Source organism: Euzebya sp. (assembly GCF_964222135.1).
Taxonomy (GTDB): Bacteria; Actinomycetota; Nitriliruptoria; order Euzebyales; family Euzebyaceae; genus Euzebya.
On sequence record NZ_CAXQBR010000019.1, the window covers coordinates 1 to 57671 of the forward strand.

Sequence of the window (57671 nt, forward strand, 5' to 3'; positions counted from 1 at the left end):
CGGTCCGGCGCCGGACCGGCAGCCGGCGGGGTGGACAGCTCGAGCGGCTTGACGGGCGCAGGTCCAGCACCCTCCACCGCAAGGCCACCCCCCACCGCAAGGCCACCCCCCACCGCGGCGCCGCCGCCCGCCAGTCGTCGGGGGTCGAACGCGGCCTCGACCCGGCCCTCGAGCACGGCGTCCGCCAGCACCTCGGCTGACGCGAGGGCCAACCCGATCCCCGCACCCTCGTGCCCGGTGCAGTGGAACAGCCCCTCGACCTGCGCGTCGGGTCCGATGAGGGGGAGGTGGTCCGGCGTGGCCGGCCTGAAGCCCTGGTAGGTCCTGATGATCGCGACGCGGCCCAGGCCGGGGAAGAGCGACACCGCCTCGCGCGCCAGGCGGCCGACGACGTCCCAGGGGACCACCCGGTCCCAGCCGACCACCTCGCGCGACGAGCCGATGAGGACCGTCCCCGACCGGGTCGACTCGATGACCGGCGCGACCTGCACCGCGGCGTCGTCGCTGGCGACCGCCTCGACGTAGCGGCCGTCGTAGACCTTGTGGCGGACCGTGCCGGCGGCCACCGCCTCGGTCACCAGGATCACCCCGCGCCGGGGGACCACGGCGGCCTGCCCGCCGAGCCGCGCGGACAGGGCCCCGGACCAGGGGCCCGCGGCATCGACGACCGCGTCGGCCCCGACCACGCCGCGGGAGGTGCGCACCGCCAGACCGGTGCCGTCGCGGTCCAGGCCGACGACCTCGGTCGACGTGCGGATCTCCACCCCGACCGCGCGGGCCCGGCGGGCGAGCGCGCGAACCCCGTGCATCGGCATCACCTGGGCGTCGCCGGGGAAGTGGAGGCCGCCGACGACCGCGCGGGTCAGGTGCGGCTCGGCGTCGGCGAGGGCGTCGGCGTCGAGCTCGGAGACGGCGATGCCGAGCGCGCGCTGCCGCTCGGCCTGCCCGCGGAGCAGCCGGAGCTGGGTGTCGGTGACGGCGGCGATGATGCCGCCCTTCTCCTCGTACTCGAACGGCTCGGTCGACTCCGCGGCAAGGCGGCGCCAGAGCGCCGCCGAGCGGAGGGCCAGGCGCGCCTCGGCCGGGATCTCCTTGTCGCTGACCAGCACGTTCCCCTCCCCCCGGCTGGACGTGCCCGACCCGACCTGTCCGCGCTCGAGGACCGTGACCGTCGCGCCGCGCCCCGCCAGCTCCACCGCCGCGGCCAGCCCGAGGATCCCGGCGCCGATGACGACGACCTGGGCCACCCCCGTCAGCCCGTCACGAGGAAGCCCTCGGGGTAGGGGTCCCGGGGGTCGAGCAGGTGCTGGGCCAGGGCGGTGATCCACGCCCGGCCGGTGATGGTGGGGATCACCGCGGGGTGGTCCGCGACGGTCGTGGCCTCCACCAGGTGGCCGGTGAACCGCGAGCCGATCACCGAGGTGTGGACGTAGGGGGTGTGCAGGTCGAGCGCCCCGCGGGCGTGCAGCTGGGCCATCCGGGCCGAGGTCCCGGTCCCGCACGGGGAGCGGTCCAGGTACCCGGGGTCGATCACCACCGCGCCGTGGCCAGAGACGTCCCCGCTGCCCGGGGCGGTCACGAGGACGTGGTGGGCGCCGGAGATCGTCGGCTCGACCGGGTGGGTGATCGTCAGCTGGGCGTTCGCCGCCGCCATGACCGCCATCCCGCGGCGGATCAGCACGTCGGCGTGCGCCGGGCCGATCGTGACCCCCAGGGCCTCGGCGGGGACGATGACGTAGAAGTTGCCGCCGTACGCCACGTCGACGGTGACCGCGCCGATCCCCTCGACCTCGAGGGCGGCATCGGCGAGCGCGAGGAACGACGCGACGTTGCGGATCGTGACCGACCGGCACACGCCGTCGACCACCTCGGCGGTCGCGGTGACCAGCCCGGCGGGGGTGTCGAGCCGCACGACGGTCTCGGGCTCGACGACGTCGACGAGCCCCGTCTCGATCGCGGCCGTGACGACCCCGATCGTGCCGTGCCCGCACATCGGCAGGCAGCCCGTCACCTCGATGTAGACGACGCCGAGGTCCGCGTCAGGCCGCGTCGGCGGGGTCAGGATCGCACCCGACATCGCCTGGTGCCCGTGCGGTTCGTACATCAGCAGCCTGCGCCACCCGTCGAGCTCGGTCGCGACGTGGCGGCTGCGCTCCAGCATCGTCGCGCCCGGCAGCGAGCCGAAGCCCGCGGTCACCACCCGCGTCGGCATCCCCTCGGTGTGGGTGTCGACGACGCTGAAGACCTTCGTCGCGCGCACACTCAGGTCCCGCTGCCGGCGGCCAGCGCGCGGCGGGCGTGGGCGCGGACCTCGGCCTCCTCCTCGGCGGGCAGGGCCAGCCGCGGCAGCCGGCACGGCCCGCCGTAGCGGCCGGCCTCCTCCTGGCCGAGCTTGATGGCCTGGACGAACCGGGGGTCGGCGTCCCACCGGAGGATGGGCAGCATCTCGCGGTACAGGTCCAGCGCACCGTCGACGTCGCGGTCGAGCGCCATCCGGTGGAGGGCGACCGACTGGGCCGGGAACGCGTTGACGAACCCGGCGATCCAACCGCGCGCACCGACCAGCACCGATTCGACGAGGACGTCGTCGCAGCCGCAGATCACCTGCAGGTCCGGGGCCAGGTCGGCGATGGCGAGCACGCGGCGCACGTCCTGGCTGAACTCCTTGACGCCGCGGACCGCGGGGACCTCGCGGGCGATGCGGGCGAGCAGCTCGGGGGTCAGGTCGACCCGGGTGGACCAGGGGTTGTTGTAGGCGATGACCGGCACGCCGACCTGGCCCACGTGGGCGTAGTGGGCGACGACCTCGTCAGGCGTGGGCGCGTGGGACGTGGGCGGCAGGCACATGACCGCGGCGACGCCGAGGTCGGCGGCGTGCCGCGTCCAGGCCGCCGCCTCCAGCGCGCCCTTGCCCGCCACGCCGGGGATCACCCGCTCGGCGCCGACGGCGTCGATCGCGGTCCGGACGACGGTCCGCCGCTCGTCGTCGGTCAGCGCCTCGTACTCGCCGAGGGAGCCGTTGACGACGACGCCGTCGCAGCCGGACTCGACCAGCCAGCGGCAGTGGTCGGCGAACGCCGCGGTGTCGAGGGCGAGGTCGGCGTCGAAGGGAACGGTCACGGCGGGCCACACGCCCGTCAGCACATCAGCGGTCACACGGCGCACTGTAGGGAACCCTCCCGCACCCCTACACCGACGATGATCGGAGAAACGTGGACGATCGTGCGACTACCATCGGAGAGGCGGCCAGTCCCCGAGCAGCCGCAGTGCGGCGAAGCCCATCGCGATCGTCGTGCGGTCGCTGCCTCGGCTCGGGTCCAGGCCGTATGCGCCGATCCGCTCGAGCCGGTAGTACAGCGTGGTGCGGTGGATGTGCAGGTCGTCGGCCACCGCCCGCACCGCCCCGCTCAGGTCCAGGTACCGCTCGAGGGTCTCGGCGAAGGTCGGGTTCTCCGCGACGAGGCGGCGGACCCGCGGGTCGACGGCATCAGCCAGGGTCTGGTGGGGCAGCTGGGTGAGGACGCGGTGGACGCCGAGGTCGTCCCACCACGCGACCGGGCCGAGCCCGGTCGGCCGGAGCGCCGCCCGAGCGGACAGGCGGGCGTAGCGGTAGGACTCGTGGGCGTGGTCGGCCAGGCGCACGGCAGGACCGACGCCGAGGGCGAGCGGCGCGTCGCGGCGATGCTGGCGGACGTGGCCGAGCGCCCGGTCGGCCGTGCCCCTGACCTCCTCGAGCGCGTCGGTGCGGACGGAGATGAGCGCGACCCCCTCCCGCGCGGTGACCCCCCTGAGCTGGTGGGCGCTGTCGCCGGCGAACGCCGCGGTCCAGAAGGCACCGCGGACCGCCGCGTCCTCCCAGGCGGGTCCGGTGCACACGGCGACGACGACGGACCGCGGCGGCTCGAAGGTGCCGCGGGTCTCGACGTCGATGAGCCCCTGGACCCTGGTCTCGGGGTCGGAGCTGATCAGCGAGAGGACCGTGTCGCTCTCCCGAGCCCGCACGCGGCTCTCGGCGAGCATCGCGAGCGACAGCTCCTGCTGGGCATCGCGGGCGACCGCCATCGCGGCGTCGTCGACGTCCTCGCTCGGCATCAGCACCCAGGCGAACCCCAGCAGGACGTCGAGGTAGCGGACCGGGATGCACAGCCGGGGCAGCATCTCCGCAGCGGGATCGGCGGGGATCACCACCGGGTCGGTCGCGGCCGCCACGTCGAAGCCGGTGAAGACGTCGAGGATCCGCTGCGCCGTGGCCCGTCGCAGGATCGTCTCCTCGCGGATGCGGTCGGTGAGGTCGTAGTGGGGGCTGTAGGCGACGAGCTGCTGGTTCACATCCTCCAGCACGACCGGGAGGCCGAGCCGGTCGGCCAGGCTGTTCACGATGCTCTCGAGGGAGGGGCTCAGCAACGAACGGGCCTTCGTGTAGGAACGCGAAGAGCGTCAACTTAGACCATGATCGGATGCTCTGGACATCCCTGATCCCTAGGCTGCTCTTCGAGCCGGGGCGGGTGATCGCCCCCCCGTCCCCCGCCCTGGCTCCTCTCTCCCGGTCCGCGCGGCCGGGACCCGCTCGTCAGCATGACGGAACCCTTACGGCGCTGCCCCGGTCGGTACCGTGGGCGCCATCCCCGCCGTTGGTGCGAGCCCACAGCAGATGGAGGCCCTCGTGTTCCGGTTCCTGTCCGGCAGCAAGACCCAGATGGTCGACCGATCCGACGCCCTGCCCGGCCGCGACGCGCCCATGCCGGTGACCGACCGCCACGTGGTGCTCGGCACCCCGCTGCGCGGTCCCTGGCCCGAGGGCATGGCGGTCCTCTACGTCGCGATGGGCTGCTTCTGGGGTGCCGAGCGGATCTTCTGGCAGATCGACGGCGTGCACTCGACCGCGGTCGGCTACATGGGCGGGTGGACGCCCAACCCCACCTACGAGGAGACCTGCACCGCCCAGACCGGCCACACCGAGACCGTCCAGGTGGTCTACGACCCGGAGGTCGTCGACCTCGAGATCCTCATGAAGGCGTTCTGGGAGAACCACGACCCGACCACGCCGAACCGGCAGGGCAACGACATCGGCACGCAGTACCGGTCAGCGATCTACCCGACGACCGCCGAGCAGATGGCCATCGTCCGCGACTCAGCCGAGCGGTACCAGCGGGCGCTGACCGACGCGGGCTACGGCGAGATCTCGACCGAGATCGTCATGGCCGACGAGGCCGGGGACGGGACCTTCTACTACGCCGAGGACCACCACCAGGGGTACCTGCACAAGAACCCGGGCGGCTACTGCAACCACGGCTTCTGCCAGGTCGGCTTCTGACATCGCGCGCCTCGGCGCGACGACGCCGAGGCCCACGGCCACACCGCGGCCCGCGCGCAGCTGCCGACGGAGTAGCGCCTACCCCTCGACCCGCACCACACCGCGCATCGCGGGGTGGATGGTGCAGCGGTACTCGACGGTGCCCGCGTCCTCGAAGGTGTGGCTGAAGGTCCCCTCCGTCACCAGCTCGCTCTCGAAGCCGTCCCCGACGACGTTGTGGTCGTTGCTGCCGACCCAGGTCCAGGTGACCTCGGTGCCCGGGGCGACCTCGACGGCGATCGGCTCGAAGACGTTGTCGTCGACGTCGACGCTCGACGTGGCGACGGGATCGGCCTCGAGCGGGTCGGGCCCGGAGCTGCAGGCCGCGGCCCCGATGACGAGCAGGCCCAGCAGCGCCAGGCGCGGGACGAGCACCCGGGAGGTGGGCTGGGCGGGGGATGTGGGAGCCATGCCGCACAAGGTGCCTGCCACGAGGCCGGACCACCAAGACGGCGCACCCCGAGGATCCCCCTAGGGGCCGGCCCGCACCGTGTCGACGACGACCGGCCGGGGAAGGACTGCGGCCATGTCGTCACCCTCCCAGGTCCGTCCATGTCCGCGATGACGGACGACCCGACCGCCGACCGCCGCACCGACCTCCCCGACAGCCCCTGGGCGGATGACGTCGCCGACGTCGCCGCCCAGCTCGACGTCGACGCCCGGCGCGGCCTGTCAGGTGAGGAGGCGGGTGGTCGCCTGGAGCGGTACGGCCCCAACGAGGTCGCCGAGGAGGAGGGGCGGTCCCGCTGGCGGATCGTCCTCGACCAGTTCCTCAGCCCGATCATCTACATCCTGCTCGCGGCGGGGTTGGCCGCGCTCGTGGCCGGCGAGGTCGTCGAGGCGATCGCCGTCCTCATCGCCGTGGTGATCAACGCCGTGATCGGCTACGTCACCGAGCTGCGGGCCATCCAGTCCGTCGAGTCCCTCAGGGAGCTGGGCCGCACCACCGCCGCGGTCCGCCGTGACGGCAAGGCGCGGCAGGTCGATGCCGCCGAGCTGGTGCCGGGTGACCTGGTGATGCTCGAGGAGGGCGACGTCATGCCGGCGGACCTCCGGCTGATCGACGTCGCGAACCTGCAGGTCGACGAGGCGCCGCTGACCGGCGAGAGCGTCCCGCAGACGAAGCACACCGAGCCGGTGGACGCCGACACGCCGCTGGCCGAGCGCACGCCCATGGCCTACAAGGGCACCCGGGTGACCTCCGGGTCCGGTGCGGGCCTCATCACCGCGACCGGGGCCGCGACGCAGATCGGCGAGGTCGCGAGCCTCGTCGAGGAGTCCAGCGACGACGCCGACACGCCGCTCGAGGAGCGCCTCGACGACCTCGCGAAGGCCCTGATCGTGGCCGTCATCGTCGTCGGCGTCGTGGTGGCCGTCGCCGGCATCGCCGTCGGCCAGGACGTCCAGACGATGATCGAGACGGCCGTCGCCCTCGCCGTCGCCGCCGTCCCCGAGGGGCTGGCGGTGGTCGCGACGCTCAGCCTGGCACGCGGGGTCGTCCGCATGGCCCGGCACAACGCGCTGGTGAAGGAGCTCGCCTCGGTCGAGACCCTCGGGTCGGCCAGCGTGATCTTCACCGACAAGACCGGCACGCTGACCGAGGGCCGCATGCGGGCCGAGCACCTGCTGCTGCCCGACGACCGCGAGGTCGACATCGCCGCGCTCGGCGAGGGCCAGGAGCCGGAGGGGGCGGCGCTCGCCGCCCTCCTCGTCGGCGCGCTGTGCGGCAACGCCACGGTCGGCGAGGACGGGCCCGAGGGGGACGTGGGCGACCCGATGGAGGTCGCGCTGCAGCGCGGGGCGGTCGCCGCGGGCCTCGGGCACCGGGGCGACCTCACCGATGTGGCACCGGAGGAGCGGGAGGTCGCCTTCGACCGGGAGACGAAGATGATGGCGACCTACCACCGCATCCCCGACGACCCGCCGGCCGGGTTCCCCCCGGGTCAGCTGCTGGTGGCGGTCAAGGGGGCACCCGGCGCGGTGCTCGACGCCTGCACGACCGTGGCGGGCCAGACCCTCGACGACGAGCGGCGCGAGGCGTGGCGCGAGAGCCAGGGCCGGCTCGCCGCGCAGGGGGTCCGCGTCCTGGGGCTCGCGCGCAAGGTCGTCGACTCGGTCGACGCCGAACCCTACGCCGACCTCGAGCTCCTCGGCATGGTCGGCCTCATGGACCCGCCCCGCGCGGCGACCGCCGACGCGATCGCGAGCTGCCAGCGGGCGGGCGTCGAGGTGGTCATGGTGACCGGCGACCAGCCTGCGACCGCCGAGGCGATCGCCCGCGACATCGGCCTGCTCGACGCCGACGCGCCGTCCGACGGGTCCGCCGTGCTGCGCGGGCGCGACATCCCGCCGGTCGAGGAGTGGGACGACGACCTCCGCGAACGGCTCGCCGGGACGCGCGTGTTCGCCCGGCTCGACCCGAAGCAGAAGCTGGACCTGATCGCCCTGGCCCGCGAGCGCGGCGCGGTGGTCGGGATGACCGGCGACGGGGTCAACGACGCCCCCGCGCTGAAGCGCGCCGACATCGGCATCGCGATGGGTGAGAAGGGCACGCAGGTGGCCCGGGATGCCGCCGACATCGTGTTGCAGGACGATGCCTTCGAGACGATCGTCACGGCCATCCGCGAGGGTCGGACGATCTTCGAGAACATCCGGCGCTTCGTGGTCTACCTCCTCAGCGGCAACCTCGGCGAGATCCTGGCCGTGACCGCGGCGGCGGTGTCCGGCGCGGCCCTCCCGCTCCTGCCCCTCCAGATCCTGTACATCAACCTCGTCTCCGACGTCTTCCCCGCGGCCGCCCTCGGCGTCCTCCCCGGAGACGAGCAGGCCCTCGACCGTCCGCCTCGCGACCCGCGCCAACCGATCCTGGGTCGCTCCGGGTGGACCCAGACCGTGGTGTGGGCGGTGCTCATCGGTGGCATGACCCTCGGCGTGTTCGCGTGGGCGCTCGGCCCCGCCGGGCTCGAGGAGGAGCAGGCCGTGACCGTGTCGTTCCTCGCGTTCGTCATCGCGCGGCTGCTGCACGTGTTCAACATGCGCGACGCCGACGAGTCGCTGTGGCACCACCCGGTGCTCCGCAGCGGCGCGGTGTGGTCGGCGCTCGGCGCCTCCTTCGGGCTGGTCCTGCTGGCCCTCGCCGTCCCGCCGTTGACCGACGTGCTCGGGCTCGTGGTGCCCACCGCGCAGATGTGGCTGCTGGCCGGGATCGGCGGCGGCGCCGTGCTGGTGCTGGGCCAGGTCGGGCTGTGGGCGCTGGGCCGCGTCAGGAGCCGCTGACCGCGTCGTCGCGCATCCAGCGGTCCAGCAGGGGCGGGCGCTGCTCGAGGAGCTTCAGCAGGGCCCGCTCCCGCCGGTCGTAGCGGGTCGAGGCGCGGGAGGCCCGCCAGACGTCGGCGACCTCCTCGGCCGGGGCCCCGCCGACGTCGGGGTGGACGTAGCTCGACCGGGCGACGGCGCGGGTGTTGCCCAGCGCCGCGGCGGCGGCGTCGACGGCGGCGACCTCGTCCGCGCCGTCGGTCCGCGCCTGCAGGGCGACGGCGGATCCGCCCCAGGTGCGGAAGTCCTTGCACGTCAGGGCGCCTCCGCTCAGCTCGGCCAGCAGCTCGTTCGCGTCGACGGCGCTCAGCCGGTGGGTGCGGTCGCCGTCCCGGATCTCGAAGACCTGCTCGCTCGCGACCTCGAGGTGCGCGAGGACGTCGGCCAGCAGCGGGTCGTCCACCTCGACGTGCCGCTCGACCCCTGACTTGCCGGGGTAGAGCAGGGTGATGTGGTCGCCGTCGACGGCGACGTGCTCGGCGCGGAGCGTGGACACGCCGAAGTGCCCGAACTCCCGGGCGGAGCGGATCCCGCCGATCCGCGCCGTGCCGGCGTCCACCAGGCGGACCATCGCCGCGGTCGCGCGGCGGACCGGATCGAGCTCGTCGCCGAGGACGCCGTCGAGCTCCCGCCGCACGTCGGCCAGGCGCTCGCCGATGCCGAGCAGCCGGTCGAAGTTGGCCAGACGCCGGCCCTCGGTCCAGCGGTCGTGGTAGCGGTACTGCCGCCGCTCGGCGTCGTCGATCCCGGTCGCCTGCAGGTGGCCGTCGTCATCGGGGCAGATCCACACCTCCCGCCAGGCCGGGGGGACGGCGAGGCGGACGCAGCGGTCCCGCGCCTGCCCGCTCAGCAGCCTGCCGTCAGGCCCGTGGAAGCTGAACCCCCGACCCCGCCGGACCCGGGTGATGCCCGGATCGGTGTCTGCCACGTAGCGGAGCTGCAGCTGCGCGGAGAACCGCTGGGGGTCGAGGAGGTCCACCGCTGCCCGTCCGGTCGGCTCAGTCGACGGTGAGCTGCAGGCTCAGCTGGACGGTCTCGGAGTCAGCGCCGTCGTAGTCCGCCGCGGTCACCAGGAGGGTCTGGCCGTCACGGGTCCAGGTGCTCTGGGCCAGCTCGGCGGGCTCGGTCCCCTGGACGCTGGTGGCGTCGGCCTCTCCCGGCTCCCAGCCCTGCTCGGGCAGCACCTCGTCGAAGTGGTCGAGGACGACGGGCGGGCTCGAGCTGGTCACGCTCCAGGTCTGGACGGTCACGCCGTCCTCGGTGCTGGGGTCGCTCAGGGGGTCGGCGTTCGTCGGCAGCGGGATCTCGGCGAAGCTGCCCGGCACCGGCGTCCCGAGACCGACCCCGGGCTCGACGTCGGCCCCACCGGTGACCGGCTCGGTCTCCGCCACCGCCGTCTCCTCTGCCAGGTCGGGGTTCGCGCCGGACTCGTCATCGGCGGCGCAGCCGGCGACGGACAGCGCGAGCACGGCGATGAGCGCCAGGGCGAGGCGGGCGGGGGATCGGGTGGGTGTCGTCATGGATGAGAGGTGGAGGGGTCGGGGACGGTCCGCTCCCTCCCTACCCGGGGATCGGCACCAGAACCGCCGCGGCGCTCCGAGCCGAGCGCGAAGACGGCCGCCCCGGTTGCGGAGCGGCCGTCGTGGTCGGGTCGTGCGTCGAGGTCTGCGGGCGGTCAGCTGAGCGCGCGGACCAGCTCGTCCTTCGACATCGAGGAACGTCCCTCGACGTCACGAGCGGTCGCGAGCTCGTACAGCTCGGCCTTCGTGTGCTCGCTGAGCGGCTTCTTGGTCCGGGCCTCACCGACCTTGCCGGCCTCGCGCCCGATCTCCTCGCCGGCGGACCCGGCGGCGCCGGCCACGCTGGCGGCGGCCTTGGTCGTCATCGTGCCCGCGGCCTTCACGCGGCTCACCGCCGTGCCCGCGGAGTTGCGGATCGTGGTGATCGCGCCGCGGATGCCGGACCGGGCCTGGTCGACGTCGGTCTGGGCGCCTCGCACGTCGGGGTCGATCGAGAGCCGTGCCAGGAGCATCCGGCCGCGCTCGGCGAGCTGCTCGTAGCTGCTGCCCGCCTCGTTCACGCGCTGCTGCGCCTGGACGCCGATCTGGCCCAGCGCCTCGTCGATGGAGGCGCGGAAGCGGTCGGCGGCGTCGTTGAGGCGCTGGACGACCTCCTCGGGCAGCTCGTCGCCGTGCTCGGTCAGCCGGCGCGCCCGCTCGAGGATCGCGTCCCCGGCGCCGAGCAGCGCGTAGGCGAGGTCGGAGATGGACGTCCCGCGTGTGGTCGTGGTGGCCACTGTGCATCACTCCATGGGTCTGTCGGGTGCCTGTGGTGCGTCACCCACAGACCTTCCCGTTACCCGCGGTATCACACCTGTCCGACCGTGCACCAGCGGAGGGGCAACCGCTACAGCCGGCGGCCGGCCGAGCCGAGGGTCCGGCAGGCCTCGACGACGCGGGCCGCCATGCCCGCCTCCGCCGCGGCACCCCACGTCCGCGGGTCGTAGGCCTTCTTGTTGCCGACCTCCCCGTCGATGCGGAGGACCTCGTCGTAGCGCTTGAGCACGTGGTCGACCACCGGCCGGGTGAAGGCGTACTGGGTGTCGGTGTCCACGTTCATCTTGACCACGCCGTGGCCGATCGCCGCCTCGATGTCGGCGGCGTCCGAACCCGACCCGCCGTGGAAGACGAGGTCGAAGGGGCGCGAGCCCGACTCGAGCCCGAGCGCCTCCGCGGCCACCCGTTGGCCGTCGCCGAGGATCTCAGGGCGCAGCTTGACGTTGCCGGGCTTGTAGACCCCGTGGACGTTGCCGAACGTGGCGGCGAGCAGGTACCGGCCGTGCTCACCGGACCCGAGCGCGTCGAGGGTCGCCAGGTAGTCCTCCGGGGTGGAGTACAGCTTCTCGTTGATCTCCGCCTCGACCCCGTCCTCCTCGCCGCCGACGACGCCGACCTCGATCTCGAGGATCACGTTGGCCGCTGCGCAGGCCTCGAGCAGCCCGCGGGCGACGGTGAGGTTCTCCTCGAGCGGGACCGCCGAGCCGTCCCACATGTGGGACTGGAAGAGGGGCTCCTGGCCGTTCGCGACCCGCTCGGCGCTGATCGCGAGGAGCGGCTTGAGGAACGCCTCCAGGTGGTTCGGGGGGCAGTGGTCGGTGTGGAGCGCGACCGTCACGGGGTACTGGGCAGCCACCTCGCGGGCGAAGGCCGCGAACGCCACGCCGCCGACCGCCATGTCCTTCTTCGTGGGACCCGACCAGTAGGCGGACCCGCCGGTGGAGATCTGCACGATCCCGTCGCTCTCGGCCTCGGCGAAGCCGGCCAGCGCCGCGTTCAGCGTCTGTGACGACGTCACGTTGACCGCGGGGAAGGCGTAGCCGCCGGCCTTGGCGGCGTCGAGCATCGCGGCGTAGGTCTCGGGGGTGGCGACGGGCACGGGTCCTCCTCGGGTGGGGCGGGGCGGCTCCGGATCCTAGCCCCACCGGACCTGCAGCCATCTCCGCGGTCGTGCCGTACCGTTGGGCACACCGGTCGGACGACAAGGACAGCGCAGTGGTCGACATCCGTGATGCCCTCTCCTACGACGACGTGCTGCTGCTGCCGGGCGCGTCGTCCGTGCTCCCGCGGGACACCGTGATCAGCACCGAGCTGGCACCGGGCCTCAGCCTGCGCACGCCGGTCCTGTCCGCCGCGATGGACCGGGTGACCGAGGCGTCGATGGCGATCGCGATGGCCCGCCAGGGCGGCCTCGGGGTGATCCACAAGAACTGCAGCGTCGAGGACCAGGCCGCGATGGTCGAGTCGGTCAAGCGCTCGGAGTCGGGGTTCATCTCCGACCCGGTCACGCTGACCGCCGACGACCCGGTGCAGCGCTCCTTCGACCTGATGGCCCGCTACCGCGTGTCCGGGTTCCCGGTCGTCGACGGCCAGCGCAAGCTCGTCGGCATCGTCACCAACCGGGACCTCCGCAACGGGGCGGACCCCGACCGGCCGGTGCGGGACTACATGACCTCCACCGGGCTGGCCACGGCCGCGCCGGGGACGACGCTCGAGCAGGCTCGCGACGCGATGCAGGCCGCCCGGGTCGAGAAGCTCCCGATCGTCGACGCCGACGGCCGGCTGACCGGGATGTTCACGTTCAAGGACATCGAGAAGGTCCGGCGGTACCCGCACTCCGCCAAGGACGCCTCGGGCCGGCTGCTGGTCGCCGCGGCGATCGGCGCCTCCCACGACGGGGACGAGCGCGCCGAGGCGCTGGTCCGCGCCGGCGTCGACCTGCTGGCGATCGACTCCGCCCACGGGCACTCCGCCGGCATCCTCGAGTTCGCGGGCAAGATCAAGGACCGCTTCCCCGACACCCCGCTGATGGTCGGCAACGTCGCCACGGCGGACGGTGCGCGGGCGTGCGCCGACCACGGCGCCGACGTCGTAAAGGTGGGTGTGGGGCCGGGGTCGATCTGCACCACCCGGATCGTGACCGGCGTCGGGGTGCCCCAGTTCACCGCGGTGGTGGACGCCGCGGAGGCGGCGGCCGACGCCGGCGTGACCGCGATCGCCGACGGCGGGATCCGCTACTCCGGGGACATCGTCAAGGCCCTGGCCGCGGGCGCCGCCGCCGTGATGGTCGGCAACCTGCTGGCCGGGACCGACGAGAGCCCCGGCGAGCTCGTCCTGGTCGGCGGGCGGCGGTACAAGGAGTACCGCGGGATGGGCTCGACCGACGCGATGCGCGCCGGCTCGGCCGACCGGTACTTCCAGGGCTCCACGCCGGGCGCGGCCGACGAGGGGCCGACCAAGCTGGTGCCCGAGGGCGTCTCCGGGCTGCTGCCCTACCGCGGCTCGGTCGGCGAGGTCGTCGAGCAGCTCGCCGGCGGCCTGCGCTCCGGCATGGGCTACGTCGGCGCGGCCAACCTCGGCGAGCTGGTCAGCCGCGCCCGGTTCGTGAAGCAGTCCGCAGCGGGGGCGCGGGAGTCCCACGTCCACGACATGGACGTCGTCCACGAGGCCCCGAACTACCAGGTGCCGGGCAAGGGCTGAGCGAGGGGCCGCCCGCACCTGGACCCCTCCCCCTAGCCCACAAATCGACTCCGGAGTCCCACCGATCGCCTCCGTGCGGGACCCCTCGACGGCGCTGACCTGCGGGTTCTCCCACAGATGTGCGCGACCACGGTCCTCGGGTGGCCGGAGCGGAGTCGATTTGTGGGTTGTGGGTTCCTACGGCGTCCACCTGACGACGGCGCGTCGCACGTGCGACGGCCCGGGCGCGTGGTGCGCCCGGGCCGCGGTCGTGGTCCGCCTCGCCTACCCGGCTGCCTGGATGGCTGCCAGCTGGGACGGGGCGACCAGGTCGCCACCACCGAAGGTGATGACCTGGCTGGTGCCGACCACGCCGGCGGCGTCGAGCACCGCCTGGGTCGGGGCGGCCGGCGGGTTCTCCACCCCGAGCTGGGGCGCGCCGACGGCCGCTGAGACCACCGCCGCGCTCAGGGCCGTCTGCCAGCCCTGCTCGTGGCGGACGTTGACCACGACGACCCCGCCGCCGGCCAGGCCCTCGGCCTGCCACAGCTCGGTGGCGATCGCCGCGGAGGTCGCGGTCCGGTCGTCGCCGGCCACACGGCCGACGGTGTCGACTCCCAGCTGGCCCGCGACCGCGCCGGACACCGCCGCCTCGCCGCCGAGGATGACGGCCTCGACGACCTCTGGGTGGCTCTGGAGGAACCCGGAGGTCTGGGCGGCGAGGGTCGTCGAGGGGGTGAGCAGGATCGGCACACCGGCGCGGGCGGCGTACGCCCCGCCGGTGATGGCGTCGGCGAACGCGTCACCGCGGGCGATGAGCACCCGGTCCTGGCCGGGGTTCTCCGCGAGGACCGTCGCCGCGATCTGCGCGGCGGTGTCCTCGCGCCCGGTGCCGGCGTAGCGGCAGGACGAGGGGAGCGGCGCGGTGCAGGCGCGGTCGCCGGCGGCAGCGCGAGCCTGACCGGCGGCCTGCTCGGTGACCGCGGCCTCGCCGCCGAGGGTCAGGACGACGCCGTCCCCGCCGGTGACGCGCTGGATCTCCGCGGCCACGTCGGGGTCGAGCGGGCCGTTCGAGGGGGTCAACAGGATGGGCCCGCGGACACCTGCGAGGGCCGCACCGGCCAACGCGTCGGGGAAGCGGTCGGCGGTCGCCAGGACCACGCGGTCGGCCTGCCCGTCCTCGAACAGCGACTGCGAGGTCGCGATGGCCTGCCCCACCGGGTCGCTCACGCCGCCGCCGTCGACCCGGAACGTGCCCTCGGGGTTCTGGCCGGGCTGACCGGGGCCGCCGGGCTCACCGGGCTCGCCCGGGTCGACCGGGTCGCCGCCGCTGGGGTCGTAGGTCGCCGCACCCCAGTGCGGGGACTGGGCACCCTCGGCCAGCGTGATCTCGGCGCCGCCGCTGCAGGGGCTGACGCTGAAGTCGAGCTGGACCTTGACGTCGGCCTGGTCGAGATCCTCCTCCTCGCCGCGCTCGCTGTACACGAACGCGGTGGCGTCGGGGCTGAAGGAGACGGCGTCGAAGCGGACGGCCTCCTCGGCGTTCGTGAGGAAGCAGTCCGTGACCGGCGTCGGCTGCGCCGGCGGCGGGCCGTTGAGGACGTGGAACCTGATCAGCGGCGCGCAGCTGAGGTTGAAGTCGTCGTCGACCGCGTCGTAGTCGCAGCCGGCGGTCGCCAGCAAGCTGCCGTCTCGGCTGATGTCCAGGTCGGCGGTGTCGATGATGCCCTCGTCGAACCAGTCGGTGGTCTCGTCGGCGCCGAGGCCGAAGGTGTCGACGCCGCGGGTCACGGCCAGGGGCTGCCCGGGCCAGAACGTGACCACGTTGGACTGGACGACCCCGCCCAGGGACTCCGGCGTGCGTCCGTCGGCGTAGACGATGTTGTGGGTGCGGCAGGTGTCGAAGTCGCCGTTCGGTCGGGAGCACAGCTGGATCGACCCGTAGACGACGTACTCACCGTCCTCTGTGACGTCCAGCTCGTGGATGCCGGACGCGAACAGGATCGAGGGGGTGAAGGCGCTCAGCTCCTGACCTGCCTGGGTCATCCGCACGATCTCGGTGCCGTCCCGGACCGCGACGACGATGCCATCGTCGGTGATGGCTGGCTCGCCCCAGTTCCCGCCGCCAGCGACGACGTGCGACTGCGACCCGTCCGGGGTCGAAGCGATCACGTCGCCGTCCTGGATGTAGACGATGGTGCCGGGTGGACCCGACTGGGCAGTCGCCGGCGCTGCGGGCACCAGCAGGCCGAGCAGCAGAACGGCGGACATGGCTGTCCGGGAGATGGCCCTCCGGATTGACGTCATGGCGTTGGTTACCTCGTGGTCCGGTCGGGTCGACGACCCGAGCTCGCGAGAGGACCCTACGGTCGGTGGCTCGACGCACCCCAATCGCCGTCGGCCGCTGCAACCCCCCTGCAACGCCACCGCCCGGATGTTGCAACGACACCGTGACGGGCCTCCCACCCGACCGGCGCCGGGTGTACAACGGCTGCGGTCGCGGTCACCGCGTCCGAGGGGTCTCGCACGTCGGCCGCAGCCGCGACCGGGCGACGAGCACGTGACACAGAGAGCGTGTGCTGATGGTGGTCCTCGCGGTGGAGGGGTCGTCGATGGCGGCGATCTCCCACGACTCCCTCCTCATCTTCCTGGTGCAGTTCGCCCTGCTGCTGCTCGTGGCGCGCGCCTTCGGGCTGATCGCTGCCCGGTTCGGGATGCCCTCGGTCGTCGGCGAGCTGCTGGCCGGCCACATCCTCGGCCCCACGATCCTCGGCGGGATCGCCCCGGGGCTGCACGAGGCGATATTCACCCCCGACGACCCCGCCCAGGGCCACCTGCTCGAGATCGTCAGCTTCCTCGGGGTCATGCTGCTGCTGGTCCTGACGGGCCTCGAGACCGACATCGCGCTGATCCTCGCCCGCCGGACGACCGCGCTGAAGGTCAGCCTGGGCGGGATCATCGTCCCGTTCATCACCGGCTTCGGGGTCGCGCTGGTGCTGCCGGACAGCTTCGTCAACGACCCGGACCAGCACCTGACCTTCGCGCTGTTCATGGGCACGGCGATGTCGATCTCGGCGATCCCGGTGATCGCGAAGGTGCTGATCGAGATGCGGATCATCCGCCGCGACATCGGCCAGCTCACCCTGGCCGCGGGGATGGTCGACGACACGATCGGCTGGATCCTGCTGTCCATCGTCGCCGGCCTGGCCTCGAGCGGGGCGGTGTCAGCCGGCGCCGCCGCCGCGAGCGTCATCAGGGTCGTCGGCTTCCTGGCGATCGCGTTCACCCTCGGCCGTTGGCTCGTGGTGCGGATCGTGCGCTGGGTGACCACCGCCGTCCCCGGCGACGGACCGCTGCTGACGACGCTGGTCGTGCTGGCCCTGGGGTTCGCGGCGGCGACGCAGGCGCTGAACATCGAGGCGGTGCTCGGCGCGTTCGTCCTCGGCATCGTCGCCGGGCAGATCCGACGGGTCGACCACGGCATCATCCACACGCTCGAGTCGGTCGCCCTGGCGATCTTCGCACCGGTGTTCTTCGCGAGCGCCGGCCTGCGCGTCGACCTCTCGGCCCTGGCCGATCCGGAGGTCCTGGCCATCGGGGTCCTCGTCCTCGCGATCGCCATCGGCGGCAAGTTCGTCGGCGCCTACATCGGGGCCGCGACCGCCGGGCTGGGGCGCTGGGAGGCGCTGTCGCTCGGCGCCGGCATGAACGCCCGCGGCGCGCTCGAGATCATCGTCGCCACGATCGGGTTGAACCTCGGCGTGCTCACGCCGGAGATGTTCACGATCATCGTCATGGTGGCGATCGTCACGTCGCTGATGGCCCCGCCGCTCCTCCGGTTCCTGCTCCCCCGCGTGCCGATGGGGGAGGAGGAGCGTGCCCGTCTGGCCCGCGAGGAGGGGGAGCGGACCAGCATGCTCGCCGGCGTCCACCGGGTGCTCCTGCCGACGCGCGGCGGCACGAACAGCCAGCTCGCCGCCCAGCTGCTGCAGCGGATCGCCGTCGGGCGCGACCTCGACGTGACGGTCCTCCACGTGGGCGAGGGGGCGCCGGACCCCGAGCGGGTCGGGCGGGTCACCTCCCACCTCGCGGCCGCCCGGGTGCGCCACGCGGTCCGGGACGTCGACCCCGACGTGCCGGCCACGGGCATCGGCGACGCCGTGGTGGCTGCGGCCGCCGACGGCTTCGACCTGATCGTCCTCGGTGCGACGGAGACCCTCGACGACGGCGACCCTGACGCGCCGCTGTTCAGCGGCGTGGTCGACCGGGTGCTCATGACGAGCCCGTGCCCGGTCCTGCTGGTCCACTCGCGCTGGGCCCAGGAGCTCGACGACTCCCTCGTCGACGTGCCCCTCACCCGCATCCTGCTGCCGACGACCGGGACCGATCCCGAGTCCCGCGCGCCGGAGATCGCCTACGCGATCGCGACCGGGGCACCCGCGACGCCGGCGGCCACCCCGCCCGTGTCGGTCGCCGCCGACGGCGAGGTGGCCGCAGGTGAGGGGTCCGACCCGCTCGCGCAGGTCGGCGTGGACCAGCCGGTCGTCGACCTGGTCAGGATCACCGACCCGCCGGCCGGGACGTGGTCCGAAGCCGGTCGTGCCCGCCGGGGTGGCGACGAGCTGGTCAGCCGCGCCCGCCTGATCGGGGAGGAGATCGCCACCGCGGAGGCGGCGATGGGCCTCGCCATGGGGGCGGAGGTGACCACCCGCGTGGAGGTGACCGACGCGCCCAAGGGCACCGTCGTGGTCGACCTCGCCGAGCGGACCGGGGCCAGCCTGATCGTGATGCGCTCGGACGTGCAGCCGATCACCCGTCGGGCGTTCCTCGGCCACGACCTCGACCACGTGCTCCGCCACGCCCCCTGCCCGGTCGCGGTGATCACCCGCGCGTAGCAGGCCCTACGCGGCCGGGTCCTCCTCGCCCTCCCCCCGGTCGAGGTGGTGGGAGCGCTCGACCTCGCGGCCCTCGACCCCGTGCAGGTGGCAGGCGACCGGGCGGCCGTCGAGGTCGGCCCGGGGGACGAGGTGCGGGTCCACCACCCCGCACGGCTCGAAGACCTCGGGGCAGCGGGTCCGGAAGTTGCAGCCCGACGGCGGGTCGAGGGGGCTCGGCACGTCACCGGTGAGGACGACCCGCTGGCGCTGCCGCTCCTCCTCCGGCCGGGGCACGGGCACGGCCGACAGCAGCGCCCGGGTGTAGGGGTGCTGGGGGTCGTCCACCAGCGCGTCGCGCGGCCCGACCTCGACGATCCGGCCCAGGTACATCACCGCGATGCGGTCGCTGACGTGCTGGACGGCGGCAAGGTCGTGGGCGATGAACAGGTAGGTCAGGTCGAGCTCGTCCTGCAGGCGCTCGAGCAGGTTCATGATCTGGGCCTGGATCGACACGTCCAGGCTGGCGATCGGCTCGTCGGCGATGATCAGCTCGGGCTCGCCGGCGAGGGCCCGGGCGATCCCGACGCGCTGGCGCTGCCCGCCGGAGAACTCGTGGGGGTACCGGCCGGCGTGGTCCGCGGAGAGGCCGACCAGCTCCATGAGCTCCCCGACCCGCTCGCGGTGCCGACCGGCGTGGAGCCCGTGGATCTCGAGCGGCTCGGCGATCGACGCGCCGACCGTCCGCCGCGGGTTCAGCGACGCCATCGGGTCCTGGAAGATCATCGCCATCCGGCGCCGCAGCGCGCGGAGGTCCCCGCTCGACAGGGCGGTCACGTCGGTGCCGTCGAAGACGACCCGTCCGCCGGTCGGCTCGACCAGGCGGAGCAGCGCCAACCCCGTCGTCGACTTGCCGCAGCCCGACTCGCCGACCAGACCCACGGTCTCGCCCCGGTCGACGGTCAGCGACACCCCGTCGACGGCCTTGACGTGACCCGTCACGCGGCGCAGCACGCCGGAGTCGCGCTGGGGGAACCACACCTGCAGGTCCTCGAGGGACAGGAGCGGCTCGGTCCGCACCTCAGCCACCTCCGCCTCCGATCGGCTCGCCGGCGAGCGCATCGGGGTAGAACGTCGCCACCCGGTGTCCGTCGCCGACGTCCACGAGCGGGGGCTCCTCGTGCTCGCAGCGCGGGTCGGCCCGCACCTCGCACCGCGGCCAGAACGGGCAGCCGGGCGGCATCGCCACCGGGTCCGGCGGCAGCCCGGGGATCGACTCGAGCCCCTCCCGAACCTCGCCGAGGACCGGCAGTGAGGCGAGCAGGCCACGGGTGTAGGGGTGCCGGGGGTCGTCGTAGAGGGTGTCGACGTCCGCCTCCTCGACGATCCGCCCGGCGTACATGACCATCACCCGGTCGGCGATCCCCGCGACGACGCCGAGGTCGTGGGTGATCCACAGCACCGCGGTGCCGGTCTCGTCCTGCAGCTGCTGGACGAGCTCGATGATCTGGGCCTGGATCGTGACGTCGAGCGCGGTCGTCGGCTCGTCGGCCACCAGGACCGTCGGATCGCAGGCCAACCCGATCGCGATCATCACGCGCTGGCGCATGCCGCCGGAGAACTGGTGCGGGTAGTCGTCGAGCCGACGCGCCGCCGACGGGATCCCGACCTGCGTGAGCAGGTCCACGGCGCGGTCGCGAGCGTCCCGGGCGGACAGGCCGAGGTGCAGGCGCATGCCCTCGGTGAGCTGCCGGCCGATCGGCATGACCGGGTTCAGCGACGTCATCGGGTCCTGGAAGATCATCGCGATGTCGTTGCCGCGGATGTGGCGCAGCTCGTCCTCGGTCGCGCCGACCACCTCGGTGTCGCCCAGCACGATCGAGCCGGACACCCGGGCCGGCGGGGACGGCACCAGCCCGAGCAGGGCCAGGCTCGACACGCTCTTGCCGCTGCCGGACTCCCCGACCAGGGCGACGGTCTCGCCGGCGTCCAGGTCGTAGCTGATGCCGTTGACGACCTCGGCCCGGCCGCGGCGGGTGCCGAAGGCGACCTCCAGGCCGCGGACGCGCAGGACGGTCATGCGGTGTGCCCCCTCGACTCCATGGCGGAGGCCTGCCGCGGGTCCAGCGCGTCGCGCAGCGCGTCGCCGAGGACGTTCAGGCTGAACACGGTGATGAAGATCGCCAGCCCCGGGAAGACCGCCATCCACCACGCCCCGCTGGTGTAGTAGTCCCGTCCCTCGGCCAGCATCCGCCCCCACGACGGGTCCGGCGGCTGGGTACCCAGGCCGAGGAACGACAGCGCCGCCAGGTTCAGGATCGCGAAGGCCAGGCTGATCGAGGCCTGCACGATGACCGGCGCGGCGACGTTCGGGAGGATGTGCAGGCGCATGATCCGCAGGTCCGACGCGCCCGCCGACCGCGCTGCGCGCACGTACACCTCCTCGCGCACGCTCAACGTCCGCGACCGCGCGACGCGGGCGAAGATCGGGATGAAGACGATGCCGATGGCGACCATCGCGTTGGTGGACCCGCGTCCGAGGATCGCCAGCACCGCGATGGCCATGAGGATGGCGGGGAAGGCGAATATGACGTCCATCAGGCGCATCAGCACGTCGTCGAGCTTGCCGCCGAAGTACCCGGCCACGACCCCGACGGCGGTCCCGACCGTCATGGACAGGCCGACGGCGACCAGCCCGACCCGGAGTGAGACCTGCGTGCCGAGCAGCACCCGGCTGAACACGTCCCGGCCCAGGTTGTCGGTGCCGAAGAGGTGGGTCGCCGAGGGGGGCTGGAGCTGCCCCTCCACGACGTTGATCTCGTTGAAGCCGTACGGCGCCACCCACCGGTCGAGCAGCGCGACCACGACCAGGGCGGCGAGGAACGCCGCGCCGATCAGGGCCGGCCGGTTGGCGGCCACGAGCGCGACGGTCCGCCGCCACCGCGGCCGGTCGTCGGCGGCCGGCGGCGCGCCGGCCGCGATCTCGATGCGAGTGTCCTCGCCCATGGTCAGTACTCGATCCGCGGGTCGACGACGGTGTACAGCAGGTCGACCAGGAGGTTGACGACCAGGAAGAAGCCGGCGAAGAGCAGGACAGCGCCCTGCAGCACCGGGTAGTCGCGGGTGAGGACCGCGTCGAGCGCCAGCTGGCCGAGCCCCGGCCAGGCGAAGACGGCCTCGACCACCACCACGCCGCTCAGCAGGTACGCGAGCTGGAGCCCCGTGACCGTGATCACCGGCACCAGCGCGTTGGGCAGCACGTGCTGGCGGATGATCGTGCGCTCCCCCAGGCCCTTTGACCTGGCGGTGCGGACGAAGTCCTCACCCAGGTTCTCGAGCACCGAGGACCGGACGAACCGGGTGAGCACCGCGCCGCTCACGACCCCGACGGTGACGCCGGGCAGGATCAGCCGCCGCGCCCACTCGAGCGGGTCCTCGGTGATGCCGACGTAGCCGGACGCGGGCAACCACCCGAGGTTCAGCGCGAACAGCAGGATCAGCAGGATGCCCATCCAGAAGTCCGGGATCGAGATGCCGATCTGGCTGATCGCCGTCGCGACCCGGTCGGTCAGCTTGCCCTGGCGGATCGCCGAGAAGATCCCCAGCGGCAGCGCCATGGCGGTGGCCACGAGGATCGCGACCGCCGCGAGCGACAGCGTGGCCGGCAGCCGCTCCAGCACCATCGCGAGCACGGTCCGCCCCGACCGGAACGACACGCCGAAGTCGCCCTGCACCACCCCGCCCAGCCAGGAGACGTACTGCTGGAGCAGCGGCTGGTCGAGGCCGGCGCGCGCCCGCAGCGCGTCGTAGGTCTCCTGGTCGAACCGGGTGCCGAGGGCGAGCCGCACCGGGTCGCCCGGCACCAGGTGGATGATCGCGAAGACCAGGACGCTGACGCCCAGCAGGACCCCGAGGGCCTGCAGGACCCGTCGGACGATGTAGCCGGCCATCAGCGCGTCCGGTCGCCGGCCGCCCTAGCCCAGGCTGACGGTCTCGAAGTTGATCGCCCGGTCGGCGCGGATCTGATATCCCTCGACGTCCGGGCTCCACGCCTGGACGACCTCCGGGTTGTAGAGGAACCAGTAGCTGCCGTCGTCGACGATCATCTGCACGGCCTGGTCGTACAGGTCCTTGCGGGCCTCGGTGTCGGTCTCGACCGCGGCCTGCTCGAGGAGGGCGTCGACCTCGTCGTTGCAGTAGCCCTGGTAGTTGTTCGACCCCTCGCACAGGTGCTGGGAGTGGTAGTAGCCGAACGGGTCCAGGTTGCCGAGCCACCCGAGCATGAACGCGTCGTAGTCGCCCTGGCCCTGCCGGTCGAGCCAGGTGGCGAACGTCTCGGTCTGGATCTCGACGGTGATGCCGACCTCGGCGAGCTGGCTCGCGATGACCTCCGCGGCGGTGACCGTCTGGGGGAACTCGTCGGTGACCATCAGCCCCATCGACAGGTCGCTGACGCCGGCCTCGCCGAGCAGCTGCTGGGCGCGCTCGGGGTCGTGGGAGTACGGCGCGTAGTCGGAGTACCAGACGCTGTCCTCGGGGATCGCGGTCTGGTTGACCTGGCCCGCGCCGAACGTGGCGGCCTGGGTGATCGCCTCGCGGTCGATCGCGTAGGCCAGCGCCTCGCGGACCAGCGGGTCGCCGAACGGCTCGACATCGAAGTTGGCGGTCCAGTACCAGTAGTCCTGGGACGGGGTGGTCTCGAGCACGACCGCGTCCTCGCCGCTCAGCTGCTCGATCTGCTGCGGCGGGACGTTGTCGGTCCAGTGGACCCCGCCCGTCTGCAGCTCGGTCAGCGCGGTGGTCGGCTCGGAGATGAAGCGGAACTCGACGGCGTCGACGTTCGGCCCCTCACCCCAGTAGTCGGGGTTCGCGGTCAGGGTGATCGCGTCCGGACCCTGGTCCTCGAGGACGAACGGGCCGGTGCCGTTGGCCTCCGTCGCGAGGTCGAGGTCCTCGGCAGCCCCCTCCGGCAGGATCGCCATGCCCTTGAACCCGCCGATGTTGGCCAGCAGGTTCGGCGTGGGCTCGGTCAACGCGATCTCGACCGTCTGCGGGTCCGGCGCGGTGACCGACTCGACGCTCGCGAAGCGGAAGGCGTTGCTCAGCTCCTCGTCGATGATCCGGTTGAACGAGTAGACGACGTCGGCGGAGTCGAACTCGCTGCCGTCGTGGAACGTGACCCCCTCGGCCAGGGTGAACGTCCACGTCAGGCTGTCCTCTGACGTCGTCCACTCCGTCGCCAGGGACGGTGCCATCTCGAGGGTCTCGGGGTCCGGCACGACGAGGGTGTCGTAGATGTTCTCGAGCACCTGGAAGGAGGGGTACGCCGTCGTGACGTGCGGGTCCAGCTGGTCGGGCTGCTGGCCGATCGCGGCGACGAACGTCCCCGCCGGCGCCTCCTCACCCGCGTCGGCACCGGCATCGCCGCCCATGGCGTCGCCCTCGGTCGCGACGCCTCCGCCCTCCGCCGCCGAGCCCTCGGCCCCTGAGTCCTCGGTCGCGTCCTCCGCCAACCCCTCGCCCTCGACCTCTTCGCCCCCTCCCGAACATGCCGCCAGCACCAGGGCGAGGACGGCGAGCAGCGCGGTCAGACGGGCGGGGGAGGGGCGAGAGGCCATGGGCGCTCCTGTTCGGGTCCTTCAGGTCGCCACTGACCCTACCCCGCGATCAGCCCTTCACCGACCCCTGGGTCAGACCGGAGACGATGTAGCGCTGCAGGTACATGAACAGCGCGACCGTCGGGATCGACCCGATGACCGCGCCCGCGGCGAACGGGCCCCAGCGCGCGCCGTAGCGCTCGTCGATGAACCGGAACAGACCGATCGACAGCGTCCAGGAGTCCTCGGACTGGCCGAGGACGGCGTTCGCCACGACGAAGTCGTTGAGGATCGTCACGAAGGCGAGCAGGCCGACCACGGCGAGGATCGGCGCGGCCAGCGGCAGGATGATCCGGCTGTAGATCTGCCAGTGCGTCGCGCCGTCCACGAGCGCGGACTCATCCAGGTCCTTCGGGATCGTGTCGAAGAACCCCTTGATCAGCCAGGTGTTCACCCCCATGGCCCCACCGAGGTACACGAGGATGAGCCCGCTGATCGTCCCGGTCCCGATCGCCGGCGCGACGTCGCCGACGGCGATCATCATCAGGTAGATCGCGACGAACGCGAGCAGCTGGGGGAACATCTGCACGAGCACCAGGCTGAGCAGCCCGACCCGCCGTCCGGTGAAGCGCAGCCGGCTGAAGCTGTAGGCGGCGAGCGCCGCCAGGACCACCGTGCCGATCGCGCCGGCGCCGGCGACGACCAGCGAGTTGCGGAACCAGGTCCAGAAGCTCGTGTCGAACAGCCGGCGGAAGTTGTCGAGGGTGGGGTTGGTCGGGATGACCTGCTGGCCCGACAACGTGCTGGTCGGGTTGACCGACGCCGAGACCACCCAGACGACCGGGAACAGCGCGAAGGCGACCGCGACGACGCCGACGACGTGGCGCCAGCCGATCGCGCGGAACCACCTGGCGACGGGCCCACGGCCGCCCCGCGAGATCGCGCTCACGCGATGTCCTCCAGGGTGCGGGTGCGGCGGAAGCTCCACGCGGAGATTCCCGCCACCATCACGAAGATGAGGACGCTGATCGCTGCGGCGAACCCGTAGTCGGCGCCACGGCCGGACTCGAAGGCGATCCGGTAGACGTAGCTGACGAGGATGTCGGTGTGCCCGGCGGGGGTCTGGGCGCCCTGGATCGGCGGGCCGCCGCGGGTGACCAGGTACACGATGTTGAAGTTGTTGAAGTTGAACGCGAACGACGCGATCAGCAGCGGCGCGATCGTGATCATCAGGTTCGGCAGCGTGATCCGGTTGAAGCGCTGGAGCGCCGATGCGCCGTCGACCGACGCGGCCTCGAGCATGTCGGCCGGGATCGCCTGCAGGGCACCGGTGGACACGAGGAACATGTAGGGGAACCCGAGCCACAGGTTGATGATCAGGATCGACACCTTGGCGAGCCAAGGGTCGGTGAGCCACGGCAGCGAGGTGCCGAGGATGTCGTTGACCGCGCCGAACTCGGTGTTGAACAGCCCCGCCCACACCATCGCGGTCAGGAACGACGGCAGGGCGTAGGGGATCACCAGGATCGACCGGTACAGCCGCCGGCTGCGCATCCGCGGCTCGTTCAGCGCGATGGCCAGGGCCAGGCCCAGGGCGAAGGTCAGGAAGACGCTCGCGAGCGCGAAGACGTAGTTCCACACGAACACGCGGAGGAACGGCCCGCGGATGAGGGGCGAGGTGAACGCCCGCGTGAAGTTGTCCGTGCCCTCGACCGCCCGCCAGCCGGGCGTCAGGCGCTCGCCGTCCGGTGAGACGAAGTTGCCCTGGACCGGCGCGTACTCGACACCCGTCTGGGTGTCGACGATGACGTCGCGGTCCTCGTCGTAGGTGAGGGTCGACTCCGCCCGGGCGGCGGCGGTGAGCGACTGGAGCTGGATCGCCCCGTCCGAGGTCGGGACGCGCAGCTCCTGCAGGGCCGGCGCGACGTCCTGGGCGGCGACCAGGTCGAGCCGCTCGAAGTCGCCGACGGCGGTGACCACGTCACCCTCCTCGGTGACGTCGCCGAGCTCGTCGAGGGCGACCAGCTCCTCGGCGGTGCCGAACAGCAGCTCGCCGTCGGGGTCGGTGAGCAGCAGCGCGACCTCGCCGTCGGGGTCGGCGAAGGCGGTGGCGCCGTAGCGGATCGCGTCGGGCGGCACACGGGTCCGCTGCGCCAGCAGCTGCTCGATCGCGTCCGGCTTCTCGAGCACGTTCCCCGTGCCGAAGTTCGTGAAGGCGATGTAGCCCGTGTAGAGCACCGGGTACACCTGGAACACGAGCAGGAAGATCGTGCCCGGCACGATGAACTTCGCCGGCACCCTGCCCGGGCGCAGGTACAGCCAGACCAGGACTGCGGTGGCCCCCCACATCGCGACCAGCCCGACCCAGGCCTGCTCGTCGACGAGCCGGCTGGTGAAGACCACCGCGTTGTACAGCGCGAGCCCGAGGACGCTCAGCTTGAGCAGCAGGCCCCAGGCCGACCGGCTGCCGGTCAGCCGTTCGAGCGCGGTCGGCCGGTGGGGCGGCGGGGTGCCCGAGCCACCCGAGGAGGGGCGGGGTCGCCCCTCCTCGGGCCTGACGGCCAGGTCGGTCGGATCGGTCATCGCGCCACCGCCGCGCCGGGTCGGGGCTAGCCCTCGGCGATCAGGTTGCGGATCTGGGCGGCCGCCGCCTGGAAGTTCTCCGTCGGCGTGCCCTGGCCGTCGTAGATCAGCTCGTAGGCGTCGGTCCACGCCGTCCACACCGACCCCATCTCGGGGATCGCCGGCAGGGGCTGGCCGTCCTGGCCGGCCTCGCCGAAGCCCTGGACGTCGGGGTCGTCGGCGACCTGCTCGAAGGCGGCCAGCAGCGCCGGCGGGCGGCCGCCCGCCTCGAACAGCGCCAGCTGCACGTCGGCGGTGCCGATGAAGTCCTGGGCGAAGGTCTGGGCCAGCAGGCCCTGCTCGGAGAACGAGGAGATCATGACGCCCTGGACGCCGACGAACGGCGCGGGGGTGCCGCCCTGGATGGTGGGGATCGGCGTGATCTCGTAGTTGACGCCCTGGGCGCGGAAGCCCGGCGGGTCCTCCTGGCTGACCGCCCACGGACCGGTGATCGCGAACGGCGCGTTCCCCGTCGCGAAGGACTCGACCATCACGTCGTAGGTGATCGACGGGTTGATGAGCCCGGACTCGACCCAGGCACCGAACTGCTCGGCGGCGGCGAGGCCCTCGGGGCTGTCGATGCCCAGCTCGTCGGGGTTGTAGGTGCCGTCGTCGTTGATGCCGAACACGCTGGCACCGAACGCGGTGAACAGCGGGTAGTTGTGGAACGGGTCGGCCGGGTCCGCCTGCAGGGCGAGGGGGATCTCGGCCTCGCCGGACTCGACGAGGGACAGCGCGGTCTGCTCGAGCTCCTCGAAGGTGGCGGGCACCTCGGGCACCAGGTCGGTGTTGCGGACCAGGGCGATGTTCTCGATGGCGTACGGGACGCCGTAGAGCTGACCCTCGTAGGTGAAGGCCTCGACCGCGACCTCGGCGTAGTCGCCTGCGTTCGCGAGGTCGACGGGGGCGACCAGGCCGTTGGTCACCAGCTCGCCCAGCCAGTCGTGCGCGCCGACGATCATGTCTGGCCCCTCACCTGCCGGAGCGGCGGTGGAGAACTGCGCGCGGATCTCGTCGAACGGCAGCTCCTGGAGCGCGACGGAGATCCCGTTCTCCTCGCCGAACTGATCGGCGAAGGGCTGCAGGGCTTCGACCCGGGTCTCGTCGGCCCAGATCACCAGGTCGGCGTCGGCGCGGACGACGGCCTCGGTCCCCTCCTCCGTCGGCTCGGCCGCGGCGTCCTCGGTCGCCTCGACCTCCTCGGTCGCCTCCGCGGCCGGCTCCTCGGTCGGCTCGTCGGCCGCCTCCTCGGTGGGCGCGGCGGCGTCCGCCGGCTCGGTCTCGGTCTCGGTGCCCCCGTCGTCGCCGCCGCACGCGGTGGCCAGCAGGGACAGGACCAGTACCAGGATCGCCATCACGCGCAGGCGCATCTCGGGTCTCTCCTTCGTGTCGCGGTGACTGTGCTCGTAAACCGTACGCAATTCTTGCACAGAAGTGAAGTGGAGCTGCAAAGAATTGCAGGTTAGATTGCAGCCATGGCGGAACTGCGGGCAGCCGGCCGACCGAAGCTGCGGGATGTCGCGGCGGTCGCGGGCGTCAGCACCGCCACGGTGAGCCGGGTCGTCAACGACCGTCCGGGCGTCAGCCAGGAGGTTCGCGATCGCGTCGCCGACGCGCTCCGCCAGATCGGGTGGGAGCCCCCCGGCCTGGCCGGTGGCCGCCGAGCCCGCACGGTCGGGCTGCTCGTGCCCGAGCTGGACAACCCGATCTTCGGGGTGTTCGCGCAGGGGATCGAGAGCCGGCTGGGGCTGAGCGGGATGATGACCACGCTGTGCACGTCCAGGCCCGACGGGGTGGGGGAGGTCGAGCACGTCGAGGCCCTGCTCGAGCTGGGCGTCGCCGCGCTGGTGTTCATCGCCGGCAGCCACGCGGACACGACGGCCGACCACGGGATGTACGCCGACCTGGTCGCGCGCGGCGTCCCGGTGGTCGTCGTCAACGGCCGCGTCCCCGAGCTGCCCGAGGTGGCCAGCGTCACCTGCGACGACGTCGAGGCCGGCCGGATGGCGACCGAGCACCTCACCCGCCTCGGCCACCGGCGCATCGGCCTGGCCGCGGGGTCGCTGCGCTACGTCGCCAGCCAGCGCCGCGCCGACGGTTGGGCGAAGGCCCTGAGCGACGCCGGCCTCGAGGCCGGCGCGTCGGTGGGGCTCGACGTCCCCGAGCGCGACCGCGCGCGGCCGGCCGACGCCCGGACCGCGTCGCCGTTGTGCCAGGACACCTACACGATCGCCGGTGGGCGACGGGCCGCCGACGCGCTGCTCGACGAGGGGGTGACCGGCATCGTCGCCGCGTCGGACCTCATCGCCGTCGGCGCGCTCGAAGCGGTCCGGGCCCGCGGCCTGCGGGTGCCGCAGGACGTGTCGGTGGTCGGCTACGACGACAGCCTGCTGATGGGCTACCTCGACCCGCCGCTCACCACCGTGCGCCAGCCGGTCGACCAGATGTGCCGCGCCATCGCGACGTTGTGCGTCGAGGTGCGCGAGGGCCGGCCCCTGCGCCGCACCGAGCTGGCGTTCCGGCCCGAGCTGATCGCCCGGGCCTCGACGGGTCCGGCACCGGGGCTGGTCGGCTGATCGCGGTGCGCGACGGGGGCGTACGCTCGACGGCGATGACCGTCGACTGGCGCCCCGTCACCGCCGGGCTGCTGTCCGCCGCGGCCGCCCGGTCACCCGACGAGACGATCCACGCCGCGCGGGCGGCCATTGAGGCGGACCCGGCGGCACCCCTCGACCTGACGGGGCTGGCCGCCATCGCGGGCTACTCGACCCACCACTTCGTGCGGCGGTTCGCCCGGGTGGTCGGTCAGACGCCGGGGCGCTACCAGACCAGCAAGCGGATGGAGCTCGCCCGCCACCTGCTCGAGACGACCGACCTCGACGTCACCGCGGTGTGCGGTGCCGTCGGGTACGCGAGCCTCGGCTCGTTCTCCGACGCGTTCGCCCGGGCGCACGGTCGACCGCCGACCGCCTGGCGTCGCCGCATGGCCGCCCTCGCCGGCCTGCGGCCGCGGACCGCACCGGTGCCCTCGTGCTACGCGCACCGCCACGTCGATCCCGAGGAGCTCCGCAACCTGGGAGAAGCGGTCGCCGAGGCCGCTCCGTAGGGTCAGACGCACCCCGCACCGGCGACCCGCGCCGGCCCGACCCGACGAGGAGCCCGACATGATCTCCCGCATGTCCCACGCCACGATCTGGTGCCGCGACCAGGACGAGGCCCTGACCTTCTACCGCGACGTCCTCGGCTTCGCCGTCCGCACCGACCAGTCACTGGGCGACTTCCGCTGGTTGACCGTGTCGCCCCCCGACCAGCCCGAGCTCGAGATGGTGCTGATGCCGATCGGCGGGGGCGGCCCGATGGACGACGAGACCGCCGAGACCCTTGGCGAGCTCGTCGCGAAGGGTGCGCTCGGACCCGGCGTGCTCGCCACCGACGACTGCAGGGCGACGCACGCCGAGCTGGCGGGCGAGGGGGTTCGGTTCCTGCAGGAGCCCGAGGAGCAGCCCTACGGCATCGAGGCGGTCTTCACCGACCCCTCGGGCAACTGGTGGTCCCTCACCCAGCGCCACAGCTGAGCCGTGGCGCCGGGCGGTGCCCCTCGTCAGCTGACGGTCGCGCGGAAGCGGTCCCAGGCGCGGTGGCCGGCCATCAGCGACTTGGCCTCGGCGAACACCGAGGACGCGTCGTCGCCGGTGACCACGCCGACGTCGTCGGTCGGGCACCCCGCGCGCGACAGCGCGGCGACCCCGTCGCCCCAGGCGCCGACCACCTTCGCGTGGCGGTGGCACTCGGCCACCATCAGCGCGATGCGCGGATCGAGGCCCACCCCGTCGTCGGCACCGGCCTTCGCGTCCCGCGCCGGGACGGCGTCGGGGGCCGGGGCCGGGCTGCCTGCCACGAGCAGCGCGTCGAACTCCACCGACCGCGCGGTCGCGAACGTCCGCTGAACGGCCATCCCGTCGACCACCCCGCCGTGCGGCGCGATGAGGAGGGGGACCATGTCGGCGGCGAGGATCGTCTGGCGGAGCATCCCGACGCCGTCGAGGTCGCCGTCGGGGTCGACGACGATGCCGACCACCCTCCCGTCGCCGGGCCACTCTCCACCCACCTGTGACAGGGCGGGGCTCGGCTCGGGGTCGACCAGGTCGATCGTCGGCTCGGGTGCCGGCAGGCCGAGCGCGGTCGCGACCTCGCTGCACAGCACCGGGTCGACGTTGGCGAGGGCCTGGAGCTGGCGCTCCTTGATCGCCTGCTCGTAGCACTTGCCGAGCTCGAAGGCGTAGGCCCGGATGATGTGCTCCTTCTCGACGGGCGTCATGCTCAGCCAGAACTGGCGGGTCTGGCTGTAGTGGTCGTCGAAGCTCGCCGGGTTCTCGCGGACCTTCGTGCTCTCGGCGACGACCTGCGGCACGTCGACGAAGGCCATGTCGTCGGCACCCGCGAAGAAGGGGCAGCCGCCGTCCAGGCTGTTCGGCTTGTACGGCGCCACGCCGCTGTGCACGCCGTGCTGGTGGAACCCGTCGCGGAGCATGTCGTTGACCGCCGCGTGCGGCCGGTTCACCGGGATCTGGTTGAAGTTCGGTCCGCCCAGGCGGGTCAGCTGGGTGTCGACGTAGCTGAACAGGCGGGTCTGCAGCAGCGGGTCGTTGGTCACGTCGATGCCGGGCGGCAGGTGGCCGACGTGGAAGGCGACCTGCTCGACCTCGGCGAAGAAGTTGGAGGGGTTGCGGTCGAGGGTCATCCGGCCGATCGGCTGGACCGGCGCCAGCTCCTCGGGGACGATCTTCGTCGGGTCGAGCAGGTCGATCCCCTCGAACATCTGGTCCTCGCTGTCGGGGAACGTCTGGATGCCGAGCTCCCAGGACGGGTGGGCGCCGGCCTCGATCGCGTCGTACAGGTCGCGGCGGTGGAAGTCGGGGTCGACGCCCCCGATCATCTGCGCCTCCTCCCACGTGAGGGAGTGCACGCCGAGCTCGGGCTTCCAGTGGAACTTGACCAGCGTCGTCGCACCGTCGGCGTCGACCAGCCGGAAGGTGTGGACGCCGAAGCCCTCCATCATCCGGTAGGAGCGGGGGATGCCGCGGTCGGACATGTTCCAGATGGTGTGGTGCTGGGCCTCGGTGTGGAGGGACACGAAGTCCCAGAACGTGTCGTGGGCGCTCTGGGCCTGCGGGATCTCGCGGTCGGGGTGCGGCTTGCCGGCGTGGATCACGTCGGGGAACTTGATGCCGTCCTGGATGAAGAACACCGGGATGTTGTTGCCGACCAGGTCGAAGGTCCCCTCCGCGGTGTAGAACTTCGTCGCGAACCCGCGGGTGTCGCGAACGGTGTCGGCAGAGCCGCGCGACCCGAGCACGGTGGAGAACCGCACGAACACCGGGGTGGTGACCCCCTCGGCCAGGAACCCGGCGCGGGTGACGGTGGACGCGGTCCCGTAGGACTCGAACCGGCCGTGCGCGCCCGCGCCGCGGGCGTGGACGACCCGCTCGGGGATCCGCTCGTGGTCGAAGTGGGTGATCTTCTCGCGCAGGTGGTGGTCCTGCAGCAACGTCGGACCGCGCGGCCCCGCCTTCAGCGAGTGGTCGGTGTCCCGCAGGCGCACGCCGGTGGAGGTGGTCAGGTGGGCGCCCTGCTGCCCCATGGCCGTGGGCGCCGCGCCGGTCTCGGCCCCGGTCGGCGTCCGCGTCTCGGGTGTGCCCTGGTCGTCCTTCGGCGGGAGGGGATCGTGCGGCTCGGTCGGCTCGTCGAAGGGGGCGGGCGCGCTGCCGGGCGTGCCGGGGATCTCGGGCGTCACCAGGTCCGCGGCCTTCTCCGCTGCGGACTCGACGGCCTTGCGGACCGCCTTGGCGGGCTTGCTGGCATCCATGTGGATCTCCTGTCGTGGGGTCGGGCCATGAGGGCCCGCACGTGATGCGCTACCCCGGAACGGCTGCCGCACATCCGCCCGTCGGAGATCCGGGCGGTGGCCCGACGGCCGTCAGCCGTCGAGCACCGCCGCCACAGCCTCGAGGACCGCGTCGGCCACCGCAGCCGGACCGCCGGCGACGAGGACCTCCCCGACCTCGCCGGCGTGGTCGGTCAGCAGGGCAGCGGTCTCCGGGCTGCTCGCCAGGTCGTCGGCGTGGACCAGCCCCAGCGCGCCGCCGAGGACGTGCGCTGCCGGGCCGGCGGTCAGGGCGTCGGGGAAGTCCTCGCCGGAGGCCAGGAGCAGCGGGTCGAGGTCGACCCCGGCGGCCAGGGCGGCCTCCACGATCAGCGCGGCCGTGTCGTAGCGGGTCGCCCCACCGATCCGCTCGACGGCGTGCCCGCGGTCGCCGAGCGCGGTCTCCACCGCCGCCGACACCGCCGCGGTGCCGCCGGCGACCACCACGTCGCCGGCGTCGCCGAGCAGCACGTCCAGCGCCTCGGTCGTGGCGTGCGGCATCGCCTCGGTCGATGTCAGCAGGATCGGGGCGCGCCCCGACGTGGCCAGGTTGGCCGCCGCCAGCGCGTCGGGGAACGCGTCGGCCCGCGCGACGACCACGGCGCCGACGGCGCCGCCGAGCTGGACGACCTCCTCGCCGATCAGTCGCGCGGTGTCGAAGCGATCGATGCCGGCCAGGCGCTCGACGGTGTCCACGATGCCGGCGACGGCGTCCTCGACCGCCGGCGCCAGGGCCGCGGTGCCGCCGGCCAGGTAGACCGTCGTCGCGCCGAGCCGCTCGAGCTCCGCGGCGACGGCCGGGTGCAGCGCCTCGGTGCCGGTCAGCAGCAGCGGCCCGTCGACCTCTGCGGTGAGGGTCGCCGCCGCCAGGGCGTCGGGGAAGTCGTCCGCGCGAGCCAGCACCACGGTGTCGGCGCCGTCGGGGAACGCCAGCTGCGCCAGCGCCACCGCGGTCTCGACGCGGGACTCCCCGGCGACGCGGTCGATGGCGCCGCCGGCGAGGGTCGGGGCGGGCTGGCTGAACACCTGCAGCTCGGCCGCCCGCACCTCCCGGTTCGGCGGGCTGAGGACGGCCCGGTCCGGGCTGGCCGCCTCGGAGTCGCAGTCGGGCAGCTGGAAGATCGGGTCCTGCACCGGGTTGGCCTCGCCCTGGAAGTCCGGCCCGCCGGTGCACTGGTTGTCGCGGACGACCAGGCGCAGGTGCGTGGCCTCGACGTCGTCGACGTCGAAGGCGCGGAGGGTGAGGTCGGGGACCTTCGGCCGGGGTCGGCGGCCGTCGAAGGCGTCATCGGGCGACTCGTAGATCGTCGTGAACCCGCCGTCGCTGGCGCAGTCGTCGCCGGCGTCGGCGTTGCAGGCCAGGATGTCGAAGGACCGGAGCGCGCTGAACCGGCTCTGCCCGCCGGGGTCGGGTTCCTCGGGCCCCTCCTCCGGGTCGTCGTCCTCGGGGGTCCCGATGATCGGGTCCTCGTCGGCGATGACCTCCGGGCGCAGCATCGCCGACACCTGGACCTCGGCCACCGGCACGGCCGCATCGCCGGCCAGGTCGACGGTGACGGTGCGGCCGGCGACCTGCTCGCCCTCGACCGGCTCGGCCGGGGCGTCGTCGGCGCGGGACGCCCAGTTGGTCTCCTCGGTGTCGTCGATCAGCAGGTCGAGGTTGACCCCGACCCCCGCGATCGTCGCGCCCGAGGACGCCGAGGCGACGTTGCGCCGCAGCGGCACCTCGACGGTCCGCTCCTCCCCGGCGCGGAGGTCCAGGGAGAACCGGTAGCCGCCGAAGCCGGGCGCCGTGGCGATCAGGTCGTAGGAGCCGGGGACCAGCGACGCGGTGTCACCGATCTCGACGGGCTCCTCCTCGCCGTCAGCGGGGTCCTCCCCCTCCACCGGCTGGTCGGGGTCGTCGACGGCGGTCTCGTCGAAGGTGTTCGCGATCGGGACCGCGCGGGCCTCGTAGTGGCCGACGAACACCTCCATCTGGGTGTCGGCACCCCCGTCGCCGCCGGCGGCGAAGGTCACGGTGGCCTCGTCGTCGGACTCCGGGCTCGCGAAGGACGGCACCGGGTCGGGGTCCTCCGGACCGTCGCTGGCTGCGTCCTCGCCGAGGCCGCGGCGGGCGAACGCCCGCCACAGGACCTCCTGGTTGGCGCCGTCGAAGCGCATCACGTCGGCGGCGAGCATCGCGTCGCGCGAGTCGACCATCGACGGGTCCGGCGGCTGCAGCAACAGGCCATCGAACATCAGCTGGGCCCAGCGCCGGTTGCCGGGGCAGGCGTCGGCCGGGCGCTCGCCGCGAGCGCAGGACTCCTGCAGGGCGAGGTCGTCCGAGGGGTGGGTGGCGTCGTACACCGCGTTCATCGCCTCGGCCAGGTCGTAGTTGACCGCCGACCAGATCTCGCCGTCGGCGTGCGGGCTGGTCGTGCCGTTGCCGTCGTACTGGATGTCGGAGTAGTTGAGCGGGCTGGCGTTCATCCCGTAGTTGCGGATCCCCGCCTGCGGGTCGCCGGTGACGTAGGGCGCCAGCGCGTAGGGGTTCACGTCCTCGCCGGCGGTCAGGCCGAAGCCGCGGAAGTACTCGGCGAACGCGAGGTCCGACCAGCTCTCGGACTGCCCTTGCGTGGCGCCGAGGGTGGTGTCGGGACCGGCGGTCATCCGGCCGGAGATCGCGTGGGCGTACTCGTGGGCGACGATCGCCATGTCGTAGGCGCCGTCGGTGCAGGTCGCGTAGAACGACCCGGCGAGGGGCTGCCACAGGTACTGGTTGGTGATCCCGGGGATGCCGTCCTGCAGGGTGATCTGGTTGGCGTTGTCCCGCCCGTTGAACGTCAGCCGGCCCGCCTGGGAGGATCCGAGCTCCGGGTCGCCCTCGACCCCGCCAGCACCGAAGTTGGACTGCTGCAGGTTCGCGTTGACCTCTGTGAAGCCGAGGGAGTAGCTCCAGTCGTGCATCCGGTTGTGCATCGCGAAGAGGTTGTAGGTGGAGGCGTCGTCGTCGTTGTCCGTCGCGAAGTTCGCCGGGTTGCACTGCGACTCGAACCAGGCGTTCGTCCACGGCGCGTCGTAGGTGCGCGTCGGGTCCGGCGCCGGCCGGTCGACGATCGTGTCGGGGGTCAGGAAGCTGGCCTCGGAGATGGCGGTCGAGGCGTTGTTGCCGGCCGTCGTCAGGCTGGGCACCCCACCGGGCAGGACGTCCCACGGCGAGCGCGAGGCGGTGTTGGTGATGTCCCGCTCGCAGTCGTCGGCCAGGTCGCCCCAGCACCACAGGACCCGGGTGTCGGCGGAGGGGTCCTCGGCTGTGGTCAGGTTCGGGTTGGTCGGGAAGACCAGCCAGCGGGGGAGGGGCACGCCCGCGCCGACGCCCGCGGAGGCGGTGAAGATGCCCTGGTAGGGGATCTCCGGCGCGGCGGCGCCGTTGAACGGGCAGATCCTGACGACGTAGTCGCCGGCGGGCAGCCCCCCGGCCGGGGAGTACACGAGCGCCTCGGGGCTGGTCAGCAGGTCCTGGGTGGCGACGACCTCGCCGTCGTGGGCGAGCTCGATCGTGATGTCGTCGTCGGACACCCCGGTCGGGGTCAGCGCGGCCGCCCCGACGGTGATGGTCTGGTTGCCCTCGGCGACGGCGAAGACGTGGTCGGGGCCGCACGCGCCGGGCGCGGTGGAACCGGAGAACTGCCCGCCGGAGGGGGTGCCCTGGGCCAGCAGCACGCCGTCCGCGGTGTCAGCCAGGTGCTCGACCCGGTTGGTGCGGTACCAGACGGTCCCGTCGGCCGCGTCGACGAAGGCGATGAACGCGACGGGGTTGCCGTGGTCGTCGGCGTCGGGCTCGCTGGCCAGCAGCGTCACCTCGTAGGCGAGCCGCACGCCGTCGGTCGGGGTGGGCAGCGCGACGGTGCGGACCCGCTGCAGGTCGGCGGTCGTGGTGGCCTCGAACGTGGTCCAGCCGTCCTCCACGACGTCGCTCGGCGCGAGGGCGCCGAGGTCGAACCCGACGTCGGCGGCGACGGCCTCGATCGCGGCGATCGGGTCCAGCGCGGCGGTGCCGCTGACCTGGTCGTCACCGGTGACGGTGGAGGAGACCCAGGCGATCGCCCCGTCGGCGGTCACCCCGATGGTCAGCAGGCCGTCCCGGCCGGCGGGGACCGTCGCGCCGTCGACGTCGAAGGTCTGGCGGAACAGGACGACGTGGGCGACGTCGGGGTTCTGGACGGGCTGGCCGTCACGTGCGCGCGCCAGGTCAGGGCTGTCGTACAGGGGGGAGTCGCGCAGGACCTCCAGTCGCTCGACCGCAGCCTGGTCCAGGCGGAACAGGGCGGCGTGGTCGGCCACGAACGCCCGGGCGACGTCGACCGCGGACCCCTCCGCCGGTCCGGTGAGGGTGCCGCCGTGGTCGATCAGGACGTGGGGGGTGCCGAAGTCGTTCCACACCGCGCGGGTGGCACCGAGCCGGTCAGCGGCGGCCAGCTGGTCCGCCGTCGGGGTGATCCGGCCGAGCCGGCGGTCGAGGTCGTGGACCCGCGCGTGCCCCTCGCCCTGGATCCCGTACTCGAGCAGCCGCGCCACCCCCTCGGGCACCAGCCCCCCGTCCTGAGCGGGCGCGACCGCGGGGACCAGCCCCACCACCAGGGCGACCACCGCCCCCAGCGCCCATCGCCGTACCCGTCCTCCACCGCTCGGTGACATGTCCACGTCGCACCCCTGTGTCGGTCGCCGTGGATCGCACGGCGCTCAGGAGGGGGTTCGACGCGCACCCGGCGCACACCTGCCCGGCACGGCGGGGGTCGTCGGGGTCGGCGGGTCGCCGGACCAGGGCTCAGATCTGAGCGCCAGCTCCGTGGCCGGACCCCGCACTCAGATCTGCGGTCCAGGTCGCCGGACCCAGGGCTCAGATCTGAGGGACAGGTCCGTGGGCAGACCCCGCGCTCAGATCTGCGGTCCAGGTCGCCGGAACTCAGCGGAGGGGGCGGGCCGTCGACGGCAGCGGGAACGGGAGGGCGGTCTCGCCCATCAGGTGCTCGTCGACCGCCGCGGCGCACGCGCGGCCCTCGGCTATGGCCCAGACGATGAGGGACTGGCCGCGGCCCATGTCGCCGGCGACGAACACGCCGGGGACGTCGGTGGCGTACCGCGCGTCGCGGACCGCGTTGGACCGACCGTCGCGGGGGATGCCGAGCTGGTCGATCATCGAGTCCGGGTCCGGGCCGAGGAAGCCCATCGCGAGCAGGACCAGGTCCGCGTCGTAGCGGAAGTCCGTCCCCTCCACCTTGTGGAACTGCCCGTCGCGGAAGACCACCTCGTGGCCCTCGAGGGCGGTGACCTTCCCGTCCTCGCCGACGAACCGCTCGGTGTTGACGCTGTAGATCCGCTCGCCGCCCTCGTCGTGGGCCGAGGTGACCCGGTAGGTCATGGGGTAGGTCGGCCACGGCTGGGACGACGGCCGCTCGTCCGGCGGGCGGGGCATGATCTCGAACTGGCGGATCGACGCGGCGCCCTGGCGGTGGGCGGTGCCCAGGCAGTCCGCGCCGGTGTCGCCGCCGCCGATGATGATGACGTGCTTGCCCTCGGCGGTGATCGGCACCTCCCGGGGGTCGAGGTCGCCCTCCTGGGCCTTGTTGGCCCACGGCAGGTACTCCATCGCCTGGTGGATGCCGTCGAGCTCGCGGCCGGGCACGCCCAGGTCGCGCCAGTTCGTCGCGCCGCCCGCGAGGACGATCGCGTCGTACTCGGCCTGCAGATCCGTGGCGGGCACGTCGACGCCGATCTCGACGCCGGTGCGGAACTCGGTCCCCTCCGCCTCCATCTGGGCGATGCGCCGGTCGAGGTGGCGCTTCTCCATCTTGAACTCGGGGATGCCGTAGCGGAGCAGCCCGCCGATCCGGTCGGCGCGCTCGTACACGACGACGGCGTGGCCGGCGCGGGTCAGCTGCTGCGCGGCTGCCAGACCAGCCGGGCCCGAGCCGACGACGGCGACCTTCCGACCCGTCGACTCCTTCGCCGGGACCGGGGTGACCCACCCCTCGTCCCACGCCTTGTTGATGATCTCGACCTCGACCTGCTTGATCGTGACCGGTGGCTGGTTGATGCCGAGCACGCAGGCCTGCTCGCACGGGGCCGGGCACAGCCGCCCGGTGAACTCGGGGAAGTTGTTGGTCGCGTGCAGCCGGTCGATCGCCTTGCGCCACTGGTCCTTGTAGACTAGGTCGTTCCAGTCGGGGATCAGGTTGCCGAGCGGGCACCCGTCGTTGCAGAACGGGATGCCGCAGTCCATGCAGCGGCTGGCCTGGCGCTGCAGGACGTCGTGGTCGTGCGGCTCGTAGACCTCCTGCCAGTCCTGCACGCGCTCGGGCCGCGGCCGGTACTGCGGCAGCTCCCGCTGGCGGATCTTCAGGAACCCTCTCGTGTCTCCCACGGGTTGCCTCCTAGCCGTGCGCAGAGGCCATGATCGCCTCGTCGACGTCGCGGCCCTGCTCCTCGGCCAGCGCCGCGGCATCGAGCACGCGGCGGTAGTCCTTGGGCATGACCTTGCGGAAGTGGCGGCTGTTCGTCCGCCACCGGTCGAGGATGCGGGCGGCCAGCATCGAGTCGGTCTCGCGGTGGTGGGCGCGGACGGTCTCGCGGAGGAACTCGATGTCGTCCTCCTCGAGGGCTTCGAGCGTCACCATGTCGAGGTTCACCAGCGGGTCGAAGGTGTTGTGCGGGTCGTAGACGTACGCGATGCCGCCGGACATGCCGGCGCCGAAGTTCCGCCCGGTCTGGCCGAGCACCACGACGCGACCCCCGGTCATGTACTCACAGCCGTGGTCGCCGATCCCCTCGACCACGGCGAGGGCGCCGGAGTTGCGCACGCAGAACCGCTCGCCCACCACGCCGCGGATGAACACCTGCCCGCCGGTGGCGCCGTAGAGGATGACGTTGCCGGCGATGATGTTCTCCTCCGGCACGAAGTCGGGGTGCCGGTCATCCGAGGGCCGCAGGACCAGCCGGCCGCCCGACAGTCCCTTGCCGACGTAGTCGTTGGCGTCCCCCTCCAGGCGCAGGGTCACGCCCTTCGGCAGGAACGCCCCGAAGGACTGGCCGGCGGACCCGGTCAGGTTCGCGACGATCGTGTCGTCGGGCAGGCCGAGGGACCCGTACCGCTTCGAGATCTCGTGGCCGAGCATCGTCCCGACGGTCCGGTTCAGGTTCTTGATCTCGAGGTCGACCTCGACGCGCTCCTGGCGCTCGAGCGCGGGCTTGGCCAGGCGGATCAGCTCGTTGTCGAGCGCCTTGTCGAGCCCGTGGTCCTGACCCATCGCCGCGAAGCGGTCCTGCTCCCACGGCGTCTCGGGCTCGACCAGGATCGGGGTGAGGTCGAGCCCACTCGCCTTCCAGTGGTCGACGGCGTCGGCGACGTCGAGGGCGTCGACGCGGCCGATCGCCTCCTCGAGGGTGCGGAAGCCGAGGGCGGCCAGGTGCTCGCGGACCTCCTCGGCGATGTAGCGGAAGAAGTTCTCGACGAACTCCGGCTTCCCGGTGAAGCGCTCGCGCAGCTCGGGGTTCTGGGTGGCGACGCCGACGGGGCAGGTGTCGAGGGGGCAGCCGCGCATCATGATGCAGCCGCTCACCACCAGCGGGGCCGTGGCGAAGCCGTACTCCTCGGCGCCGAGCAGCGCGGCGACGATCACGTCGCGGCCGGTCTTCAGCTGCCCGTCGGTCTGCACCACGATCCGGTCGCGCAGGCCGTTCGCCATCAGCGTCTGCTGGGTCTCGGCCAGCCCGAGCTCCCACGGCGTGCCGGCGTGCTTGAGCGAGTTGAGCGGCGACGCGCCCGTCCCGCCGTCGTGCCCGCTGATCAGGACCACGTCGGCCTTGGCCTTCGCGACGCCGGCCGCGACGGTGCCGACCCCGACCTCGCTCACCAGCTTCACGTGGATCCGCGCGGAGGGGTTGGCGTTCTTCAGGTCGTGGATCAGCTGCTTGAGGTCCGCGATGGAGTCGATGTCGTGGTGCGGCGGGGGGCTGAGCAGGCCGACGCCGGGGGTGGAGTGGCGGGTCTTCGCGATCCACGGCCACACCTTCTGGCCGGGCAGCTGCCCTCCCTCCCCGGGCTTCGCGCCCTGGGCCATCTTGATCTGGATGTCGTCGGCGTTGGTCAGGTAGTTCGCCGTCACGCCGAAGCGGCCCGACGCGACCTGCTTGATCGCGCTGCGGCGCAGGTCGCCGTCCTCGTCGGGCAGGAACCGCTCCTCGTCCTCCCCTCCCTCACCGGTGTTGGACTTGGCACCCAGCCGGTTCATGGCGATCGCGAGGGTCTCGTGGGCCTCCGCCGAGATGGAGCCGTAGCTCATCGCGCCGGTGGAGAACCGCTTGACGATCTCGCTGACCGGTTCCACCTCGTCGATCGGGACGGGGTCGCGGACCCCCTCCTTGAGCGCGAAGAGCCCCCGCAGGGTCGCCAGCCGCTCGGACTGGTCGTCGACCAGCTTCGTGTACTCCTTGAAGACCTCGTACTGCCCGGTCCGGGTGGCGTGCTGCAGCTTGAAGACCGTCTGCGGGTTGAACAGGTGGTACTCGCCCTCGCGGCGCCACTGGTACTCCCCGCCGACCCAGAGGTCGCGGTGGGCGGCCTCGGTCGGGTTGTCGAGGTGGGCGAAGCGGTGGCGGCGGGCCACCTCCTCGGCGATGACGTCGAGGCCGACGCCACCGAGCTTCGAGGACGTCCCGGTGAAGTACGCGTCGATGACCTGCTGGGACAGCCCGATGCACTCGAAGACCTGGGCGCCGCGGTAGCTCGCGACCGTGGAGATGCCCATCTTGGACATGACCTTCAGGACGCCCTTGGTCATCGCCTTGACGTAGTTGCGCACCGCCTGCTTGACGGTGAGGTCGCCGAGCTGCCCCTCGTCGGACAGGACCTGGATGGAGTCGAACGCGAGGTAGGGGTTGACGGCCGCGGCGCCGTAGCCGATCAGCAGCGCCATGTGCTGGACCTCGCGGGCGTCGCCGCACTCGACGACCAGCCCGCACATGGTCCGCTGCTTGGTGCGGACCAGGTGGTGATGGACCGCCCCGGTCAGCAGCAGCGACGGGATCGGGGCGAGCTCGGCGTTCGAGTGGCGGTCGGACAGGATGATCGTCCGGGCGCCCTCGTCGATCGCGGCGGACACCTGCTTGCAGATGTCCTCGAGCGCGTCGGCCATCGCCTCGCCGCCGCCGGTGACGTCGTAGAGCCCGTCGATGGCGAACGCGCCGAACTCGGGCCGGTCGCCGTCGTCGTCGATGTAGGCGATCTTGGCCAGCTCGTCGTTGGTGATGATCGGGCTGGGCAGGACGATCTGGCGGCACGCCTCGGGGCCGGGGTCGAGCAGGTTGCCCTCCGGCCCGAGGGTGGTCTGCATCGACGTGACCATCTCCTCGCGGATCGCGTCGAGCGGCGGGTTCGTCACCTGGGCGAACAGCTGCTTGAAGTAGTCGAAGATCATCCGCGGCCGGTCGCTCAGCACCGCGATCGGCGTGTCGGACCCCATCGACCCGATCGGCTCGGCGCCGGTGCGGGCCTCGGGGCCCAGGAGGATCTTCAGGTCCTCGGTCGTCCACCCGAAGGTGCGCTGGTGGCGGACGACGCTCGAGTGCTGCGGCGTCAGCATGAACCGCGGCGGCAGGTCCTCGAGGTACAGCTGGCGCTCCTCCAGCCACTCACCGTACGGCTCGGCCTCGGCCAGCTCCCGCTTGATCTCGGTGTCCTCGATGATCCGCCCCTGGGCGGTGTCGACGAGGAACATCCGACCGGGCTGGAGACGGCCCTTCGTGATGATCGTCGACTCCTCGATCGGCAGGACGCCGGTCTCGGACGCCATCACCACGAGGCCGTCGGAGGTGACGCACCAGCGCGAGGGGCGCAGCCCGTTGCGGTCGAGGACCGCGCCGACGACGGTGCCGTCGGTGAAGGTGATCGACGCGGGCCCGTCCCACGGCTCCATCATCGAGGCGTGGTAGCGGTAGAAGTCGCGCCGCCAGTCCGGCATGTCCGGCTGGTTCTCCCACGCCTCGGGGATCATCATCAGCACCGCGTGTGGCAGGCTGCGACCGGCGAGGTGGAGGAGCTCGAGGGCCTCGTCGAAGCTGGCGGTGTCCGACGCGTCGGGCGTCATGATCGGGAACGCGCGCTCGAGGGCGGCCTGGCGGGCGGCGGGGTCGCCGACGCCGAACACCGACGACTCGAAGCGCCCCTCCCTCCCCCGCATCCAGTTGCGGTTGCCCATCACCGTGTTGATCTCGCCGTTGTGGGCGACCATCCGGTAGGGGTGGGCGAGGGGCCAGGACGGGAACGTGTTCGTCGAGAAGCGGCTGTGGACCAGCGCCAGCCCGGTCTCGTACCGCTCGTCGGACAGGTCGCCGAAGACCTCGGGCAGCTGGAGGGTCGTCAGCATGCCCTTGTAGACGATCGTCCGCGCCGACAGGGAGGGGAAGTACACCCCGACGGTGTGCTCGATCCGCTTCCGGGCCACGAAGCAGACCCGGTCGAGGTCGATCCCCTCCTGCCCCTCGGTGCCCGCGACGAAGAGCTGGCGGAACACCGGCTCGGCGTTCAGCGCGAAGGACCCGAGGGAGGAGTTGTCGACCGGCACCTCGCGCCAGCCGAGGACCTCGAGGCCCTCCTCGGCGCAGATCCGCTCGACCTCGGCGACCGCGTGGTCGGTCCCCTCGGTCGGCAGGAACGCCATGCCGGCGGCGTAGTGGCCGGCGGTCGGCAGCGGGAAGCCGCAGGTCGCGGCGAACAGCAGGTGCGGCAGCTGGGTGAGGATCCCGGCGCCGTCGCCGACGTTCGCCTCGGCGCCGGTCGCGCCGCGGTGGTCGAGGTTGCAGAGCGCCCCCAGGGCGTGCTGCACCATCTGGTGGGAGCGACGGCCGTGCAGGTCAGCCACGAAGGCGACGCCGCAGGAATCGTGCTCGCGGGCGGGGTCGTACAGACCCCTGGTGGGAGGGGTGGGCATGTCCACTTCCGTTGCAGAGTCGAACAGAGGTTCAGGCGCTGCACCGTCGGGACGTCGTTGGCCCAGCAGGCACCGACGCCGAACGGTAGCCCAGACACCCCTCACCGTGCCAGCCGGGGATGTCGAGGGGGTTACCCCCGCGCGACGTCTACAGCCAGTACGGCCGGGCGGCCATCGCGGGGCGCAGGTGGCGACGCACCTGGACGTGGTGCCCCTCGGTGGCGGTGTGCGGTCGAGGACGCGGTGCCGCCGTCAGATCCGGTACCGACCCGTCGGGGCCCTCTGGGTCGACGACGCGCGCGACCGGCTCGGACCCGGTCAAGTCGAGGATGACCTCGATGTCGTCGGCCAACCCCATCGAAGAGCCAGCGGTGGCAGAGCGGCACAGCGCCTCGATCGCCCGATCCCGGCCGTAGAGCTCTGTGAGGGCCACGGCTGCGGCATCGGTTCCCGCCTGCTCCACCAAACCCCGCGCCACCTCACGGATCTGCGCGTCGTCGGGTTCGTGGAGCCTCACCCTGTCGAGTGTGAGGGACCGCTGTGCAGATGTACAGCAGAAATCCTCAGGTCGGCGGTGCGCCTGCCGAGGGGGGTCCGAGCTCGGCCCTGGCTCAGGCGGTGGCCAAGGCGGTGGCGCGGGCGGTCGCCAGGCGGATCGTCGAGGTGCGGCCGTGGACGACGCGGAGCGCGTCCACGGCCGAGCGCACCGCTTGGATGCGGGCGGCGTCCCGGACCGGGTTGCGGGGGATGGGGGTGCGGTCGCGCAGCGAGTCGGGGAGCGCGGCCACCGCGGCGGTGGCGACGGCCTTCCAGCCGGCGAGTCCGACCCCGGTGAGCGGCGGGTCCATGAGGAAGGCGAGCGCCTCCCGGGCCTGGTCGCGGGCCTCGAGCTCGTCGAGGAAGCCGGCGAGGGTGGCGTCCAGCTGGGCGCGGCTCTGCGGCAGGTGGCCCTCGACGACCATCGGCAGCTCCACCTCGCCGTGGCGCAGCGCGGCGAGCCACCCCGGGTCGTCGGCCAGGCGGCGGAGGTCGACGCGCTCGTCGAGCAGCGCCGCGGCGACTGCCTGCTCGGCGACGAAGCGGTCGGCCACGTCGGGCGGGACGGGGTGGGGGCCGAGGAGGTCCCAGACGGTGAGGACCGACAGCGTCAGCCCGAGCGACACCCAGGTGAGGAGGCGTGGGTCGTCGGCGCGGTACGGCTCGCCCTCGGGCGTGGCGCCGACCACGCGGCGGTGGGCGCCGCGGGCCCTGAGGCTGGCGGCGACCGCCTCCCCCGTGGAGCCGCAGGTGACCGCCTGGACGTAGCCGGCGGTCCGGTGGAGGCGCCCCATCAGGTCCTCGGCGAAGCTCGAGTGGTCCGTCACCCCGGCCATCGCGCGGGGGTGGAGGGTCTGGATCATCAGCGCGTTCAGCCCGGTCACCGCGATGCAGGGGTCGCTGAACAGCTGCCAGGTCGCCGACCCCGGGCCGTTGAGGCCGGGGTCGCCCGGGTCGACGGTCGGGTCGAGCGGCGCGCCGAACATCGATCGCATCGCCGCCTCGGTGCCGCGACGCAGGACCGGGATCCCGTCGGGGACGAGCAGGGCCGGCAGCGCACCGGGCCGACGGCGGCGACGCCAGACCGCTCGCGCGGAACGGCCCACCGCGTGGCCGCCTGGGATGGTCGCCGTCATGGGTCCCATCCTGGCGCGTGGGCGCGCCGTCGTGCCACGCAGATCTGAGCGGTGGCGCCGCCGGCGGAGCTGAACCCCAGATCTGGGTTCTGGCTCGCACCCACTACCACGCAGATCTGAGCGGTGGTACCGCCGGCGGAGCTGAACCCCAGATCTGGGTTCTGGGGAACACCGCCGGACACGGCTGGGTTGTCCGCGGCATGAGCACCCTGCGACGGCTGAGCGCGTTCACCGACGACCTCGACGGCGGCAACCCCGCCGGGGTGTGGATCGGCGAGAGCCTCCCGACGGCGGCGGCGATGCAGGCGATCGCCGCGGACGTCGGCTACTCCGAGACCGTCTTCGCCACGCCGACCACTGGCCGGCAGCGGACCGTGCGGTACTTCTCACCGAAGGCGGAGGTGCCCTTCTGCGGCCACGCCACGATCGCGCTGGGCCACGCCCTCGCCGATGTGGAGGGGGAGGGTGACTACGCCCTCGACACCCCGGCCGGGCACGTGGCGGTCACGGTCACCCGCGACGACGACGGGGCCCGCGTGGCGACCCTCACCTCCGTCGCCCCCTCGCACGTCGACGCCGACGACGAGCTGGTCGACGCGGCCCTCACCCACCTCGGCTGGTCCCGTCAGGACCTCGACCCCGCGCTGCCGCCGGCGGTCGCCCACGCAGGCGCCCACCACCTGGTCCTGGCCGCGGCGACCCGCGAGCGGCTCGCGGCGCTCGACTACGACGTCGAGGGCCTCCGGGACCTGATGCTCGACCGAGACCTGACCACCGTCGCGCTCGTCCACCTCGAGTCACCGACCACCATCCACGCCCGCAACCCCTTCCCCGTCGGCGGGGTGGTGGAGGACCCCGCCACCGGGGCGGCGGCCGCGGCGCTCGGCGGCCTGCTCAGGGCCCGCGGGCTCGTGACCCCGCCGGCGGACCTGGTGATCCACCAGGGCGTCGACATGGGCCGTCCCAGCACCCTGGCGGTGCACATCCCCGCGAGCGGCGGGATCGCCGTCGGCGGCCGTGCCGTCGAGCTCGCCGACCCCGATCCGGGGACCGGGCGGGCTCAGGCGAGCGGCAGCGCCGACACCACGGCCTCGGCGTCGTCCGGGCCGTAGGTCACCGCGAGCCGGTCGCGGAGCCCCTCGGGCGCGACCGCGTAGCCCTGCGGGCCGGACGTCTCGAGCGCCATGGTGGCGACCGCGCAGCCGAGCTGGCCGCAGCGGTCGAGGTCGAGCCCGACGGCCATGCCGCTCAGGAACCCGGCGCGGTAGGCGTCGCCGGCGCCGGTGGGCTCGAGCGCCACCCCGTCGGCGGGGGCGACGGCGGGGAGCGAGCTGGTGGGCTCGCCCGACCGCTCGATCGTGGCGCCCTTGGCGCCGTGGGTGGTGACCAGGACGCCGACGCGGTCGGCGAGCTCCTCGTCGGTCCACCCGGTCTTCGATGCGATCAGCCCGCGCTCGTAGTCGTTGCAGACCATGTAGGCCGCGCCCTCGACGAGCTCGCGGATCTCCTCACCCCCCATGCGGGCCAGCTGCTGGCTGGGGTCGGCGAACAGGTCGATGCCGAGCTCGTGGGCCTCGCGGGTGTGGCGCAGCATCCCCTCCGGCCCGGCGGGGGAGACCATCACCAGGTCGATCCCGCCGTTGCGCGAGGCGACGTCGGCGAGGGAGATCTCGTGGGAGTCGCTCATCGCGCCGGCGTAGAACGTGGCGATCTGGCTCTGCGCGGCGTCGGTGGTGCAGAGGAACCGCGCGGTCGCCTTCTCCGAGATGTGCACGCCGCTGCAGTCGACGCCGTGCCGCTCGAGCCACTGGCGGTAGCCGGTGTCGAAGTCCTCGCCCACCGCGCCGACCAGCAGGGGGCGGACGCCGAGCTGCCCCATGCCGTAGCTGATGTTGGCGCCGATTCCGCCGCGGTGGTGGGTCAGGTCGTCGGCGAGGAAGCTGAGGCTCAGCCGCTCGAGCTGCTCGGGCAGGATCATGTCCGCGAACCGACCGGGGAAGGTCAGCAGGTAGTCGTCGGCGATCGAGCCGCTCACGGCGATGCGCATCGGTCAGGTCCCCTCGAGGGTGTCGGCGAGCACTTCACCCTACCCAGCCGGCGTCCGGCAACCCGTCCGCGTCGTGGCGGGGACGGTGTCGGCGGGCCAGCGCGTCGAGCCGGCCGGGGGCGACGTAGCCGATGACGTGGCGCCCGGTGCTGCGGACCGCGGCGAGGGCGCGTCGCGGGAGCGCGGCGCCGGCGAGGAGGAAGACGTTCCCGGGGTCGCGGAGGGCGGCCACGCCGGGGGAGCCAGCCGCCACGACGTCGGCGAAGACCGCGCGGGCAGCCGCGACCTGCACGCCGAGCCGGCCCCAGGGCTGGTCGTCGACGACGTTGACGACGTACGCCCCGCCGGGGGTCAGGACGCGCGCGACGTCAGCCATGAACTCCACGGTCGTGAGGTGCGCCGGGGTCTCCTGCCCCTCGAACGCGTCGCCCACGACGACGTCGACGGCGTCGTCCGGGATGCGGGCGAGGGCCTTGCGGGCGTCGGCCTTGCGGACCTCGAGCCCGGGCCCCGGGCGCAGCCCGAGCTCGCGCTGCGCGAGGCGGATGATCGCGCCGGTGCGCGCGACGACCGGCTGGTGGAGGTCGGGTCGCCGCACGGCGATCGCCCGCGGGATCGCGAACGCCCCGCCGCCGAGGTGGAGGACGGTGCCGCCGTCGTCGGGTGCGAGGGCCAGGGCGAGCGCCGCGAGCCGGTCCTGGTAGTCGAGCGCCAGCCGGGCCGGATCCTGGGGGTCGACGTGGCCGTGGACCGCGCCGTCGATCATCAGCGTGCCGGCGCGTGGGCGTGCGGGGTCCGCTCGCACCTCGGCGTGGCCGACGGCGGTGTCGGCCGAGGGCGGCCGCCGGCGATGGCGTCCTCCTCGCGCGCGGGGCATGGCCCTCCAGGGTATGGCGAGGCCGAGCTGGCGGGATCGCGGCCGCTCAGACCCCGTGGGCCCAGTGGACGACGCCCTCACCGGCGAGGGTGACCCCGTCGTCGTCGGCGCGGACCAGCGCGGCCTGCCCGCGGGTCAGGTCGACGGTGCGGTCGCCGCGGCGGGGCTCGCCACCGCGGAGCTGGGCGCACCCCTCGGTCACGAGCGCGATGCCGGGCCCGGTCACGCCGACGTGGCCGTCGCCGTCGAGGACCGCCCGGGTCAGGCCGAAGGCACCGGAGTCCACGCGGTAGGCGTGCACCGGCCCCGACGGCGACTGCACGTCGGGGGTCATCGGGGCGGTGTCGAGGAGGCGGCGCAACTCGTCGACGTCGACGTGCTTGCTGGTCAACCCGCCGCGCACGACGTTGTCGCTGGGTGCCATCACCTCGACGGCGACGCCCTCGAGGTAGCTGTGCAGGTTCCCCGCACCGAGGTGGAGGGCCTGCCCCGGTTGCAGCACGACGTGGTTGAGGAGCAGCGCGACCACCACCCCGACGTCGCCGGGGTATGCGGCGGCCAGCCGGCCCGTCCACGCGAGCTCGTCCTCGAACCCGCTGACGGCGACGACGGCAGCCGCGCGGGTGACCTCGTCGACCAGGTCGGCCACCGCCTCGGGGTCGAGCGCGAAGAGCCACTCGACCGCGCCGCCGAGCCGGGCGGCCGGGTCACCCGGCCCGGACAGCACGTCGACCAGCGGCCCGAGGCCCTCGACGCGCAGGCACCCCAGCAGCACCGCCGTCCGGTCCGGGGCGCGCAACCCGCACTTGGCGCTGAACGGCGTGAGCGCGCAGACGATCTCGGGCTTCGGGTGGGGGTCCCGGTAGGTGCGCTCAGGGGCGTCGCGGGGGATGCCCGCCGCCTCCTCGCGCTCGAACCCGGCGCGGGCCTGGACGGCGTCGGGGTGGACCTGCAGCGACAGCGGTCCGCCTGCGGCCAGGACCTTCGCGAGCAGGGGGAAGTCGTCGCCGCCGTCGGGACCGAGGATGCCCTCCGGGTCAGCGGCGACCGCGTCGTCGAGGGTGGTGCCGGCGTCGACCAGTCGCGAGGGGCCGCCCGGGTGCGCACCGAACCACAGCTCGGCGTGGGGTCGACCGTCGGCGTGGCGGCCGAGCAGCTCGGGGATCGCCGACGGGTCGCCCCAGTGGTAGTGGCGGATCTCCCCCTCGAGGCGTTCCACGTCGCGACCTCCGATGCGCCCCGGCGGGCGCCCGCCGCATGCGACGCCGCCCCCGGCACCGGGTGGGGCGGGGGCGTCGGGAGGTGGGGGCGTCTGGTGGGCCTACTCGTCGTCGAGGTCGCCGAACCAGCCGGGGCCGCCGTGGTGGCCGGGCCCGACGCCACCGGGGCCGAACCCGCCCGGACCGGCCCCGCGCAGGCCCATGCCGCGGAGGCCGAACCCGCCGAGCAGACCGCCGTCCTCGAGGTGCTCATCCAGGGCCTCGCGCATCCGCTCCGCCTGCTCCTCGGTGATCGAGCCGTCGGCCAGCTCCTCGTCGATCACGCTCTCGGCCACCGCACGTGTGGCTGCGGTGATGTCCTCGACGCTGACGCCGAGCTCGTCGGCGAAGCGCTGCAGCAGCTCCTCGGCGCGGGCGGCCATGGCCTCGTGCCGCTCCTCGAGCAGCTCGAGGGCCTCGTCGCGATCGGGCCGGTCGTCGTCATCGTCGTCATCCTCGTCGTCCTCATCGTCGTCGGGGGTCTCCGCCGGCGGGTCGTCGCTGGGGTCGTCCTCCTGCGCCGACGAGATGCCGACGGGGGAGAGGAAGAGCAGCGCCGCGATCACCGCGGCCAGCAGGGTCGTCACCATCGTCTTGGTCGCTGCGGTCATGGGATCCTCCTCGGATCGGGGGTGGGTTCGACCACAGCGTGGGTCAGCACCCTGAGAGGACCGTGAGAACTGCTGCGGGTCCGCGCCGGGGTCAGCGGCTCGGATCGAACGTCGCCTTCACCAGCCCCGGATCCGCGGCCGCGGCGCCGCGGTACAGCTCGGGTCCCTCCGACAGCGGCCGGCCCGGGTGGGTGACCACCTCCGCGACCGGCACCCGAACGTCCCCCGCGGCCACGAGCGGCACCAGCTCGTCGAGGATCGCCCGCACCGGCGCGCGTCCGGCGCGGATGGTCAGGTTGCGGTCGTAGGCCTGCACCGGCGGGATCGCGAACGCCGGTGCGGTCTGGACGGCGATGACCGACACGGTCCCTCCCGGCCTCACGAGGTCGGCGGCCAGGCGCTGGGCCGCGGGCGGGCCCGCGGCCTCGATGGCGGCGTCGACGACGAGCCCCTCCACGGCGTCGGGCGTCCGCGCCTCCGCCCCGAGCGCGACGGCGGCGTCGCGACGCGTCGCCGCCGGGTCGATGGCGACCACCCGGTCGGCTCCCTGCGCGAGCGCGGCGGTGACCGCGCAGAGCCCGACCGCGCCGAGGCCGACCACCGCGACCGCGTCGCCAGGCGCCACGTCGGCGCGGCGGGCGGCGTACCACCCGGTCGGGAGGTTGTCGCTCAGGAGGAGGGCGGTGGCGGCGCCCAGCTCGTCACCGATCGCGACGAGCGAGCCGTCGGCCAGCGGCACCCGCACCTGCTCGGCCTGCCCGCCGTGCAGGACCGGCCCGTCGGGGTCCGGGTCTCCCCAGCCCAGCAGACGGGAGCGCTCGCACCGGGAGGTCAGCCCGCGCCGGCAGGCTCCGCAGATCCCGCAGGACAGGCTGAAGGGGACGACCACCCGGTCGCCGACCCGCACACGCCGGACGGCGTCGCCGACTGCGGTGACGATGCCGACGACCTCGTGACCGGGGACGACGCCGGGGCGGGCCGGCTCGTGTCCGCGGTAGGGGTGCAGGTCCGAGCCGCACAGGCCCGCGGCTTCGACGGCGACGACCGCGTCGTCCGGGTCCTCGACGACCGGGTCGGGCAGGTCATCTCTGAGGACGATCCGTCCCGCACCCTCGAACACCAGGCCGCGCATGCCCGCAGGGTACGTGCAGGGTCGGTCCACCCCTGCCTGTGGACGACCGGGGTCTCGGGACGCGCCCGCCTGGCAACCTGTGGACGTGGTGGACATCACGATCGCAGAGACCCTCCCGCCCTGGACCGCCGGGGTCGTCGACGCCGTCCTGTCCTGGGCGGACGTCGACGTGCGGGACGTCGCGCTGCGGGTCAAGCGGCACGGCATCCGGCGGGCCTGGTTCACGTCCTGCGACGACCGGCGCTGCCCGCTGGTGGCGACCCCGCCGACGTACGTGGAGGGGCCCGCCGCGGGTCGGGGTCACCTGTACGCCCGCAAGCGGGATCTCGGGGTCTGCCGCTCCGCCAACCCGGTCGTCACGGTCGACCGGACCCGCCACTGGGTGACCGGCCGGGCGTACCACGGCGTCCCCTACCCGCGGGCGGTGCCGCCCGGCACCAGGTTCGTCGTCACCCTCAAGGTGCCGCAGGTCATCCCCGACGGCCTGCTCCCGGCCGACCGCACGTACCACCGCGCCAAGTCCGCGGGCGCCAGCCGGATCGAGACGCCGGCCGACGACCTGGTCCTGGTCCTGGCCCACGAACTCCACCACGTGGACCAGTTCCGCCACGGACTGCCGCGCAGCGAGGTCGACGCCGAGCGCGCGGGCCAGGCCGTCCTGCGCGCCTGGGTGGCGGCCCGCCGGCCTGGCGCGCAGCCTGCCGCAGTGGGCCGGGCGGTCTGAGCTACTCGAGCCCCGGCAGCCAGCGACGGACCTCGTCGCGCACCGGGATCGTCGCGCGGAGTTGGCACAGCACCCCGACGATCCCGAGCCAGACCCGGTGGGTGAAGAGGTGCTCTGCCGGCATGGTCAGCTGCAGCGCGACGGCGAAGTCCGGGTTGCGGGGGTCGCCGAGGCGACCGAACTGGCTGCGGAGCCACTCGGGGGTGAAGGTGAACACCTCGTGCCTGCTCGGCTCGATGAAGGGCGAGAGGTAGTCGCGCAGCTTCACGGCGTCCACCTCGGCGGCGGGGCGGACGAAGCCCTCCTCCTCGAGGCCCTCGCGGATGTACCCGGGGTCGTCGCGGCCGAGGACGCTGATGAGGCGCCCGAAGGTCGGCGGCATGCCATCCGGGAGCGCGAGCGCCGACCCGAAGTCGACGACGCCGAGGCGCCCGTCGGGCAGCGCGAGGAAGTTGCCCGGGTGGGGGTCGGTGTGCAGCCAGCCGGTGCGGGCCGGGCCGCTCAGCAGGAACCGCATGTAGGCGAGGCCCATCGCGTCCCGCTCGGCCTGGGGTGCGCCGCGCAGGTGGGTGAACGGCGTGCCGCTGAGCCAGTCGCTGATCAGCACCCGCCGCGTCGCGGTCACGACCTCGGGCACCGCGACGGTCGGGTCGTCCGCGCAGGCGTCGGCGAACGCCTGCTGGATGAGCCCCTCCCGGGTGTAGTCGAGCTCCTCGGCCAGGCGTTCGCGGACCTCGGCGACCAGGGGTGGCAGCGACATGCCCGGCGCGATCAGCGCGGACAGCCACGACACCGCCGACACCGCGCGGAGGTCGACGCGCAGGTCGTCGGCCACGCCGGGGTACTGCACCTTGACCGCCACGTCCCGCCCGCCGGCCAGGGAGGCGCGGTGGACCTGGCCGATCGAGGCCGCCGACGGCGTCGCGGTGTCGATCCACGTGATCTGGTCGCGCCAGGCGGGACCGAGGTCGGCGGCGAGGACCGGCTCCACCTCGGCGAAGGGCAGCGGCGGGTTGTCGGCGGGGAGGGCGGCGAGCGCCGTGGACCAGCTCTGCTCGGGGTCGGCGGGGAACAGCGCGTCGACGGTGGAGAGCAGCTGGCCGGCCTTCAGCGCGCCGCCCTTGGCCTGGCCGAGCACCCGGCGGGTCCGCTCGGCGCTGCGTCGGCGGAGGGCGGCGCTGACGACGTCGGGGTCCTCCCCGCGGACCCGGCGCACGGCACCCTCACCGGCGTCGACCAGCGATGCGAGCGGCAGCCCCGCGAGCCGGCCGAGGCGGATGGCCCGGCGCACGACGTCAGGGGTCGGGCGCTGGTCCTCCGCGGTCCGCGTCACGGCTCAGGCCGCCGGTGCGGGCGCGGTTGCGGTGCGGACCACGGCGTCGAGGACCGCGGACAGGCCGTCGTCGACGCGGACGGCGGCCAGGTGGTCGCCACGGCTCGGGCCGCGGGTGACGATGCCGATCGGCTGGCGGTCGGCGGCGGCCTGGAGGACCAGCCGGTAGCCGCTCATCACCGCGAGGCTCGAGCCGAGGACCAGCAGGGCGCCGGCGTCAGCCACGGCAGCCGCAGCCCGCTCGCGCCGGACGCGGGGCATCGACTCGCCGAAGAAGACGACGTCGGGCTTCAGCACCCCGCCGCAGGGCTCGCACGCCGGCACGCGGAAGCCGTCCACCTCGTCGTCGCGCAGGTCCGCGTCACCGTCCGGGGCGATGGATGCGGCCCTGGCCGCGAAGGCCGGGTTGGCGTCGGTGAGCCGGGCGCCGAAGTCCCCGCGGGCGGTCACGTCGCCGCACGCCGTGCAGATCACGCGGTCGAGACGCCCGTGGATGTCGAGGACGTCGACGGCGCCGCCCGCCTGGTGGAGCCCGTCGACGTTCTGGGTGACGACCGGTCCGACCAGCCCGGCGCGCTGCAGCGCGGCGACGGCGCGGTGACCGGGGTTCGGCACGGCGGCGGCGACGTGGCGGTAGCCGACGTGGCTGCGCGCCCAGTACCGACGGCGGGTGCGCGGCTCGCGCATGAACGCCCGGTAGGTGATCGGCGGCCTCCGACGGCGGTCGACGCCAGAGCCGCGGTAGTCCGGGATCCCGGAGTCCGTCGAGATCCCGGCACCGGACAGGACGGCGACCGGCTGGTGGGCCACCAGCAGGTCGACCAGTCCCCGGACGTCCATGTCGTCCAACGCTAGCGGGCGCAGGCTGACGTCGGCGCGCCGGTCACCGCGTCGGGCTGATGGACGGTTCGCGCGGCGGGCCGGCCGTAGGGCGGCTGGCTCCCGCCGAGGTGGCGCGACGACCGCGTGGGCGACGGGGCGCCGGTCAGGTCGTGGTGCTGCAGCTCCAGCTGGGCGGGGCGGACGAAGGAAGGCTGTCACGTCGGTTGCACGGCGCTGTCAGCAGCTGAGCGTCCCCCGGCGAGCAGGGCGCCGGCGAACCCGGCGATGTCGGCGGCGACGCGGACGGGGTCCTCCCAGTGCGGCGCGTGGCCGAACTCGGGGTACGCCACGAGGTGGGCCTGCGGCAGCGCGCGCACCAGGGCGAGCTGACCGTCGTGACCGGTCACGTCGTCGTGCGCGCCCCAGAGCAGCCGGACCGGCACGTCGATCTCGCCGAGCCGTGGCTCGGGGTCATCGACCACGAGCGCGTCGAAGCAGCGGCGCCACACGGCCGCGGGCAGCTTGGCGCTCTCGTCCACCACGAGCTGCAGGAAGCCCTCGGGGATCGGCTGGTGCACGGTCGACCGCTGGAACTCGGTGATGAACTCGCGGTCGACCGGGTCGTCGAGGTCGTGCACGGCGGCGAGCAGCTCCGACATCCCCGGCTGCGCGGCCAGCCGGTGGAGGGCGCCGATCAGCACCATCCCGCGGACCCGCTCGGGCGCGAGCAGGGCGGTGTGGAACGCCACCCAGCTCCCCATCAGGCGGGATCGGCGGCCAGGAGCTCCGCGGCGTACGCGCGGATGGTCCGCAGCAGGCTGAACTGCACGTCGCCGGGCGCGGGGACCCGTTGCAGCAGGCTGTGGTCGCAGAGGGCCTCGACGGCGGTCAGGCGAGCACGGCGACATCGCCACCGGGAACCTCGCGCTGTGCCTCTTCGTCCTCGGCGACCACGCCGGCGCGAGGGCGCTGCTGTGGCAGTTGGCGCAGGAGATGGCCGAACGCCCCCTCCGGCTAAGCCAGGTCGGAGATGCGCTCGCCCAGCAGGTCGAGGACGGCACGGGCCGTGTCCGCCGCACCCTCCCAGTCCCCGCTGGTCATGAGGGCATCGGTCCGGTAGTTCATCCTCGCCACCGCCGGCAGGTCGGCATCCGGATCGACCTCGGAGGCGACGCGCGCCGACTCCGCGTGCGCCTCGACGTCCGCCCATCGGCCGTCAAGCGGGTCGACGCCGAGGTCGTCGCCGATCACCGCGGCGGCGTCGTCCAGGTCGAAGCGCCCGGCGAAGGTCGACAGGCGCGCGAAGGCGTGGCGCAGGTCATCGCCGAGCAGGTCGACGCTCCACCTGACCGTCGCCCGCAGGGTCTGCTGCCGGTCGACGCGACGCCGTCCCGGGTCGCTGACGAGGTCGAGCGGACCGCGCATCCGCTCCAGCATCTCGGCGGGGGACAGGACCTTGGTGCGCGCGGCGGCCAGCTCGATCGCGAGGGGCAGGCCGTCGAGAAGCCGGACCAGCCGGGCGATGGCCGTGCGGTCGGCCGCCTCCGGGTCGAACTCGGCCGTGCGGGCGCGGGCCCGGTCGACGAACAGCTCGGTCGCGTCGCTCACGGCCCGGGCGCCGGTGGCCTCGGCGGGGGGCAGTCGGAGCGGTGGGACGGTGATCTCGTGCTCGCCGGGCAGGTGGAGGGTGACGCGGCTGGTGGCGAGGACGGTCGTCTGGGATGCGGCGGACAGCAGGTCGCCGATGACGTCGACACCGTCGAGGAGGTGCTCGCAGTTGTCGAGGACGAGCAGCGAGCGGCCGTCGGAGAGGACGTGTGCGATCGCGTCGGTGGTCGAGCTGGCGTTGAGCCCCAGCGTGCCGGCGATGGCCGTGACGATCTGGGCGAGGTCGGTGATCGGGTCCAGCCGCACGACGATCGCCCGCCCCCCGGCGGTGGAGGCCCACCGACGTGCCACCTCCTCGGCGAGTCGCGTCTTGCCCGAGCCGCCCGGACCGGTCAGGGAGATCAGCCGGGCGGTGGGGTCAGCCAGCCGGGCCTCGATCAACTCGATCTCCGACCGGCGGCCGACGAAGCTGTCGAGGGCGGCTGGCAGCCCGCGGGGTGGCACCGGTCCGGGGTCCGACGGCGGTCCGGGGTGCGACGGCGGCCCGGGGTCCGGGGACCGTCCTGGGTGGGTGGGCTCGGGGACCTCGTGGGTGAGGATGGCGCGCTCGAGGTCCCGCAGGGCCGGGCTCGGCTCGAGGCCCAGCTCGTCGTCCAGGTGGGCTGCGAAGCGGCGCAGCTCCTCGAGGGCGTCGGCCTGGCGACCGCCGTGGTACAGCGCCCGCACGAGCTGCCCCCTGAGGCGCTCGCGGAGGGGGTGCTCGTCGACGACCTGTCGCAGCTCGGCCACGAGGGCAGGCCCCTCTCCGGTCGCGAGCAGCGCGTCGTGCAGGTCCTCGATCACCCCGAGCCGCGCCTCGGTCAGTCGGGCGATGGCCGGGGCGGCGAAGGGGAACTCGTCGACGCCGCCGAGCGGCGGACCGGTCCAGCACGCGAGCGCGGCGCGGAGGCGCGTCACGGCCTCGACCGGCTGCCCGCCCGCCAGCGCCGCACGGCCAGAGCGAGCCGCCGCGTCGAACCGGTGGAGGTCGACGCGGCCGGCCAGGTCCAGGCAGTAGCCGGAGGGCCGCGTGACCACGACCTGTCCCGCGCCGGCCGCGGCCAGCGCACGCCGCAGGCGGGACACGTGGGTCTGGAGGTTGCCGTCGGGGTTGGGCGGCAACCGGTCCCCCCAGAGCCCGTCGACCAGCCGGTCGCGGGACACGACGGCGCCGGCCTCGAGGGCGAGCATGGCGAAGACGGCGCGCGGGGCAGGACCGCCCACGGCGACGGGCGCGCCGTCGACGACGAGGGCGACCTCGCCGAGCACCCGTGCCTCCGACCCCACGACCGCTCGCCACCTCTCCACCGGCTGAGGTCGCGCAGCTCCCAAGCGCCGCCCGCGCCGGCAACGACCGATCCGCGACGGTCCGCGCCGGGACCGGTCGGGCCGCCGGGACCTATCCTCGGCGGCCGTGAGCCAGACCGCCGTCACCGCCCCGTTCGCCGCCACCGTCGCCCACGTCGTCGCACCGCCGGGGACCGCGGTCGCCGAGGGCGACGTGCTGGTGTACCTCGAGATCATGAAGATGGAGCAGCCGGTCACCGCACCGGTGGGAGGGGTCGTGGCTGCCGTCGACGTCGTGGTCGGCGACGGGGTCGCAGCGGGGCAGCGGCTGGCGCTGATCGGCCCGGCCGAGGCGCCGGCCGCCGACCGTCCAGCGGCCCCGGCCGGCGATGGCGCGACCGGGGTCCGCACCGATCTCGCCGAGGTGCGCCGACGTCGCGGGTTGCTGGCGGACGACGCCCGGCCCGAGGCGGTGGCCAGTCGGCACGACCGGGGCATGCGGACGGCTCGGGAGAACGTCGCCGACCTGCTCGACGAGGGCAGCTTCAGCGAGTACGGCGGCCTGGGCATCGCCGCCCAGCGCGGTCGCC

Annotated in this window: 43 protein-coding genes (1 of these 43 running past the window's edge); 10 read left to right on the forward strand and 33 right to left on the reverse strand. The window is 73.4% G+C overall.

The window, feature by feature from the left end:
* From ACEQ2X_RS04530 to ACEQ2X_RS04545, 4 genes are all read right to left on the reverse strand, one after another.
* Positions 1–1247: NAD(P)/FAD-dependent oxidoreductase (locus tag ACEQ2X_RS04530; protein ID WP_370324587.1), on the reverse strand; the 1247-nt coding region annotated here is incomplete at its 3' end.
* A gap of 5 nt (positions 1248–1252) precedes the next feature.
* A complete protein-coding gene (locus tag ACEQ2X_RS04535; protein WP_370324588.1) occupies positions 1253–2260 on the reverse strand; it encodes a proline racemase family protein in 1008 nt (335 codons plus the stop codon).
* 2 nt (positions 2261–2262) lie between these two features.
* Positions 2263–3156 (reverse strand): dihydrodipicolinate synthase family protein, encoded by an 894-nt coding sequence (locus tag ACEQ2X_RS04540; RefSeq protein ID WP_370324589.1) that lies wholly within the window; start codon positions 3154–3156, stop codon positions 2263–2265.
* Positions 3157–3228: 72 nt separating this feature from the next.
* Positions 3229–4404 (reverse strand): PucR family transcriptional regulator, encoded by a 1176-nt coding sequence (locus ACEQ2X_RS04545; RefSeq protein WP_370324590.1) that lies wholly within the window; start codon positions 4402–4404, stop codon positions 3229–3231.
* Positions 4405–4651: 247 nt separating this feature from the next.
* Here ACEQ2X_RS04545 and msrA point away from each other — a divergent pair, with 247 nt between their 5' ends.
* On the forward strand, positions 4652–5314 hold the full coding sequence (msrA, locus tag ACEQ2X_RS04550; protein ID WP_370324591.1) for a peptide-methionine (S)-S-oxide reductase MsrA: 663 nt from the start codon (positions 4652–4654) through the stop codon (positions 5312–5314).
* A 78-nt stretch (positions 5315–5392) separates the two neighbouring features.
* Here the strand turns inward: msrA and ACEQ2X_RS04555 are convergent, their stop codons facing one another.
* Entirely contained in the window at positions 5393–5764 is a 372-nt protein-coding gene (locus tag ACEQ2X_RS04555) for a plastocyanin/azurin family copper-binding protein (RefSeq protein WP_370324592.1), read from the reverse strand.
* Between the two features lie 141 nt (positions 5765–5905).
* On the opposite strand from ACEQ2X_RS04555, the gene ACEQ2X_RS04560 reads away from it, so the two are divergent.
* Positions 5906–8629: a cation-translocating P-type ATPase gene (locus tag ACEQ2X_RS04560; protein WP_370324593.1), complete on the forward strand. Its 2724-nt coding sequence runs from the start codon at positions 5906–5908 to the stop codon at positions 8627–8629.
* On the opposite strand, the gene ACEQ2X_RS04565 is transcribed toward ACEQ2X_RS04560, so the two are convergent.
* The 4 genes from ACEQ2X_RS04565 to fbaA form a co-directional block, all read right to left on the reverse strand.
* Positions 8616–9647: a DNA topoisomerase IB gene (locus ACEQ2X_RS04565; protein ID WP_370324594.1), complete on the reverse strand. Its 1032-nt coding sequence runs from the start codon at positions 9645–9647 to the stop codon at positions 8616–8618. The two genes, ACEQ2X_RS04560 and ACEQ2X_RS04565, sit on opposite strands and share 14 nt — an antisense overlap.
* A gap of 19 nt (positions 9648–9666) precedes the next feature.
* Complete coding sequence (locus ACEQ2X_RS04570) at positions 9667–10188, reverse strand: hypothetical protein (protein ID WP_370324595.1); 522 nt, start codon at positions 10186–10188, stop codon at positions 9667–9669.
* A 155-nt stretch (positions 10189–10343) separates the two neighbouring features.
* Positions 10344–10964 carry a hypothetical protein gene (locus ACEQ2X_RS04575; RefSeq protein ID WP_370324596.1) on the reverse strand — a complete coding sequence of 207 codons (621 nt, stop codon included), beginning with the start codon at positions 10962–10964 and terminating at the stop codon, positions 10344–10346.
* Positions 10965–11074: 110 nt separating this feature from the next.
* Positions 11075–12103, reverse strand: a complete 1029-nt coding sequence (gene fbaA / locus ACEQ2X_RS04580) for a class II fructose-bisphosphate aldolase (protein WP_370324597.1) — start codon at positions 12101–12103, stop codon at positions 11075–11077.
* A gap of 116 nt (positions 12104–12219) precedes the next feature.
* Here fbaA and guaB point away from each other — a divergent pair, with 116 nt between their 5' ends.
* The gene (gene guaB / locus ACEQ2X_RS04585; protein WP_370324598.1) at positions 12220–13704 is read left to right on the forward strand and encodes an IMP dehydrogenase; all 1485 of its coding nucleotides are present in this window, start codon (positions 12220–12222) and stop codon (positions 13702–13704) included.
* A gap of 264 nt (positions 13705–13968) precedes the next feature.
* Here guaB and ACEQ2X_RS04590 read toward each other — a convergent pair whose 3' ends face one another.
* Entirely contained in the window at positions 13969–15954 is a 1986-nt protein-coding gene (locus ACEQ2X_RS04590; RefSeq protein WP_370324599.1) for a cell wall-binding repeat-containing protein, read from the reverse strand.
* 311 nt (positions 15955–16265) lie between these two features.
* Here ACEQ2X_RS04590 and ACEQ2X_RS04595 point away from each other — a divergent pair, with 311 nt between their 5' ends.
* Entirely contained in the window at positions 16266–18578 is a 2313-nt protein-coding gene (locus ACEQ2X_RS04595; protein ID WP_370324600.1) for a cation:proton antiporter, read from the forward strand.
* Positions 18579–18584: 6 nt separating this feature from the next.
* Here the strand turns inward: ACEQ2X_RS04595 and ACEQ2X_RS04600 are convergent, their stop codons facing one another.
* From ACEQ2X_RS04600 to ACEQ2X_RS04635, 8 genes are all read right to left on the reverse strand, one after another.
* Positions 18585–19679 carry an ABC transporter ATP-binding protein gene (locus tag ACEQ2X_RS04600; protein ID WP_370324601.1) on the reverse strand — a complete coding sequence of 365 codons (1095 nt, stop codon included), beginning with the start codon at positions 19677–19679 and terminating at the stop codon, positions 18585–18587.
* Complete coding sequence (locus ACEQ2X_RS04605) at positions 19639–20637, reverse strand: ABC transporter ATP-binding protein (protein ID WP_370324602.1); 999 nt, start codon at positions 20635–20637, stop codon at positions 19639–19641. The genes ACEQ2X_RS04600 and ACEQ2X_RS04605 overlap by 41 nt, the downstream gene beginning before the upstream one ends.
* Positions 20634–21563 (reverse strand): ABC transporter permease, encoded by a 930-nt coding sequence (locus ACEQ2X_RS04610; protein ID WP_370324603.1) that lies wholly within the window; start codon positions 21561–21563, stop codon positions 20634–20636. Before ACEQ2X_RS04610 ends, ACEQ2X_RS04605 begins: the two co-directional genes overlap by 4 nt.
* Before the next feature lie 2 nt (positions 21564–21565).
* Positions 21566–22507 (reverse strand): ABC transporter permease, encoded by a 942-nt coding sequence (locus tag ACEQ2X_RS04615; protein WP_370324604.1) that lies wholly within the window; start codon positions 22505–22507, stop codon positions 21566–21568.
* A gap of 24 nt (positions 22508–22531) precedes the next feature.
* Positions 22532–23989 carry an ABC transporter substrate-binding protein gene (locus ACEQ2X_RS04620; protein WP_370324667.1) on the reverse strand — a complete coding sequence of 486 codons (1458 nt, stop codon included), beginning with the start codon at positions 23987–23989 and terminating at the stop codon, positions 22532–22534.
* Between the two features lie 235 nt (positions 23990–24224).
* The gene (locus ACEQ2X_RS04625; protein WP_370324605.1) at positions 24225–25103 is read right to left on the reverse strand and encodes a sugar ABC transporter permease; all 879 of its coding nucleotides are present in this window, start codon (positions 25101–25103) and stop codon (positions 24225–24227) included.
* Entirely contained in the window at positions 25100–26737 is a 1638-nt protein-coding gene (locus ACEQ2X_RS04630; RefSeq protein ID WP_370324606.1) for an ABC transporter permease subunit, read from the reverse strand. The genes ACEQ2X_RS04625 and ACEQ2X_RS04630 overlap by 4 nt, the downstream gene beginning before the upstream one ends.
* A 26-nt stretch (positions 26738–26763) precedes the next feature.
* Complete coding sequence (locus ACEQ2X_RS04635; protein WP_370324607.1) at positions 26764–28146, reverse strand: extracellular solute-binding protein; 1383 nt, start codon at positions 28144–28146, stop codon at positions 26764–26766.
* Positions 28147–28251: 105 nt separating this feature from the next.
* On the opposite strand from ACEQ2X_RS04635, the gene ACEQ2X_RS04640 reads away from it, so the two are divergent.
* The 3 genes from ACEQ2X_RS04640 to ACEQ2X_RS04650 are packed head-to-tail and all read left to right on the forward strand — an operon-like array spanning position 28252 to position 30351.
* On the forward strand, positions 28252–29352 hold the full coding sequence (locus tag ACEQ2X_RS04640) for a LacI family DNA-binding transcriptional regulator (RefSeq protein WP_370324608.1): 1101 nt from the start codon (positions 28252–28254) through the stop codon (positions 29350–29352).
* A 35-nt stretch (positions 29353–29387) separates the two neighbouring features.
* Positions 29388–29882, forward strand: coding sequence for a helix-turn-helix domain-containing protein (locus ACEQ2X_RS04645; RefSeq protein WP_370324609.1), 495 nt, complete (start codon positions 29388–29390; stop codon positions 29880–29882).
* Between the two features lie 58 nt (positions 29883–29940).
* Positions 29941–30351 carry a VOC family protein gene (locus tag ACEQ2X_RS04650; protein ID WP_370324610.1) on the forward strand — a complete coding sequence of 137 codons (411 nt, stop codon included), beginning with the start codon at positions 29941–29943 and terminating at the stop codon, positions 30349–30351.
* Between the two features lie 26 nt (positions 30352–30377).
* On the opposite strand, the gene ACEQ2X_RS04655 is transcribed toward ACEQ2X_RS04650, so the two are convergent.
* From ACEQ2X_RS04655 to ACEQ2X_RS04680, 6 genes are all read right to left on the reverse strand, one after another.
* On the reverse strand, positions 30378–32642 hold the full coding sequence (locus ACEQ2X_RS04655) for a catalase (RefSeq protein ID WP_370324611.1): 2265 nt from the start codon (positions 32640–32642) through the stop codon (positions 30378–30380).
* Between the two features lie 111 nt (positions 32643–32753).
* Positions 32754–37379 carry a M36 family metallopeptidase gene (locus ACEQ2X_RS04660; RefSeq protein WP_370324668.1) on the reverse strand — a complete coding sequence of 1542 codons (4626 nt, stop codon included), beginning with the start codon at positions 37377–37379 and terminating at the stop codon, positions 32754–32756.
* A 268-nt stretch (positions 37380–37647) separates the two neighbouring features.
* Complete coding sequence (locus tag ACEQ2X_RS04665; protein WP_370324612.1) at positions 37648–39105, reverse strand: glutamate synthase subunit beta; 1458 nt, start codon at positions 39103–39105, stop codon at positions 37648–37650.
* 10 nt (positions 39106–39115) lie between these two features.
* Positions 39116–43669: a glutamate synthase large subunit gene (gene gltB / locus ACEQ2X_RS04670; RefSeq protein WP_370324613.1), complete on the reverse strand. Its 4554-nt coding sequence runs from the start codon at positions 43667–43669 to the stop codon at positions 39116–39118.
* Between the two features lie 148 nt (positions 43670–43817).
* Positions 43818–44186, reverse strand: a complete 369-nt coding sequence (locus ACEQ2X_RS04675; RefSeq protein ID WP_370324614.1) for a hypothetical protein — start codon at positions 44184–44186, stop codon at positions 43818–43820.
* 94 nt (positions 44187–44280) lie between these two features.
* On the reverse strand, positions 44281–45342 hold the full coding sequence (locus ACEQ2X_RS04680) for an oxygenase MpaB family protein (RefSeq protein ID WP_370324615.1): 1062 nt from the start codon (positions 45340–45342) through the stop codon (positions 44281–44283).
* A 200-nt stretch (positions 45343–45542) separates the two neighbouring features.
* On the opposite strand from ACEQ2X_RS04680, the gene ACEQ2X_RS04685 reads away from it, so the two are divergent.
* Positions 45543–46454 carry a PhzF family phenazine biosynthesis protein gene (locus tag ACEQ2X_RS04685; protein ID WP_370324616.1) on the forward strand — a complete coding sequence of 304 codons (912 nt, stop codon included), beginning with the start codon at positions 45543–45545 and terminating at the stop codon, positions 46452–46454.
* Here the strand turns inward: ACEQ2X_RS04685 and ACEQ2X_RS04690 are convergent.
* The 5 genes from ACEQ2X_RS04690 to ACEQ2X_RS04710 all read right to left on the reverse strand — a co-directional run bounded on the left by ACEQ2X_RS04690 (position 46403) and on the right by ACEQ2X_RS04710 (position 51268).
* Entirely contained in the window at positions 46403–47389 is a 987-nt protein-coding gene (locus ACEQ2X_RS04690; RefSeq protein ID WP_370324617.1) for a carbohydrate kinase family protein, read from the reverse strand. The two genes, ACEQ2X_RS04685 and ACEQ2X_RS04690, sit on opposite strands and share 52 nt — an antisense overlap.
* 34 nt (positions 47390–47423) lie before the next feature.
* Positions 47424–48266, reverse strand: coding sequence for a fused MFS/spermidine synthase (locus tag ACEQ2X_RS04695; RefSeq protein ID WP_370324618.1), 843 nt, complete (start codon positions 48264–48266; stop codon positions 47424–47426).
* 46 nt (positions 48267–48312) lie between these two features.
* Positions 48313–49485, reverse strand: coding sequence for a mannose-6-phosphate isomerase, class I (gene manA, locus ACEQ2X_RS04700; protein WP_370324619.1), 1173 nt, complete (start codon positions 49483–49485; stop codon positions 48313–48315).
* A gap of 102 nt (positions 49486–49587) precedes the next feature.
* On the reverse strand, positions 49588–50136 hold the full coding sequence (locus ACEQ2X_RS04705; RefSeq protein ID WP_370324620.1) for a hypothetical protein: 549 nt from the start codon (positions 50134–50136) through the stop codon (positions 49588–49590).
* Between the two features lie 91 nt (positions 50137–50227).
* Entirely contained in the window at positions 50228–51268 is a 1041-nt protein-coding gene (locus ACEQ2X_RS04710) for an alcohol dehydrogenase catalytic domain-containing protein (protein ID WP_370324621.1), read from the reverse strand.
* An 88-nt stretch (positions 51269–51356) separates the two neighbouring features.
* Between ACEQ2X_RS04710 and ACEQ2X_RS04715 the strand changes: the two genes are divergently transcribed.
* Entirely contained in the window at positions 51357–51992 is a 636-nt protein-coding gene (locus tag ACEQ2X_RS04715; protein WP_370324622.1) for a hypothetical protein, read from the forward strand.
* Between the two features lies 1 nt (position 51993).
* Here ACEQ2X_RS04715 and ACEQ2X_RS04720 read toward each other — a convergent pair whose 3' ends face one another.
* From ACEQ2X_RS04720 to ACEQ2X_RS04735, 4 genes are all read right to left on the reverse strand, one after another.
* Positions 51994–53325: an ABC1 kinase family protein gene (locus tag ACEQ2X_RS04720; RefSeq protein ID WP_370324623.1), complete on the reverse strand. Its 1332-nt coding sequence runs from the start codon at positions 53323–53325 to the stop codon at positions 51994–51996.
* Positions 53326–53328: 3 nt separating this feature from the next.
* The gene (locus ACEQ2X_RS04725) at positions 53329–54165 is read right to left on the reverse strand and encodes an NAD-dependent protein deacetylase (RefSeq protein ID WP_370324624.1); all 837 of its coding nucleotides are present in this window, start codon (positions 54163–54165) and stop codon (positions 53329–53331) included.
* A 197-nt stretch (positions 54166–54362) separates the two neighbouring features.
* On the reverse strand, positions 54363–54908 hold the full coding sequence (locus ACEQ2X_RS04730) for an alpha/beta fold hydrolase (protein WP_370324625.1): 546 nt from the start codon (positions 54906–54908) through the stop codon (positions 54363–54365).
* Positions 54909–55161: 253 nt separating this feature from the next.
* Entirely contained in the window at positions 55162–57081 is a 1920-nt protein-coding gene (locus tag ACEQ2X_RS04735; RefSeq protein ID WP_370324626.1) for a BTAD domain-containing putative transcriptional regulator, read from the reverse strand.
* A 127-nt stretch (positions 57082–57208) separates the two neighbouring features.
* Between ACEQ2X_RS04735 and ACEQ2X_RS04740 the strand changes: the two genes are divergently transcribed.
* A protein-coding gene (locus ACEQ2X_RS04740; protein WP_370324627.1) for a carboxyl transferase domain-containing protein crosses the window boundary here: on the forward strand, positions 57209–57671 show its 5' end (the start). It continues 1337 nt past the right edge of the window; 463 of the gene's 1800 nt are visible here — the first part of the coding sequence; it begins with the start codon at positions 57209–57211; its stop codon lies beyond the right edge, outside the window.

Bases quoted from the DNA above. Each gene is read 5' to 3' on its own strand.
- msrA (WP_370324591.1), top strand. From the start codon at position 4,652: ATGGAGGCCCTCGTGTTCCGGTTCCTGTCCGGCAGCAAGACCCAGATG.
- ACEQ2X_RS04555 (WP_370324592.1), bottom strand. From the start codon at position 5,764: ATGGCTCCCACATCCCCCGCCCAGCCCACCTCCCGGGTGCTCGTCCCG.
- ACEQ2X_RS04560 (WP_370324593.1), top strand. From the start codon at position 5,906: ATGTCCGCGATGACGGACGACCCGACCGCCGACCGCCGCACCGACCTC.
- ACEQ2X_RS04570 (WP_370324595.1), bottom strand. From the start codon at position 10,188: ATGACGACACCCACCCGATCCCCCGCCCGCCTCGCCCTGGCGCTCATC.
- ACEQ2X_RS04590 (WP_370324599.1), bottom strand. From the start codon at position 15,954: ATGTCCGCCGTTCTGCTGCTCGGCCTGCTGGTGCCCGCAGCGCCGGCG.
- ACEQ2X_RS04595 (WP_370324600.1), top strand. From the start codon at position 16,266: ATGGTGGTCCTCGCGGTGGAGGGGTCGTCGATGGCGGCGATCTCCCAC.
- ACEQ2X_RS04600 (WP_370324601.1), bottom strand. From the start codon at position 19,679: ATGCGCTCGCCGGCGAGCCGATCGGAGGCGGAGGTGGCTGAGGTGCGG.
- ACEQ2X_RS04605 (WP_370324602.1), bottom strand. From the start codon at position 20,637: ATGACCGTCCTGCGCGTCCGCGGCCTGGAGGTCGCCTTCGGCACCCGC.
- ACEQ2X_RS04610 (WP_370324603.1), bottom strand. From the start codon at position 21,563: ATGGGCGAGGACACTCGCATCGAGATCGCGGCCGGCGCGCCGCCGGCC.
- ACEQ2X_RS04615 (WP_370324604.1), bottom strand. From the start codon at position 22,507: ATGGCCGGCTACATCGTCCGACGGGTCCTGCAGGCCCTCGGGGTCCTG.
- ACEQ2X_RS04620 (WP_370324667.1), bottom strand. From the start codon at position 23,989: ATGGGCGGCGATGCCGGTGCCGACGCGGGTGAGGAGGCGCCGGCGGGG.
- ACEQ2X_RS04630 (WP_370324606.1), bottom strand. From the start codon at position 26,737: ATGACCGATCCGACCGACCTGGCCGTCAGGCCCGAGGAGGGGCGACCC.
- ACEQ2X_RS04635 (WP_370324607.1), bottom strand. From the start codon at position 28,146: ATGCGCCTGCGCGTGATGGCGATCCTGGTACTGGTCCTGTCCCTGCTG.
- ACEQ2X_RS04640 (WP_370324608.1), top strand. From the start codon at position 28,252: ATGGCGGAACTGCGGGCAGCCGGCCGACCGAAGCTGCGGGATGTCGCG.
- ACEQ2X_RS04645 (WP_370324609.1), top strand. From the start codon at position 29,388: ATGACCGTCGACTGGCGCCCCGTCACCGCCGGGCTGCTGTCCGCCGCG.
- ACEQ2X_RS04650 (WP_370324610.1), top strand. From the start codon at position 29,941: ATGATCTCCCGCATGTCCCACGCCACGATCTGGTGCCGCGACCAGGAC.
- ACEQ2X_RS04655 (WP_370324611.1), bottom strand. From the start codon at position 32,642: ATGGATGCCAGCAAGCCCGCCAAGGCGGTCCGCAAGGCCGTCGAGTCC.
- ACEQ2X_RS04660 (WP_370324668.1), bottom strand. From the start codon at position 37,379: ATGTCACCGAGCGGTGGAGGACGGGTACGGCGATGGGCGCTGGGGGCG.
- gltB (WP_370324613.1), bottom strand. From the start codon at position 43,669: ATGCCCACCCCTCCCACCAGGGGTCTGTACGACCCCGCCCGCGAGCAC.
- ACEQ2X_RS04680 (WP_370324615.1), bottom strand. From the start codon at position 45,342: ATGACGGCGACCATCCCAGGCGGCCACGCGGTGGGCCGTTCCGCGCGA.
- ACEQ2X_RS04685 (WP_370324616.1), top strand. From the start codon at position 45,543: ATGAGCACCCTGCGACGGCTGAGCGCGTTCACCGACGACCTCGACGGC.
- ACEQ2X_RS04690 (WP_370324617.1), bottom strand. From the start codon at position 47,389: ATGCGCATCGCCGTGAGCGGCTCGATCGCCGACGACTACCTGCTGACC.
- ACEQ2X_RS04695 (WP_370324618.1), bottom strand. From the start codon at position 48,266: ATGCCCCGCGCGCGAGGAGGACGCCATCGCCGGCGGCCGCCCTCGGCC.
- ACEQ2X_RS04705 (WP_370324620.1), bottom strand. From the start codon at position 50,136: ATGACCGCAGCGACCAAGACGATGGTGACGACCCTGCTGGCCGCGGTG.
- ACEQ2X_RS04710 (WP_370324621.1), bottom strand. From the start codon at position 51,268: ATGCGCGGCCTGGTGTTCGAGGGTGCGGGACGGATCGTCCTCAGAGAT.
- ACEQ2X_RS04725 (WP_370324624.1), bottom strand. From the start codon at position 54,165: ATGGACGTCCGGGGACTGGTCGACCTGCTGGTGGCCCACCAGCCGGTC.
- ACEQ2X_RS04730 (WP_370324625.1), bottom strand. From the start codon at position 54,908: ATGGGGAGCTGGGTGGCGTTCCACACCGCCCTGCTCGCGCCCGAGCGG.